The 56,962-nt window shown below is 69.0% G+C and carries 52 protein-coding genes (1 of these 52 cut by a window edge); 27 read left to right on the forward strand and 25 right to left on the reverse strand.

Features of this window, described 5'->3' with window-relative positions:
• The 5 genes from MKK84_RS19615 to MKK84_RS19635 form a co-directional block, all read right to left on the reverse strand.
• Positions 1 to 428, reverse strand: a 428-nt coding sequence (locus tag MKK84_RS19615; RefSeq protein ID WP_243922671.1) for an ABC transporter substrate-binding protein, incomplete at its 3' end; no start/stop codon positions are given.
• Positions 429 to 576: 148 nt separating this feature from the next.
• On the reverse strand, positions 577 to 1,638 hold the full coding sequence (locus MKK84_RS19620) for an MBL fold metallo-hydrolase (RefSeq protein WP_243922672.1): 1,062 nt from the start codon (positions 1,636 to 1,638) through the stop codon (positions 577 to 579).
• 60 nt (positions 1,639 to 1,698) lie between these two features.
• Positions 1,699 to 1,935 (reverse strand): DUF6894 family protein, encoded by a 237-nt coding sequence (locus MKK84_RS19625; protein ID WP_243922674.1) that lies wholly within the window; start codon positions 1,933 to 1,935, stop codon positions 1,699 to 1,701.
• A 314-nt stretch (positions 1,936 to 2,249) separates the two neighbouring features.
• Complete coding sequence (locus tag MKK84_RS19630; protein ID WP_243922867.1) at positions 2,250 to 3,287, reverse strand: aromatic ring-hydroxylating oxygenase subunit alpha; 1,038 nt, start codon at positions 3,285 to 3,287, stop codon at positions 2,250 to 2,252.
• Between the two features lie 410 nt (positions 3,288 to 3,697).
• Positions 3,698 to 4,264, reverse strand: a complete 567-nt coding sequence (locus tag MKK84_RS19635; protein ID WP_243922676.1) for an ATPase — start codon at positions 4,262 to 4,264, stop codon at positions 3,698 to 3,700.
• A 279-nt stretch (positions 4,265 to 4,543) separates the two neighbouring features.
• On the opposite strand from MKK84_RS19635, the gene MKK84_RS19640 reads away from it, so the two are divergent.
• The 5 genes from MKK84_RS19640 to rimM are packed head-to-tail and all read left to right on the forward strand — an operon-like array spanning position 4,544 to position 7,743.
• Positions 4,544 to 4,762 carry a glutathione S-transferase gene (locus MKK84_RS19640; protein ID WP_243922678.1) on the forward strand — a complete coding sequence of 73 codons (219 nt, stop codon included), beginning with the start codon at positions 4,544 to 4,546 and terminating at the stop codon, positions 4,760 to 4,762.
• 15 nt (positions 4,763 to 4,777) lie between these two features.
• Positions 4,778 to 6,352, forward strand: a complete 1,575-nt coding sequence (gene ffh / locus MKK84_RS19645) for a signal recognition particle protein (RefSeq protein WP_243922680.1) — start codon at positions 4,778 to 4,780, stop codon at positions 6,350 to 6,352.
• Positions 6,349 to 6,684, forward strand: coding sequence for a chorismate mutase (locus tag MKK84_RS19650; RefSeq protein ID WP_243922683.1), 336 nt, complete (start codon positions 6,349 to 6,351; stop codon positions 6,682 to 6,684). The genes ffh and MKK84_RS19650 overlap by 4 nt, the downstream gene beginning before the upstream one ends.
• Positions 6,685 to 6,688: 4 nt before the next feature.
• On the forward strand, positions 6,689 to 7,051 hold the full coding sequence (gene rpsP / locus MKK84_RS19655) for a 30S ribosomal protein S16 (RefSeq protein WP_020092607.1): 363 nt from the start codon (positions 6,689 to 6,691) through the stop codon (positions 7,049 to 7,051).
• Positions 7,052 to 7,062: 11 nt separating this feature from the next.
• Positions 7,063 to 7,743, forward strand: coding sequence for a ribosome maturation factor RimM (gene rimM / locus MKK84_RS19660; protein ID WP_243922685.1), 681 nt, complete (start codon positions 7,063 to 7,065; stop codon positions 7,741 to 7,743).
• A 52-nt stretch (positions 7,744 to 7,795) separates the two neighbouring features.
• Here rimM and MKK84_RS19665 read toward each other — a convergent pair whose 3' ends face one another.
• Complete coding sequence (locus tag MKK84_RS19665) at positions 7,796 to 8,587, reverse strand: DUF4239 domain-containing protein (RefSeq protein WP_243922687.1); 792 nt, start codon at positions 8,585 to 8,587, stop codon at positions 7,796 to 7,798.
• A 111-nt stretch (positions 8,588 to 8,698) separates the two neighbouring features.
• Entirely contained in the window at positions 8,699 to 9,430 is a 732-nt protein-coding gene (locus MKK84_RS19670) for a class I SAM-dependent methyltransferase (protein WP_243922689.1), read from the reverse strand.
• Between the two features lie 75 nt (positions 9,431 to 9,505).
• On the opposite strand from MKK84_RS19670, the gene trmD reads away from it, so the two are divergent.
• Together trmD and MKK84_RS19680 are read left to right on the forward strand one after the other, a co-directional pair.
• Complete coding sequence (gene trmD / locus MKK84_RS19675; RefSeq protein WP_243922691.1) at positions 9,506 to 10,246, forward strand: tRNA (guanosine(37)-N1)-methyltransferase TrmD; 741 nt, start codon at positions 9,506 to 9,508, stop codon at positions 10,244 to 10,246.
• 351 nt (positions 10,247 to 10,597) lie between these two features.
• Positions 10,598 to 11,767, forward strand: coding sequence for a phosphoserine transaminase (locus MKK84_RS19680; RefSeq protein WP_243922693.1), 1,170 nt, complete (start codon positions 10,598 to 10,600; stop codon positions 11,765 to 11,767).
• Between the two features lie 121 nt (positions 11,768 to 11,888).
• On the opposite strand, the gene MKK84_RS19685 is transcribed toward MKK84_RS19680, so the two are convergent.
• The 3 genes from MKK84_RS19685 to tesB all read right to left on the reverse strand — a co-directional run bounded on the left by MKK84_RS19685 (position 11,889) and on the right by tesB (position 15,006).
• Entirely contained in the window at positions 11,889 to 13,388 is a 1,500-nt protein-coding gene (locus tag MKK84_RS19685; RefSeq protein WP_243922695.1) for an ammonium transporter, read from the reverse strand.
• An 80-nt stretch (positions 13,389 to 13,468) separates the two neighbouring features.
• On the reverse strand, positions 13,469 to 13,807 hold the full coding sequence (locus MKK84_RS19690) for a P-II family nitrogen regulator (protein ID WP_010683623.1): 339 nt from the start codon (positions 13,805 to 13,807) through the stop codon (positions 13,469 to 13,471).
• A 299-nt stretch (positions 13,808 to 14,106) separates the two neighbouring features.
• Positions 14,107 to 15,006, reverse strand: coding sequence for an acyl-CoA thioesterase II (gene tesB, locus MKK84_RS19695; protein ID WP_243922697.1), 900 nt, complete (start codon positions 15,004 to 15,006; stop codon positions 14,107 to 14,109).
• 101 nt (positions 15,007 to 15,107) lie between these two features.
• Between tesB and MKK84_RS19700 the strand changes: the two genes are divergently transcribed.
• Positions 15,108 to 16,385, forward strand: coding sequence for an FAD-dependent monooxygenase (locus MKK84_RS19700; protein ID WP_243922699.1), 1,278 nt, complete (start codon positions 15,108 to 15,110; stop codon positions 16,383 to 16,385).
• 15 nt (positions 16,386 to 16,400) lie between these two features.
• On the opposite strand, the gene MKK84_RS19705 is transcribed toward MKK84_RS19700, so the two are convergent.
• From MKK84_RS19705 to MKK84_RS19715, 3 genes are all read right to left on the reverse strand, one after another.
• Positions 16,401 to 16,895 carry a cupin domain-containing protein gene (locus MKK84_RS19705; protein WP_243922701.1) on the reverse strand — a complete coding sequence of 165 codons (495 nt, stop codon included), beginning with the start codon at positions 16,893 to 16,895 and terminating at the stop codon, positions 16,401 to 16,403.
• A gap of 287 nt (positions 16,896 to 17,182) precedes the next feature.
• The gene (locus tag MKK84_RS19710) at positions 17,183 to 18,712 is read right to left on the reverse strand and encodes a glycosyltransferase family 2 protein (protein WP_243922703.1); all 1,530 of its coding nucleotides are present in this window, start codon (positions 18,710 to 18,712) and stop codon (positions 17,183 to 17,185) included.
• A gap of 19 nt (positions 18,713 to 18,731) precedes the next feature.
• The gene (locus MKK84_RS19715) at positions 18,732 to 21,860 is read right to left on the reverse strand and encodes a rhamnan synthesis F family protein (RefSeq protein ID WP_243922705.1); all 3,129 of its coding nucleotides are present in this window, start codon (positions 21,858 to 21,860) and stop codon (positions 18,732 to 18,734) included.
• 409 nt (positions 21,861 to 22,269) lie between these two features.
• On the opposite strand from MKK84_RS19715, the gene MKK84_RS19720 reads away from it, so the two are divergent.
• From MKK84_RS19720 to MKK84_RS19760, 9 genes are all read left to right on the forward strand, one after another.
• Positions 22,270 to 22,818, forward strand: coding sequence for a formaldehyde-activating enzyme (locus MKK84_RS19720; RefSeq protein WP_243922707.1), 549 nt, complete (start codon positions 22,270 to 22,272; stop codon positions 22,816 to 22,818).
• Between the two features lie 175 nt (positions 22,819 to 22,993).
• Positions 22,994 to 23,998: an AAA family ATPase gene (locus MKK84_RS19725; RefSeq protein WP_243922709.1), complete on the forward strand. Its 1,005-nt coding sequence runs from the start codon at positions 22,994 to 22,996 to the stop codon at positions 23,996 to 23,998.
• A gap of 103 nt (positions 23,999 to 24,101) precedes the next feature.
• Positions 24,102 to 25,013 (forward strand): DUF58 domain-containing protein, encoded by a 912-nt coding sequence (locus tag MKK84_RS19730; protein ID WP_243922711.1) that lies wholly within the window; start codon positions 24,102 to 24,104, stop codon positions 25,011 to 25,013.
• A 7-nt stretch (positions 25,014 to 25,020) separates the two neighbouring features.
• On the forward strand, positions 25,021 to 27,840 hold the full coding sequence (locus MKK84_RS19735) for a DUF4159 domain-containing protein (RefSeq protein ID WP_243922713.1): 2,820 nt from the start codon (positions 25,021 to 25,023) through the stop codon (positions 27,838 to 27,840).
• 310 nt (positions 27,841 to 28,150) lie between these two features.
• Positions 28,151 to 30,235, forward strand: a complete 2,085-nt coding sequence (locus tag MKK84_RS19740) for a hypothetical protein (RefSeq protein ID WP_243922715.1) — start codon at positions 28,151 to 28,153, stop codon at positions 30,233 to 30,235.
• Positions 30,236 to 30,414: 179 nt separating this feature from the next.
• Complete coding sequence (locus MKK84_RS19745) at positions 30,415 to 32,328, forward strand: extracellular solute-binding protein (RefSeq protein WP_243922717.1); 1,914 nt, start codon at positions 30,415 to 30,417, stop codon at positions 32,326 to 32,328.
• Entirely contained in the window at positions 32,325 to 34,178 is a 1,854-nt protein-coding gene (locus MKK84_RS19750; RefSeq protein WP_243922719.1) for an extracellular solute-binding protein, read from the forward strand. Before MKK84_RS19745 ends, MKK84_RS19750 begins: the two co-directional genes overlap by 4 nt.
• 4 nt (positions 34,179 to 34,182) lie before the next feature.
• Entirely contained in the window at positions 34,183 to 35,289 is a 1,107-nt protein-coding gene (locus MKK84_RS19755; RefSeq protein WP_243922721.1) for a microcin C ABC transporter permease YejB, read from the forward strand.
• A 225-nt stretch (positions 35,290 to 35,514) separates the two neighbouring features.
• Positions 35,515 to 36,942: an FAD/NAD(P)-binding protein gene (locus tag MKK84_RS19760; protein ID WP_243922723.1), complete on the forward strand. Its 1,428-nt coding sequence runs from the start codon at positions 35,515 to 35,517 to the stop codon at positions 36,940 to 36,942.
• Positions 36,943 to 36,999: 57 nt separating this feature from the next.
• On the opposite strand, the gene MKK84_RS19765 is transcribed toward MKK84_RS19760, so the two are convergent.
• On the reverse strand, positions 37,000 to 37,788 hold the full coding sequence (locus tag MKK84_RS19765; RefSeq protein ID WP_243922726.1) for an AraC family transcriptional regulator: 789 nt from the start codon (positions 37,786 to 37,788) through the stop codon (positions 37,000 to 37,002).
• Positions 37,789 to 37,850: 62 nt separating this feature from the next.
• Between MKK84_RS19765 and MKK84_RS19770 the strand changes: the two genes are divergently transcribed.
• Entirely contained in the window at positions 37,851 to 39,047 is a 1,197-nt protein-coding gene (locus MKK84_RS19770) for an MFS transporter (protein WP_243922728.1), read from the forward strand.
• 64 nt (positions 39,048 to 39,111) lie between these two features.
• A complete protein-coding gene (locus MKK84_RS19775) occupies positions 39,112 to 39,615 on the forward strand; it encodes a GNAT family N-acetyltransferase (protein WP_243922730.1) in 504 nt (167 codons plus the stop codon).
• A 119-nt stretch (positions 39,616 to 39,734) separates the two neighbouring features.
• Here MKK84_RS19775 and MKK84_RS19780 read toward each other — a convergent pair whose 3' ends face one another.
• On the reverse strand, positions 39,735 to 40,916 hold the full coding sequence (locus MKK84_RS19780) for a multidrug effflux MFS transporter (RefSeq protein ID WP_243922732.1): 1,182 nt from the start codon (positions 40,914 to 40,916) through the stop codon (positions 39,735 to 39,737).
• Between the two features lie 127 nt (positions 40,917 to 41,043).
• A complete protein-coding gene (locus MKK84_RS19785; protein WP_243922734.1) occupies positions 41,044 to 42,030 on the reverse strand; it encodes a c-type cytochrome in 987 nt (328 codons plus the stop codon).
• Between the two features lie 331 nt (positions 42,031 to 42,361).
• Between MKK84_RS19785 and MKK84_RS19790 the strand changes: the two genes are divergently transcribed.
• A complete protein-coding gene (locus MKK84_RS19790) occupies positions 42,362 to 43,105 on the forward strand; it encodes a 3-deoxy-manno-octulosonate cytidylyltransferase (protein ID WP_243922736.1) in 744 nt (247 codons plus the stop codon).
• Positions 43,106 to 43,127: 22 nt separating this feature from the next.
• Positions 43,128 to 43,985, forward strand: coding sequence for a prephenate dehydratase (locus tag MKK84_RS19795; protein ID WP_243922738.1), 858 nt, complete (start codon positions 43,128 to 43,130; stop codon positions 43,983 to 43,985).
• 58 nt (positions 43,986 to 44,043) lie between these two features.
• Here MKK84_RS19795 and MKK84_RS19800 read toward each other — a convergent pair whose 3' ends face one another.
• From MKK84_RS19800 to MKK84_RS19810, 3 genes are all read right to left on the reverse strand, one after another.
• Positions 44,044 to 44,451: a type II toxin-antitoxin system HicB family antitoxin gene (locus MKK84_RS19800; protein ID WP_243922739.1), complete on the reverse strand. Its 408-nt coding sequence runs from the start codon at positions 44,449 to 44,451 to the stop codon at positions 44,044 to 44,046.
• Positions 44,452 to 44,484: 33 nt separating this feature from the next.
• Positions 44,485 to 44,664, reverse strand: a complete 180-nt coding sequence (locus MKK84_RS19805) for a type II toxin-antitoxin system HicA family toxin (protein ID WP_243922742.1) — start codon at positions 44,662 to 44,664, stop codon at positions 44,485 to 44,487.
• A gap of 94 nt (positions 44,665 to 44,758) precedes the next feature.
• Positions 44,759 to 45,484 (reverse strand): tyrosine-protein phosphatase, encoded by a 726-nt coding sequence (locus MKK84_RS19810; RefSeq protein ID WP_243922744.1) that lies wholly within the window; start codon positions 45,482 to 45,484, stop codon positions 44,759 to 44,761.
• A gap of 194 nt (positions 45,485 to 45,678) precedes the next feature.
• Here MKK84_RS19810 and MKK84_RS19815 point away from each other — a divergent pair, with 194 nt between their 5' ends.
• Entirely contained in the window at positions 45,679 to 46,185 is a 507-nt protein-coding gene (locus MKK84_RS19815; RefSeq protein ID WP_243922747.1) for a GNAT family N-acetyltransferase, read from the forward strand.
• 113 nt (positions 46,186 to 46,298) lie between these two features.
• Positions 46,299 to 46,832, forward strand: coding sequence for an inorganic diphosphatase (gene ppa, locus MKK84_RS19820; RefSeq protein WP_243922749.1), 534 nt, complete (start codon positions 46,299 to 46,301; stop codon positions 46,830 to 46,832).
• A gap of 808 nt (positions 46,833 to 47,640) precedes the next feature.
• Here ppa and MKK84_RS19825 read toward each other — a convergent pair.
• Positions 47,641 to 47,805 (reverse strand): hypothetical protein, encoded by a 165-nt coding sequence (locus tag MKK84_RS19825; RefSeq protein WP_243922751.1) that lies wholly within the window; start codon positions 47,803 to 47,805, stop codon positions 47,641 to 47,643.
• A 94-nt stretch (positions 47,806 to 47,899) separates the two neighbouring features.
• Complete coding sequence (locus tag MKK84_RS19830; protein ID WP_243922753.1) at positions 47,900 to 48,412, reverse strand: META domain-containing protein; 513 nt, start codon at positions 48,410 to 48,412, stop codon at positions 47,900 to 47,902.
• A gap of 244 nt (positions 48,413 to 48,656) precedes the next feature.
• Between MKK84_RS19830 and MKK84_RS19835 the strand changes: the two genes are divergently transcribed.
• The 4 genes from MKK84_RS19835 to MKK84_RS19850 all read left to right on the forward strand — a co-directional run bounded on the left by MKK84_RS19835 (position 48,657) and on the right by MKK84_RS19850 (position 51,270).
• On the forward strand, positions 48,657 to 48,932 hold the full coding sequence (locus MKK84_RS19835) for an XRE family transcriptional regulator (RefSeq protein ID WP_279599618.1): 276 nt from the start codon (positions 48,657 to 48,659) through the stop codon (positions 48,930 to 48,932).
• A 162-nt stretch (positions 48,933 to 49,094) separates the two neighbouring features.
• Positions 49,095 to 49,832: a PIG-L deacetylase family protein gene (locus MKK84_RS19840; RefSeq protein WP_243922757.1), complete on the forward strand. Its 738-nt coding sequence runs from the start codon at positions 49,095 to 49,097 to the stop codon at positions 49,830 to 49,832.
• Positions 49,829 to 50,422, forward strand: a complete 594-nt coding sequence (locus MKK84_RS19845; RefSeq protein WP_243922759.1) for a class I SAM-dependent DNA methyltransferase — start codon at positions 49,829 to 49,831, stop codon at positions 50,420 to 50,422. Before MKK84_RS19840 ends, MKK84_RS19845 begins: the two co-directional genes overlap by 4 nt.
• Positions 50,419 to 51,270: a glycosyltransferase family 2 protein gene (locus MKK84_RS19850; protein WP_243922761.1), complete on the forward strand. Its 852-nt coding sequence runs from the start codon at positions 50,419 to 50,421 to the stop codon at positions 51,268 to 51,270. The genes MKK84_RS19845 and MKK84_RS19850 overlap by 4 nt, the downstream gene beginning before the upstream one ends.
• A 354-nt stretch (positions 51,271 to 51,624) precedes the next feature.
• Here MKK84_RS19850 and MKK84_RS19855 read toward each other — a convergent pair whose 3' ends face one another.
• The 4 genes from MKK84_RS19855 to MKK84_RS19870 all read right to left on the reverse strand — a co-directional run.
• Complete coding sequence (locus tag MKK84_RS19855; RefSeq protein ID WP_243922763.1) at positions 51,625 to 52,596, reverse strand: HpcH/HpaI aldolase/citrate lyase family protein; 972 nt, start codon at positions 52,594 to 52,596, stop codon at positions 51,625 to 51,627.
• A 162-nt stretch (positions 52,597 to 52,758) separates the two neighbouring features.
• Positions 52,759 to 55,509 (reverse strand): phosphoenolpyruvate carboxylase, encoded by a 2,751-nt coding sequence (locus MKK84_RS19860; protein WP_243922765.1) that lies wholly within the window; start codon positions 55,507 to 55,509, stop codon positions 52,759 to 52,761.
• A gap of 143 nt (positions 55,510 to 55,652) precedes the next feature.
• Positions 55,653 to 56,543, reverse strand: coding sequence for a succinate--CoA ligase subunit alpha (sucD, locus tag MKK84_RS19865; RefSeq protein ID WP_243922766.1), 891 nt, complete (start codon positions 56,541 to 56,543; stop codon positions 55,653 to 55,655).
• A 14-nt stretch (positions 56,544 to 56,557) separates the two neighbouring features.
• Positions 56,558 to 56,962: the final stretch of a malate--CoA ligase subunit beta gene (locus MKK84_RS19870; protein ID WP_243922768.1), read on the reverse strand. The gene runs 774 nt beyond the window's last position; 405 of the gene's 1,179 nt are visible here — the last part of the coding sequence; its start codon lies beyond the right edge, outside the window; its stop codon occupies positions 56,558 to 56,560.

Below are 56,962 nucleotides of genomic sequence, written 5' to 3' on the forward strand. Positions count from 1 at the left end.
TGCCGCTGGTCGAACTGCGGCGCCTCCTTGTTGAGCACCTTGTCGAAGTTCCAGATCACCGCGTCGGCATCGAAGGCCGAGCCGTCGTGGAACGTCACGCCGTCGCGCAAGTGGAAGGTCCAGACCTTCGGGTCGGCCTTATCGACCTCCCAGGACGTGGCAAGCCCGGGCACCATCTTGCCGGGACGGTCGGCGACGTCGAGCTCCCAGGCGACCAGTGGATCGTACAGGGTCAGGCCGGTGAACTGGTAGCCGCCGGCGCCCCGGTCCGGCTGGCCGGTGGTGAGCGGCAGGTCGGTCATCGAGATGCCGTAGGTCAGGCTGCCCGGCGTCCCGCCCTGCGCGCCGGCCCGGCCCGGGGCTCCCAAGGCGGCCAGTGCCGCGCCTCCCACCATCAGCGAGCGGCGTGTCGGCTTGATCAGGTCCATCGTGTCTCTCGGCTGGAAGCGGATGCGCCGCATGGAGCGGCGCCCGCTCTCCAGGCGCGCAACGGCGTTCTCCCCACCGTGACCCCATGCTGCATACAGTATCATGCACGCATCATGCCCAATTGGGCGGCATCTGGCGGCGCTGCTCTCAGGCCTGCCAGACCTGCCCGGGTCTAAGAGCCAGGAACCGCTCCGGCAAGAGACCGGCGGCTCCGAGCGCCGCGTTCAACGCCTCCACGGGCCGCTCGACGCCCTCATCGGTGAGCTGGAACGTGCCCCAATGGTGGCCGAGCGCCTGCTCGGCGCCGAGGAGGCGGAAGGCCTGCACGGCCTCGGCGGGGTCGATGTGCTGCGCACGCATGAACCAGCGCGGCTCGTAGGCGCCGATCGGCAGGGTCGCCAGCCGGGGCGGCCCGAAGCGGGTGCGGATGTCCCGGAACAGGGCCCCGTCGCCGAAGCCCGTGTCGCCGACGTGATAATGCACGCCCCGGGGCGAGGTGATCACGAAGGCGCACCACAGCGCCATCCGCCGATCCCGGACGCCCCGGGCCGACCAGTGGTTGGCCGGTGTCAGATGGACCTGCAGCCCGTCGCCGAGATCGACCGACTGGCCCCAGTCGCGGGTCTCAACGTGCATCGTGTCGTCGAAGCCGCGCAGGATCGCGTCGTTGCCGAGCGGCGCGACGATCAGCGGCTGATGCGCCTGCCAGATCCGCGCGACGCCCGGCCCGTCGAGATGGTCGTAGTGGTTGTGGGTGATCAACACCGCATCGATCGGCGGCAGGTCGGCGAAGGCGATGCCCGGCGGATTGACCCGCTTCGGCCCGGCGAAGCGGACCGGACTCGCGCGCTTGGCGAAGACCGGATCGATCAGGATGTTCCGGCCGGCGACCTGCACGAGGTAGCTCGCATGGCCGATCAGCACGACCCTCAGGCCGCCGACGCGCTCGGGCGGCCGATCCGCCGGAAAGGAGCTTGGGAAGCTCGCCGGCCAGGGCTCCCGCGCCCGCTTGGCCTGCCAGCGAAGCACGTCGGGCAGCGATTTGTCGGTCGCCTGGTCCGGCAGGAAGAAGCGCAGCCCGTCGAAATGGTCCGAGACCGGGCCGCGATAATAGGGGTTCCGACCGCGCCGGTGGGCGGCATAACCGACGCCGCCGAGCGTCATCACCGTGGCCGCACTCGCGACCGTAAGCAGGCTTCGCCGTTTCATACCCCCGGAGATGGCGGGTGGCGCGCGCCGGTCAAGTTCTCTGCCTTGCGACGGCGAGCCTCAGTCCACCGCCTCGGCGGCCAGGGACAGGCGCGCCCGGAAGACGACCTTGCCGACGCCGTCACGCACGCAGGCGACGTAATCCTGGCGCTCGACATCCGGCAGCATGTCGCGAGCGATCGCCGACATGATCCGGGTGACCTTGGCGCGGGCGGCCGGCAAGTCCGGCAGCTCGAAGCCGACGTCATCGCGGACCGGCTGCGAGCCGTCGTGAAGATCGATGAAGAAGCGAGGCATCGGTGCGAAGAGTCTCGATAAGAGGTTCTGCGCGGATATTATTGCTCTGTGTATGGTTAATAGGATCTTAAATTCGGGCCTCGATCAATCTGATCGCGCGTCCAATCCACGGTTCACCTAAACCTCACGGTGGGCGGACGGATCCATATATCCGGCTCGGATACGACGCGGGTTCAGTCGATCGCGGTCCGCGCGCCAACCCGCCCCGCACAGCGGGCTAAGGGCTACATAGCTTGTCTGTCTCGGCAGAGCGCGCACGCCAGCCTGAAAACGCACAGGAATGGACAATGAGCGGAGCCGCGCCGGCGACGCGCTCAGGAGCGCCAGCGCAACTCCTTGCGCTCCAGTGGGTTCGTGAACGCGCGTTCGTCGCGGGCCGCTTCGAGCGCCTCGCGCTTCAGGCGGAAATACCATTGCGACGGCAGATCGCCCTGGCCGAACAGCACCATGGTCGGCTTGCGATCGAGACCGTCCTGCGCCTGCTGGAGCACCTGCTGGTCCTGGGTCAGGAACTGCCGCATCAGCGGGCGGGCGACCGGCTTCAGCAGGTTCAGCGCCGGCATGCTCCAGTAGAGGGCGTTGGTGAGCAGCGTCCGGTCAGGCGTGAGCGGCGTCGCGAAGGTGTAGTTCGCCACGCGCTTCTCGCCCGCACGGATCCGCTCCAGGCGCACGCCCGGCAGGCGGAACTCGATCTCGACCTCCGGCACACCCCCGAGCAGCCGGTAGACCGGGGAACTCGTCGTGGTGGCGTGACTGGTCATGACGAAGCCGTGGGGGACCGGCTGGAAGGTCTTCACCTTCTCGCGGAGCTGCTTCGACGGTCGGAACCACCACGAATCGTGGACGAAGGCGACATGGCCGGGATCGACGAGGCTCAGCGTCGTGAGATCGAAGGAAGCCTCGACCACGAGTTCGACCACCAGGGATCCGGCCGGCGTGAAATCGAGCTCGGGTAAAGCGGCGATGTCGCCACCGGCCGGGCCGATATGGGGGTTGACCCACAGGAAGCCGGCACTCTCGCGGATCGGGAAACGCTGGACCTGGATGCGCGAGAAATCGGCGACGTCATGCTCCGATAGGGTCGGGACGTCGCGGCAACGCCCATCCGTGCCGAAGCGCCAGCCGTGGAACGGGCACATGAGCGAGTCGCCGTCGAACCGGCCCTTGGACAAGGCCATGCCACGGTGGGGGCAACGATCCCTCAGCGCGAAGGGGGCACCGTCCGGGGCGCGGCCGAGCACGATCTGCTCGCCGTTCAGCTCAACCGCGCGCAGACCCGCCTTGCTGCCGGCCTTGCCGAGGTTACGGGACTGGCCGACGCAGTACCACGCGTTCCCGAGCGGCTGGCGCATCGCGTCGGGATCGAGGGCAGCCTCGTCGGCGGGACGCGGCGGGTTGGTGAAGGGCGCGTTCAAGGCGGCTCGGGCTGCGGGCGGGATGCCCCGTCATACGCCCGCCGGCCGATGCGGGAAAGCGCGGGCCCGTGAAGTGCAGATTTCGGGAGGACAAACGGGCGCAGGCGCGGGGCTTCACAAGCCGGCTCGCACCACCTACCTTGCCTTCATCCGCAACGAACGAAAGGAGGTGATCCAGTGTCTCATTGTCATCAGCCGTGTGTCTCGGCTCATCGGACCTGGACCGTCGCCTCCAGCGTGTCGTTCTAAGACGCGCTAGAGACCCGATTTCGGGACAGTTCCGCCGGACGACATGGTTCGGCAATGGAAGGGCCACCCTCACGGGTGGCCCTTCGGCTTTTTAAGGCTCAGCGCTTCTGCATCTGGAACAGCGGCTGGGCCAAAGCTTCGGTCCGGGCGCGCCACACGTCGCGCTCCTCCCGCAGGGCGTCACGCTCGGCCACCAGGGCGGAACGCTCGCCCGCAGCCCGCTCGCGCTCGGTCTGCATCGCTGCGCGCTCGGTCTTGAAGCGCTCACGCTCCGCGCGGATCTCCGCCTGTTCCGCCCGCAGATCGTCGAGGGAGCCGATCTCATCCTGGATATGCGCACGCAGGGTGCGGATCTCCTCCGCGAGCAGCGCCTGCAGTTGGTCCTGATGCTCGGCCTCCAGGCGGAGCTTGGCCTTCAGCATCAGGTTCTCGGCCATCAGCTCGGAGATGTCGGCATCCTCGGTCTCGGCTGCCTGCGACGGCCCGGCGGGCGCCACAACCCGCGGCGACCACGCGGTCTCGGCGGCACCGGGTCCGGCCTTCGGATCCGGGCGCGCTGCGTCGGCCGGGCTGTGAGTCTTCATCGCCGAGAGCCAGTCCCGAAGCGGCCCGGGCGCGGGGCGGCCGCTGGACTCGGGCGGCAGGGAGCGGGCGGGTTCCGACATGGGGCGGCGTCCTGAACGAATTCGCCTCGTAGACAATCGGAACATGCTTAACGATCGGTAAAAGGGGGCGGTCGGCACGACAGAGGCCGCAACCCGGAAATTGACTTTACCGGCCAGCGCGGCTACGCCGCGCGCTCCCGATCCGTAGCAGATCGACCGATGCCAAGCCGACCGGTCCCGTGAGACCGGAGGTCAACGCCCGACAGCGCGTGTGCGCCCTCGGGCGCGATGAGTGTTGGCTGATTGGCGATGGCGGGATCCGCCGGCCGAGGCAGTCCCATGACGCGAGATCAAGAAGCGTTGAACATCGAGGACGCGATCAACGAGACCTGCCCATGGTCGGGCAAGCCGATCTCGGCCGACTCGCTGACGCTCTACAACGGTGCCGTGGTGGGGTTCTGCAACCCGGATTGCCGAGACAAGTTCGCCAAGGCTGTCCGCAGCTTCGAGGCCGATCTCCAGGCGCGCCGGGTCGAGCGCGCCGGGCTCGAACAGTAAGCGCGGGTTCAGAGCATGTTCGAAGGCCTGTCCGATCGCCTCTCCGGCATCCTCTCGGGACTGACGCGCCGCGGTGCGCTCACCGAGGCCGACGTCACCGCCGCCATGCGCGAGGTGCGCCGGGCTCTGCTGGAGGCCGACGTCGCCCTCGAAGTGGTGCGCGGCTTCACCGATAAGGTGAAGGAGAAGGCGGTCGGCGCCGTCGTGCTCAAGTCGGTGACGCCCGGCCAGATGGTCGTGAAGATCGTCAACGACGAGCTCGTGGCGATGCTCGGCACCGATGCCGAGACCGTAGATCTCAACGCCCCCGCCCCGGTGCCGATCCTGATGGTCGGCCTGCAGGGCTCGGGCAAGACCACCACCACCGCCAAAATCGCCCGCCGCCTCTCCGAGCGCGACAAGCGCAAGGTGCTGCTTGCCTCCCTCGACACCCGCCGCCCAGCCGCCATGGAGCAGCTCGCGGTGCTGGCCAAGCAGGTCGGCGTCGAGAGCTTGCCGATCGTGGCCGGCCAGTCGGCGGTGCAGATCGCCAAGCGCGCCATGGAAGCGGCCCGACTCGGCGGCTTCGACGTGGTCATGCTCGACACCGCCGGCCGCACCACGGTGGACGAGGCCCTGATGGCCGAGGCCGCCGAGGTGAAGGCCGCGACGCGGCCCCACGAGGTGCTGCTGGTCGCCGACGCGCTCACCGGCCAGGACGCAGTCAACACCGCCCGGGCCTTCGACGAGCGGCTCGGCGTCACCGGCATCGTGCTGACCCGCATGGACGGCGATTCCCGCGGTGGCGCGGCGCTCTCGATGCGCGCCGTCACCGGGAAGCCGATCAAGCTCGTCGGCGTCGGCGAGAAGGTCGATGCGCTGGAGGAGTTCCACCCGTCCCGCGTCGCCAACCGCATCCTCGGCATGGGCGACATCGTCTCGCTGGTCGAGAAGGCCGCCGAGACCATCGACCACGAGCAGGCGCTCCGCACCGCGGAGAAGATGCGCAAGGGCAAGTTCGATCTCGAAGACCTGTCCATGCAGCTCGCCCAAATGGAGAAGATGGGCGGCATCGGCGGCCTGATGGGCATGCTGCCCGGCATGGGCGCGATCAAGAAGCAGGTCGAGGGCGCCAACCTCGACGAGAACATGTTCAAGCGCCAGCGGGCGATCATCTCGTCGATGACCCCACAGGAGCGCAAGAACCCCGATCTGCTCAAGAACAGCCGCAAGAAGCGCATCGCGGCGGGTTCAGGCGTGGACGTCTCGGAGATCAACAAGCTCCTGAAGATGCACCGGACCATGGCCGACATGATGAAGGCGATGGGCTCCGGGAAACGCGGGATCGGGCAGGCGCTCGGCTCGATGTTCGGCCTCGGCGGTGGCGGGATGGGCGGGGGCGGCATGGGCGGCATGCCCGGCCTGCCCCCCGGCATGCCGGAGCCGACGCCGGAGCAGATAGCCCAGATCGAGAAGCAGTTCGGCGGCAAGCTGCCGCCGATGCCGCCGGGCCTCGGCGGGGGCGGCATGCCCAAGATACCGGGGCTTCCGGGCCTGGGCGGTCCGAAGCTGCCGGGTCTCGGTGGGATCATGCCGGGGAAGAAGAAATGAGCGTGCTCGCGGCACAGGCCGTCGATCCCGAACTCGCGCGCCTGCGCGACAGCATCGACAACTTCGATGCCGCGCTGATTCATCTGCTCGCCGAGCGCTTCCGCTGCACGCAGCGGGTCGGCGAGCTCAAGGCCCGAAAGGGGATCCCCCCTTCCGATCCGGACCGGGAGGCCCGTCAGGTCGCCCGGCTCCGCAAACTCGCGGTCGATGCCAATCTCGACCCCGATTTCGCCGAGAAATTTCTGGCCTTCGTGGTCAAGGAAGTCATCCGGCACCATCAGTCGATCGCAGCGACGCACGAGTCGGCGACCGACACCGAGAGAAAGTCGTAAGAAAATGGCCCTTAAGATTCGTCTCACCCGCGGCGGCGCGAAGAAGCGCCCCTACTACCGCATCGTTGTCGCCGACGCCCGCGCCCCCCGCGACGGCCGCTTCATCGACAAGGTCGGCGCCTACGACCCGATGAAGGCCAAGGACGATCCGGCGCGCATCGTGCTCGACAACGAGAAGATCCAGAGCTGGCTCGCCAAGGGCGCGCAGCCGACCGACCGGGTCCTGCGCTTCCTTGATCAGGCCGGCCTCGCCAAGCGCCCGACGCGCAACAACCCGCAGAAGGCCGAGCCGGGCGAGAAGGCCAAGGAGCGTGCCGCCAAGCGCGCCGAGAAGGCCGCCGCCCCCGCCGAGGACGCTGCGGCGTAAGGCGCTTCACCATGGCGCGCCGCCCCGCAGGTCCCTCCCCCCGCGACGGCGGCCGCCGGAGCCGCGTGAACGCCGCGATCGCGCCCGACGCCGCGACTTCGCCCAAGGCGCCGGCCCCGAAGCCGGCCGCCCCGCCCACCGATTCGAACCTCGTCCTGTTGGGCGAGTTCGGGCGGGCACATGGGCTTACCGGCGAGGTTCGCCTCAAATCCTACACGGCAGAGCCGCGGGCGATCGCCAGCTACGGTACCCTGCTGACCGCGGACGGGCGCAGCCTGACGCTCGCCGAGGTACGCGTCGCCCCCGGCACATCCCCCGACATGCTGATCGCCCGGGTGAAGGGTGTTTCCGGACGGACTGCGGCCGAGGCGCTGAACCGCGTCGCCCTGTTCATTCCGCGCGACCGCCTGAGCGCCCCCGAGGACGAGGACGAGGTCTATGCCGCCGATCTGATCGGCGCCACGGCTTTGGACGAAGCCGGCACGGTCATCGGGACGATCGTGGCCGTCCCCAATTACGGCGGTGGCGACCTTCTGGAACTGCGCCCGCCGAACGGCGGCGCGACGGCGCTCCTCCCCTTCACCAGGGCCTTCGTGCCCGTGCTCGACGTGGCGCAGCGCCGCGTCACCGTGGTGGCGCCGGACGATCTGTTCGCGCCGCCGGGCGAGAAACCGACCGACGATCCGGGCTGATCTCGAAGCCGGTTTCCGTCGGAAAACCGGCAGCCACTTTTGCGGACCCTGCTCAGGGCGCCGGCGCCACCACGGCGGCCCGGGCGATCACCAGCGGCTCTGCGCTCATCGCCAGCGGCCCGTCGAAGGGGCGCTCGTGCAGGGCGATCAGGCCGAGGGTGGTGACCATTGCCAGCGAGAAGGTCATCAGCACCGTCGCCTGAGCAGCCGGGTGTTCCGTGTGAACGAGCCCCAGGGCTACCAGGGTGAGCGCCGCCAGGATCAGCAGGGTGAGCCACTTGGTCCCGTCGCTCGCGGTCTGGCTGAGCGCCAGCCGTTCGCCGCGGTCACCCCGCAGCGCCATGGCGGCGCTGAGAAGTGCGGCATGGGTTGGCGCGCCCGCCTCCGTGGTGATCTTCGGATCCGACACCGTCTCCAGAAGTCGCCGTAACCCGGCCCCGGCTTCCGGCGCGTAGCCGCCCTCGCTCATCCGCGGCCATTCCCGTTCGATCACCGCGTCGAGATAGGCCGCGAGGGCTGACCGGATGTTGCGCATGTCGGAGGTCGAGGCGAGGCTGAGATCGTAGAGCGCTAGGGCGTCGGCGCGCTCAGCCTGGAGGGCGCGCGAGGCCGCGCGCTGGCGCTCCCAGGCATCGTTGGCCACGAAGCCGGTCAAAAGGGCCAGCAGGGTTGCCAGGGCGGTGAAATAGGTGGGCACCATGCCGGCACCGAGGTGGCGCATCATCGGACGCGTCCGGCGCAGGTGTGAGAGTCCGTACAGGATTGCGCTGAGGACGCCGAACAGGAGGGCCAAAACCGCGAAGATCGCCCAGAGCGGTTGATCGAGCCAGAGTCCGAGGAGCATGCGGCGGCCTGCATCGTGGGCGACGGGGCCGCGATGCTGACAACCTTGGGCTGAGAAAGCGTGAAGTCCTGCGCCGTACGCGTCCCAGGACAGCGATCCCCCCGGCAGCTGCTACCGCCGCGTCGCCCCGTCCCGGCAGGGCCGGATCGTTTCGGGTGACGGCCTTCGATCGGTCGCGGGTGCCGAAAACACCGCGAGGTAGGCGCCATCCTTCAACGGGTGAAACCCGGTCTCGCGATACCCTGCGGCAGTGAGTTCGCAGCGCAGGAGCGCCGGAGGGGTGCCGTGGCGGGACGGGATATCGTCGGCGTCGACGATGCCGACGCGACCGCCCGGGTGCATCGCCGCGGCGAGATTGTAGAGCAGGCCGAAGGGCTGGGTGATCTCGTGGTACATGTGCACGAGGATCGCCGCATCCACGGAGGCCGGGGGCAGGCGCGGATCGTGCGGCTCGCCCCGGACCACGGTGACGTTGGCGAGGTCCTTCACCCGTGTCTCCAGGGCGGTGAGGTAATCCGGCGTGACGTCCTCGGCGAGCACCCGGCCGCCCGGGCCAACCAGCGGGCTCAGCCGGACCACGTAGTAGCCACTGCCCGCGCCGATATCCGCCACCGTCTCACCCGGGGCGAAGCCCATAGCCCTGGCGACCTCGGTGAACTCGCCGGCCTTGTCGCGCGCGGATTCCGAGGACCAGCGCGGTGCGACGATCTCGGCCACCGGCCGGTCGGGCTTCGGAAAGGCGTCGGCCGGAGCGCCCGCAGGTGCGAGCGGTCCGGCCGCGCAGACCGGTCCGGCGAGCACGAGGGACAACAGGGCCGGGACGTGGGTCAGGATTCGGATCATGGCCGGTAACAGCCCGCGGGCCGGATCGGTGCCGGTGGCGTTGACCGTGCCGCACCCGGCGCGCGATCAAGCGCCATGACGCACACGGACACGCCCTGGCGGACCACGATCCTCACCCTCTACCCGGAGATGTTCCCGGGCCCGCTGGGCGTCTCGCTCTCGGGCGATGCTCTGACGCGCGGCACCTGGAGCCTGGAGGCCCGCAACATCCGCGAGCACGGGCTCGGCCGGCACCGGGCGGTAGACGACACCCCAGCCGGTGGCGGCGCCGGCATGGTCCTGCGCTGCGATGTCCTGGCCGCCGCCATCGACGCCGCGAGCCCGCCCGACGACCCGCGCCCACGCCTGCTGATGTCCCCCCGCGGCCGGCCCCTGACCCAGGCGCGGGTGCGCACCCTCGCGGAAGGCCCCGGCGCGCTGATCGTCTGCGGCCGGTTCGAGGGGGTGGACGAGCGGGTGATCGCCGGGCGCGGCCTGGAGGAGGTCTCGATCGGCGATTACGTGCTCTCGGGGGGCGAGATCGCCGCCCTGGTGGTGCTCGACGCCTGCGTGCGGCTCCTGCCCGGCGTGATGGGCAAGGTGCAATCCGGCGTCGAAGAGAGTTTCGAGGGCGGACTCCTCGAATACCCGCACTACACGCGGCCCCGGGACTGGGAGGGCCGCGCGATCCCCGACGTGCTCTCCGGCGGCAACCACGCCGCCATTGCCCGCTGGCGGCGGGACGAGGCCGAGCGCCTCACCGCCGAGCGGCGGCCCGACCTCGCCGGCGCACGTCAGGCCGCCTCAAGATCGATCACAGGACCGTCCCGGTCGTAATCCAACGGATCGCGCTGCAGGGGCTGCCGCATCGGCCGCCGCAGGCGATACGGGAGCGCGATGTGGGCCGTTAAGGCTCCAATAACCACAAGCAGAGCAGACCAGACCGCCAGTATCGCGGCGCTGTGCATAGACATCGATGTACCTCAAACGCTACGCGGCACAGCATTAAGCCTAACGGGCCAGGCTTAATCGACTGTTCCGCGCTCCGGGACTGCCTGTCCCGGCCGGGGTCACCCCGTGGGAATCGCAGCGCTGGCAAACGCTTGCCAGACGCCGGGTTTCGGCGCATGCGCGAGTTCGGGATTTCCTCCCCCGCGAGGAATGCCCCTCTGCCAGGATGGATTCGCGATGACCACCCGCCCCACGCAGCGCCCGCGCGTGCCGCATTTCTCCTCCGGCCCCTGCGCCAAGCGTCCGGGCTGGACCCCGGCCGCCCTGGCCGACGCAGCCTTGGGCCGGTCGCACCGCTCCCCCCTCGGCAAGGCCAAGCTCGCCCGGGCGATCGACCTGACGCGCTCGGTCCTGCAGGTGCCCGCCGACTATCGGATCGGCATCGTGCCGGCCTCGGACACCGGCGCCGTCGAGATGGCGATGTGGACGATGCTCGGGCCGAAGCCCGTCGAGGTCGCGGCCTGGGAAGCTTTCGGCAAGGAGTGGGTCACCGATGCGCTGAAGCAGCTCAAGATCGCGCCCCGCATCCACCAGACGCCCTACGGCGTGCTGCCCGACCTCGCGGCGATCGATACCCGGCACAGCGATCTGGTCTTCACCTGGAACGGCACCGCGGCCGGCGTGAAGGTGCCGGACGGCGACTGGATCGCCGCCGACCGCGAGGGACTGACGATCTGCGATGCCACCTCGGCGGCCTTCGCGCAGCCGCTGACCTGGGACAAGCTCGATGTCGTGACCTTCTCCTGGCAGAAGGTGATGGGCGGCGAGGCCGCGCATGGCATGCTGATCCTGTCGCCGCGCGCCGTGGCCCGCCTGGAGAGCCACTCGCCGTCCTGGCCGCTGCCGAAGGTGTTCCGCCTGGCGAAGGACGGCAAGCTCATCGAGGGCATCTTCAAGGGCGACACGATCAACACGCCCTCCATGCTGGCGGTGGAGGATTACCTCGACACCCTGACCTGGGCCGAGGGGATCGGCGGCCTGACGGCGCTGCACGCCCGGGCCAATGCCAACGCCAAGGCGATCTACGATTGGGTGGCGCGAACCCCCTGGATCGCGCCGCTGGCGGTCGATCCGGCGACCTACTCGAACACGGGCGTCTGCCTCGTGATCGCCGATCCGGACGTGCTTGCCCGGGGCGACGCAGCGGTCTCGACCTTCGCGGCGGGACTCGTGGCGCGGCTGGAGCGGGAGGGCGTCGCCTTCGATATAGGCGCCTACCGCGATGCCCCGGCAGGTTTACGGATCTGGTGCGGCGCCACGGTGGAGACGTCGGATCTGAAGGCGCTGACGCCCTGGCTCGACTGGGCTTACTCCGAGGAGAAGGCGGCGCTGACACAGGCGGCGTAAGACGCGGACCACGCGCTGACCGCTCTTACGTCGCTTGGTAAAATCAAAAAAACCCTGGCCCTCTCGAGCCGGGGTTTTCGCGTTTGACAGACGCGGCCCCGCAGGGCCGCGCCACATGTCCTTAGTAGTTGTAGGCGCGCTCGCCGTGATCGGCGATGTCGAGGCCCTCGCGCTCCTCTTCCTGGGTCACCCGCAGGCCGATCGTCAGGTCAACGAGCTTGTAGAGGATCGCCGAGCCAATGCCCGACCACAGCAGGGTCAGGCCGACCGCTTCGGCCTGGATGATGAGCTGGCCCATCATGTCGTAGGCACCGACCGCCAACTCGCCCGGCTTGGAGGTGTAGTCGGGGATGCCGACGCCGCCGAGGTTCGGATCGACCAAGATGCCGGTCGCCAACGCGCCCAGGATGCCGCCGATGCAGTGCACGCCGAACACGTCGAGCGAGTCGTCGTAGCCGAGCGCGTTCTTCACCGTCGAGCACATCACGAAGCAGACCACGCCGGCGACGAGGCCAAGCACGATCGAGCCCATCGGGCCGGCAAAGCCGGAGGCCGGGGTGACGGCCACGAGGCCGGCGATCGCGCCCGAGAGCATGCCCAGCAGCGACGGCTTGCCCTTGAGCGCCCACTCGGCGAACAGCCACGCCACCGCGGCGCCGCAAGTCGCCACGAAGGTGTTCAGCATGGCCAGCGCCGCCGTGCCGTTGGACTCGAGGTTCGAGCCTGCGTTGAAGCCGAACCAGCCGACCCACAGCAGCGAGGCGCCGATCATCGTCATGGTCAGGGAGTGCGGGGCGAGCAGGTCGCGGCCGTAGCCGATACGCTTGCCCATGATCAGGCATCCGACGAAGCCCGCGATTCCGGCGTTGATGTGCACCACAGTGCCGCCGGCGAAGTCGAGGGCGCCCTTCTGGAACAGGAAGCCGGCATCCTTATTGACCGCATCCAGCGCTGCCTGAGCGGTGGCCTTGGAGGCGTCGTCAGTGGCAGCAGCGAGCGCCTTGGCGGCGTTGCCGACCGCATCCGGGCCGCCCCAGTACCAAACCATGTGGGCCATCGGGAAGTAGATGAGCGTGACCCAGAGGATCGTGAACACCACCAGGGCGGAGAACTTCATCCGCTCCGCGAAGGCGCCGACGATCAGCGCCGGGGTGATCATCGCGAAGGTCATCTGGAAGCACAGATAGACGTATTCGGGGATCACGACGCCGTTGGAGAAGGTCGCCACGGTGGAGTTGGCGTCGATCCCCTTGAGGAAGGCCTTCGAGAATCCGCCAACGAAGTCGTTGATGCCGCCGCCGTTGGTGAAGGCGAGGCTGTAGCCATAGAACACCCAGAGCAGGCCGACGATCGACACGATCGCGAAAACCTGGGTCAGCACCGAGAGCATGTTCTTGGTGCGCACGAGGCCGCCATAGAACAGCGCGAGGCCCGGCACCGCCATCATCAGCACGAGGGCCGAGGAGATCAGCATCCAGGCGGTGTCGCCCTTGTTGGGGATCGGGGACGGCGGCGGCGAGGCGGCTTCCGGCGTCGGCGTCTGTGCAAGCGACGGCTCGATCAGGATGGCGGCGATGGCCGCCCCTCCCAAGCCGAGCATGAGGGCGTGACGAAGTTTCATGGGCACGTGGCTCCCGGTCTCAAATCCGTATCGTTTCAGAAAGTCTGGACTCTGCGGGCCCGGGCGCGCCGGGCCGCGGATCAGAGCGCGTCGGCGTCGGTCTCGCCGGTCCGGATGCGCACGGCCTTCTCGAGCGGCATCACGAAGATCTTGCCATCACCGATCTGGCCGGTGCGGGCCGCTCCCGCGATGGCGTCGATGACGCTCGACGTCAGGTCCGAGGCGACGGCGACCTCGATCTTCAGCTTGGGCAGGAAGCTCACCGCGTATTCCGCGCCGCGGTAGATCTCGGTGTGGCCCTTCTGCCGGCCATACCCCTTCACCTCCGTCACCGTCAGGCCGTGCACGCCGATTCCGGTGAGCGCGTCGCGCACCTCCTCCAGCTTGAACGGCTTGATGATGGCCATCACGATCTTCATGGGCGACGCCCCCTTGGAAATGCCTGGGAACCGTTGCCGTCACCCAATCCGCGAGCGACCCTGGCGGGGTCGCCCACAGGCTCGGGATGGCCCGCGGTCGAACGCCGCTATTCAAGGACTGTGCCAGATAAGCTTAACAGGGAACCTTTTCCTTGACCCGTCATCTGCCCACGGATTGATCGACCACGACCATGCGACGTGCACTTGCTGGGACGTTCGTGCCCTCCAATTGGGCAGTCTGCTCAACAAGCAGCATTCCCGTGAGTTGCAGATCCGCAACGCACGCACGGGAACGCGTTTTAATCCCGCTTCGGCCGAATAAGGCCTTCTTGCGCCACGGAGGCCACGAGGTTGCCGGCGTGGTCGAAAATCTGCCCGCGGGCGAAACCGCGGGCGCCGCCGGCGACAGGGCTGTCCTGGGCGTAGAGCAACCAGTCATCGATCTTCACGGGTCGGTGGAACCAGAGAGCGTGATCGAGGCTCGCGGCCTGGATGGCCGGGTCGAACACCGAGCGCTCGTGCGGGATCAGGGAGACGTCGAGCAGGGTCATGTCGGAGGCATAGGCCAGCACCGCCCGGTGGAGGGCCGGATCGTCCGGCAAGGTGGCGGCAGCCCGCAGCCAGACGTTGAAGACCGGCTCGGGTGGTCGGCCGCCCTTCCCGGCGGCGATGTAGCGGTTCAGGTCGACCGGACGCAGGGCGATCGGCCGCTCGCGGCCGAAATACGCGGCAATGGCTTCCGGCATGCCGCTGCCGCCGGCAGCCGCCAGCGCCTTGCCGTCGAGAAGTCCCTCCGGGCCGGCCACGTCCGGCATCGCCGGCTGGTGAACGAGCCCCTCCTCGGCCACCTGATACGAGACCGTTGTGGCGAAGATCGCCCGCCCGTGCTGGATCGCCTTGACCCGTCGGGTCGTGAAGCTGCGCCCGTCCCGGATCCGCTCGACCTCGTACACGATGGGCGTGCGGGGATCGCCCGGCAGCATGAAGTAGGCGTGCAGGGAATGGACCGGACGATCGTCCGGCACGGTGCGGGTGGCGGCGACCAGTGCCTGGGCTACCACCTGCCCGCCGAAGACCCGCCGCCAGCCGGTTTTCGGGTTCTGCCCGCGGAACAGATCGACCTCCAGGCGTTCGAGGTCGAGGATGGCGATGAGTTCGGCGACGGCGTCGGTCATCGCGTCGGTATTAGCGTCCGTCATGGCGCGCGGGGTTTCCGTTCGTTGCCCGCGTGCGACATAGGCCTTTCGAACCGACCTAGCCAACGTCTCCCGCGCGGGAGTCACACCGGAGATCTGCCACGATGACGGCCGAGACGCCCCGCCCCGGTAGCCGCCGCCTCCTGATCGCCGGGGGCGGCCTGCCCAGCCTCGCCCTGGCGCTCGCGCTCAAGCAGGCCCATGGACCCGCACTCGCCGTGACGGTGATCGATCCCTCCGGCGCCGACCCGGCGCGCCATCGCGGCCGGGCCTACGCGGTGGCGGCGGGGGCGCGACGGATGCTGGACCGCCTCGGTGTCTGGGACCGGCTCTCGGGGGCGGCCGAGCCCATCACCGAGATGGTGATCAGCGACAGCCGCCTTGCCGATCCGGTCCGCCCGGTCTTCCTGACCTTCGGCCGCGCGTTCGACCAAGAGGCGGAGGACGATCGGGTCGAAGGCGATCCCTTCGCCCACATGGTGGAGGCCGAGCCCCTGGCCGAGGCGTTGGGGCAGGCCTGCCGGGAGGCCGGTGTCGCCTTCGTCTTGGCCGGCGTGGTGCGCGCGACGCAAGAGGGTCCGGCGATCCGTGCGGAGCTGAGCACGGGCGCGCAGCTGCGCGGCGATCTCTTGGTCGCCGCCGACGGCGCACGTTCGCGCCTGCGGGAGGCGGCGCGGATCGGCTGGGTCGGCTGGTCCTATCCGCAGGTCGGCATCGTGGCGACCATCGGCCACGCCCAGCCGCACGGGGGCCGAGCCTTCGAGCATTTCCTGCCCGCGGGCCCGTTCGCGATCCTGCCGCTGCGGGACGGTGGAGCTCTCGGCCATCGCTCCTCGATCGTTTGGACCGAGCGCGCCGACGCGGCCGACGCCCTGCTGTCCGGTGAGCCCGACGAAGTGCTGGCCGAGATCGAGCGCCGCTTCACCCTCGATCTCGGAACGCTCGCCCTCGAGCATGGGCCGAGCCGGCACCCCCTGGCCTTTGGCCTCGCCCGGAGTTTTTACGCGCCGCGCCTCGCCCTGCTGGGCGACGCCGCCCACGTGATCCACCCGATCGCCGGCCAGGGACTTAACCTCGGCCTGGCGGATGCCGCCTCCCTCGCCGAGGCGGTAACCGGTGCGCTGCGCCTCGGCCTCGATCCCGGCAGCCCCGACGTCCTGCGCGACTATGAGCGCGCCCGGCGCTTCGACAGCTTCGCCATGGCGGCGGCGACCGACGGGCTGAACCGCCTGTTCTCGAACGATGCGCTGCCGCTGCGGCTCGCCCGGGATCTCGGCCTCGGGCTCGTGGACCGGCTGCCGAGGCTCAAGCGCTTCTTCATCGGCGAGGCCGCCGCCGCGCGCGGATCGCGGCCTCGGCTGATGCGCGGGGAGGCCCTGTAGCGGGCGCCCTGTATCTCAGCCGACGACGAGCGCGCGGGCCCGGCGCATCCAGCGCAGCGAGGCCTCGACCAGCGCCGGATGCCGATGCTTGAGGATCGCCGATTTCAGGAGGGTCCTGGGCACCTCCCAGAGCTGAACGGATCCGACCGGGAAATGCGCGACATCGCCCGGGGTCAGGTGATGCCGCTTGCCATCCGCTTCGGTGATGAAGACGTCGCCGTCGAGGATCGTGATGATCTCGTCGCTGTGGTGGGTCCAGCGGAACGTGCTCGCCGTGGTGCGCCAGAGATAGACGTTCGCGCTCCCATCATGGGTTTCCGAGACTTCTGCGACCTCGGTGACGGGATCGCCCGAGACGACCCACTCCGCCGGGATCGGCGCGGGGTTGAAGGCCGCGATCCCAGCCCGCATCGCGGTGCCGGCGACCGGGCGCCCGCCCTCGTGGAGACGGATCTCCACGTAGGCGCCGGCGACGGTAAGCAGCAGGGCGGCGGCGAGGATCCTCTTCACGGCCAGCTCCTGAACGCGAGGCGCAGCACCCGCTGAAATAGCGACAGCACTGTCGTCTATTACACCGTTCATGAGAACACATTTATAGGGATTCTTACCCGTCAGGCCGGTCTATTTGCCAGTTTTGCTTAATAGGATCTGGCGTCGACCTGGCATCCACTTGATCGACGTTCTCCCGTGCGCGGACGACGCGTGTAGCCGCTTATCCTGTGTGATGGGGGGAGCGCAGCGCTGGGGAGCGGCTGCCTCGGGCGCTCAGGATCGCACCACAGCCAACGGAACCGCAATCAGCCCTCCCGCCGCCGCTCCGTGATCCAGCGCGTCGCGTCGGCCCGGGGGGCGACCACATCGGTATCGGTACGCAGTTGCGGCGAGTAGGTGGGATCCTCCGCCAGCACGTCGTGCCAGCGGCGCAGGAAGCGCGCGGTCTGTGAGCCCGGGGCGAAGCTGGTCTGGCGCGACGCGCTCTCGTGGTGCGCCATCTCGGCGAACGGCGTGTAGACGATGCGGTAGCCGAGCTGGCGCATCTTCAGGCACAGATCGACGTCGTTGAAATCGAGGGCGAAATCCTCGTCGAAACCATTCACGGCGTCGAGCACGGCCTTGCGGGTCGCGAAGAGGGCGCCGGTCACCGCCGAGCAGTCGCGCTGGGTCAACGCCCAGTCGCCATAGGTCGGTTCCGCAGCATCCCGGTTGTACCAGGGATGGGCGAACACGTCGAAGATGCCGCCGGTCATGCCGGCATGCTGGAGCTTGCCGTTCGGAAACAAAAGCCGGCCGCCGACGCCGCCGACGCCCCGGTCGAGCGCGAAGGTCAGCAGGGCTTCGATCCAGCCGGGCCGGCGCACCACGAGGTCGTCGTTCATCAGGATGACGAGGTCGGTCTCGGCGGCCCGCCAGAGCGTGTTCATCTTGGCGGCGTAGTTGAACCGCTCCCCCGGTGCCCGGGTCGTCAGCAGGCGAGTCACCGCGAACCGGTCGGAGCGGCCGCGATAGATGGCATCGTCGGCCACGTCGTCGCCGATCAGCACCCGGATCCAGTCGGCCGGATAAGTGCTGCGGCCGAGGCTGTCGAGCAGGTTGATCACGTGCGGCTTGGCGCCCTCCACGGGGCGGCCCTGATCGTCCTTCGGCCGGCTCTGGTTGGTCGGAACCACGAGGGTGACGGACGGGCGCGGATCGAGCGTCCGGCGGATCTCCAGCGTGTCCGGCGTCAGGCCGGGACTTGTGCGCAACGGGACGCCGGTCGTCTCGAACCAGCGGTCGAGGGCGTGGGCGCGGGCCGTGCGCGTCGCCTTCGGCCGCTCGAGCGGCGAGGCGATCAGGGTCTCGGGAATCCGATCGATCCCGATGCCGGCGGAGATCGCCCCAAGCAGGAACCGGAACCACGCGGCGCTCGGGTAGCGCTGACGGAAATCCGGGAGGAGGCCTGCGAAGGCCGCGGTACGGATCAGCAGCGGAAAGCCGATGTAATCGTCGGCCATCAGCAGAGTTGGATTGAAGGCCGGCTTGCAATGGACGCTGCGGACCTGTCCGGTGCCGTCCACCACGGCGTCGTCGCCATAGAAGATGCCGATATCGGGCCGCTCGGCCAGGGCGCGCGTGACTTGCGCCACAAGGTCCGGGCGCAGCTCCGAGGCCGCCGGGGCGATGAACACGGCCCGGCAGGACGGCAGCTGCCGGGCGGCGATCTGGCCGAGGCGGCGCTCGTCCAAGGGGCGGAACTGCGCGTCGAGCGGCAGCGGCAGGATCGCGTCCGGCCACGCGAGCGCTTCCCAGGAGGCCGACGGGGCCGGGACCGGCTTCTTCTTCAACACAGGTCGCGTCTCCGGGGAATCAGGACCGTTCAGCGCGGAGGCGGGATAGGCTCGCCTCCATGGCGGCCGCGACCGCGCCGGTGGACAGCCGCTCGCGGATGCGCGCCCGGGCGGCGACACCGATCCGGGCCGCCTCTCCACCCGTCACGGCCCGGGCCGCATCGGTGAGCGCCCGGGCGAGGTCGGCCTCGTCCACCTGGCCCCATTCGGCACCGCGCAGGTACGGGCCGTAGGTCTGGTCGAGGGCGGTGACCTCGGCCTTCACGGGGAAGCCGCAGGTGGCGTCGAGGAAGTCGCGGCAGCCGCCGTAATCGGTGGCGACCACGACCTTGCCCATCTCCATCGCCTCGGCGATCGTCAGGCCGAAGCCCTCCGAGGAATGCGACGACGCGTAGACCGCGCCGAGCTCGAACAGGGCGCCGAGCTCGTTCTGCGAGAGCGGCTGGTCGATCACCACGACGTCGCCCGAGGTTCCGACGAGGTCGAGCAGCTTCTTGCCCTCCTCGGGCAGATCGAAGACGTGCTTGGTTTTGAGCACGAGCTGCCAGCCGGCTTGCCCGAGACCGGCAGCCCGGAACGCCCGGATCAGCGCGTGCGGGTTCTTGCGGGCGAGGTAGCTCGACCCGTCGAAGGCGTAGAGGATCACCCGCCTGGACGGGTCGATCGCGAAGGCCTTGCGCAGGTTCGCCTTCGCGGCGGCGCTCGCCGGCTCGCCGGCCTCGTTCTCGACCACGTAGGGCACGACATCGACCGGGATGTCGGTGATCTGCCGGAAGATCGCCGCGCAGAACTCGGTGGGCGCCCAGATCGCGTCGAGCCCGTCGACGGTGGGCAGCCAGCCGCCCGGCACGTGGGAGGTCTCCCAGACGAACAGCCCGATCTTCAGGCGCGCCTGCGCGGCTGTCGCCTGCTGCGCGTCGCTCATGAGCGAGTGCCAGCTGTCGCCGTTGAAATGCACCAGGGCGACATCCGCCGGTCCCGAGAAGGTCCGGGCCTGCCAAGCCGGCGCCACCCGGGCGTGGACGTGGAAGGGGCGCTCCATCGGGTGGATGTTCAGCGCGAACGGCGCGCGGTGGAGCGCACGGGCGTAGCTCCGGGCCGCGACCCCGAGGCCGTTGGCGTAGTTCATTGGCGAGATGAACGACACGCGCAGCGGCCGCTCCGGCGCCTCGGGTTTGCGCAGGTCCGCCCAGATCCTGGCGCCGGGATACGTGTAGGTCACGTCGAGCCGGTCGAGGTCGAAGCCGCGCTCCGCGATCGCCTCCCGCACCGCCGCACCGCCGATCGCGGCATGCTCGCCCAGGAGCGAGCGCTTCACGAACGGGAAGCCCTGGCTGAGCATGTTCTCCCAGTCGAACAGGGTACGGTTGTTGCGCGGATCGTTGACCAGCGACATGTGCTTGTTCTGCGCCGAGAACAGGCTGCGCATCCCGAGCCCCGCGGCCCGCATCCGCTGCGAGAAGGTCAGCTCGTACTCGGTGATCACCGAGTTCTTGTCCGGCCAGTTCGCCACCGACAGGAGGAAGTGATTGAACGCGTAGGACGATAGGCAGCGCCGCTTCAGGGCCAAAAAGAAGCTCTGCAGGTGATGACTGTAATAGAAGTTGTCGGCGAGCCCGATCACCGCCTCCGGGAACGCATCGATCTTCGCCAGAAGCGCAGCGAAATCGTTCCCGTCGAGGGGCCCGACGAGGCTGTCGTTGGCAAGGTACAGCATCTCCGAGTCGAGGAGATCGACATCCTCCAGCAGGACATGCGCCCAGGCGGCGAAATCGAAGCCCTTGTTCTCGCGCAGATAGACCGAGGCGCACAGATCCAGGATCGCCTGTGGCACCGCGTTCTTCTGCTGGTCGGCGGCGATGATCAGGACGATGTCGGCCCCGTTCTCCGCGAAGGCCTTCAAGTAGGGCTCGACATGGCCGCGGATCCGGCCCTCCGGGCAATGGGTAATGAACAGGGCCGTGCGGTTGTGCCGGCGCGGCTCCCGCTTCAGACAGGACAGGTGGGCGTCGGACGCCTCCGGCACCGTGCTGCCGGGGACGCGCCGGGTGAGCCGCCCCGCCTCCAGGCCGGTCAGCACGTAATCGACGAGCGGGTTGAGCCCGAGGGCAGCGACCTTCGGGTAGCGGGCGAGATACCAGGGTGCGTCGAAGCGCGGTGACGGGCTGGTGCTGCGCCCGCCATCCGCGAGGAAGTGCACCAGCGGATTCTGCCCGGCGCCGTCGCCGGCGAAGTAGGACTTCGCGTACCAGCGCGTGTCGAACCAGGGTCCGGGATCCAGCCCCTCGGCGGAGCCATGCTCCAGGAAATGGACCAGGGGGTTGAGGGCGTCGGCCCGCACGGCGGTGGATTGGGCCGCGTACCAATCCGGGTCGAACAGCGGATGGGGCGCGTAGCGGCGATAGCCGCCCGCCATGACGTAGTGCTCCAGGGGCTCAAGACCGCTGGTCGCGGCCTCGGGGCAGCGCGCGCGGTAGAATTCCGCGTCGAAGATCCCGGAGCGGCGGATCAGGTCCACGTGCCGCGACAGCCCGACGAACTCCTCCGGATTGCGCAGGTAGCCCTGCTTCCGGCCGGTCTCGTAGTAGTGCGCGAGGGCATTGCCGCCGGCAGCCCGGGCGTCGGGATAGCGGGACAGGTACCAAGCCGTGTCGAACAGTGACGACGGGTCGGTGCCCGGATTGGCCAGGAAGTGCAGGAAGGCTTCTCCGCGCTGCTGCGCGCCGCCGAGATAGCGTTCGGCGTACCAGTCCGGATCGAACAGCGGGTTGGGGCGGATCCCCGCCTCGGCGCCGCGGTCGCGGTAGTGGAGCACCGGATTGATGCCCTCGGCCCGGAGCCCCGGCACGGAGTCGAGGTAAAGGTCGCCGTGGAACAGCGGGTGCGGCCAGCGCCCCTCTCGGCCGCCATGGACCGCATAGTGCACCACCGGATCGATCCCCTCTCCGACCACGTCGGGATAGCGCCGGGCGTACCATGCGGGATCGAACAGGCCGGATGCCTTGACCGCCTGGATCAGGTCCGCCTGCCGGGGTTCGCCGCGGCGGCGCTTGAGCCGGCGGGTCAGCGGACGCGCGAGGGATTGCGCCGCCCCGGCGAGGCCGGCCGTTTCCGGTAATCCGGCGGCGAACACATTGCGAAGGCGCATGGTGGGGTCCGGATACGCGAGAAGCCCGAACAGCTGCCCACGCCGCGATCCGCGAGAGACATCAGAGGGTTCGGCCGGTCCGGCGATCGCAGGCGGGACCGCCCCGGCCTGGGCGCCTTCCTAAAGGTCCGGGTCGCCGACGCCAAGACCCGGCGGCCAAGACCCGACTGTGGGACGGGTGACGCCGCCGCGCCCGGGACCCGTGGGATGGCCCCCGGAAATTCCCGCCCGTCCCTATCCTGCGGTCGCCGGCTTCGTGTACGAGCCGCGTTCACGGAAGGCGTCGGCGGCATACGCGACCCCGGCGGCCGATCCGCACCCGGAGCGATCGCGGAAGCCCGGGGTCGCGCGAGCAAAGGCGCGACGCTGCTCCGTCCGGCGCAGACCACACACGATGGAGCCTACCGCAATGAGTGAACGCATCATCCTCCGCGCCGGCGAAGCCCTGGTGGCGGGCGGTCCGCCGAACACCGCGGCCGAGCCCGAGGTCATCATCGGCGAGCTCGACGGACCGGTCGGCACTGCCCTGGCGACCCTGACGGGCGATCAGGTCGTCGGCCACAGCCGCGTCTTCGCGCTGCTCAACACCGACATCATGGTCCGCCCGGTGACGCTCTGCGTCTCCAAGGTGAGCGTGACCGAGAGCAAGTACACGTCGATCCTGATGGGCACGGTGCAGTTCGCCATCGCCAACGGCGTGCTCGACGCCGTGCGGGCGGGCTACATCCCGAAGGAGAAGGCCAACGACCTCGGCATCATCTGCTCGGTCTGGCTGAGCCCGGGCGTGATCCAGGCCGAGACGGTCGACCACAAGGCGCTGTTCGAGATCCAGCGCAAGGGCATGACCGAGGCGATCCGCAAGGCCATGACCAACGAGCCCTCGATCGACTGGCTCCTCGAGAACCAGGACAAGATCGTGCACAAATACTACACGATGGGCCTCCAGGGTAAGATCTGACCCTGTCGCGGCTGCCCGCCGGAACACCTTCCCGCGCGCCGGACCGGGGCTCGCTTCGGCGCCCCGAATTGGCGTGCGGCGATCCCGACCTTGCCAGCCCGGTATCATCAGCCCCACACTTACGGGATTGACCGGCGGGCCTTTCCGAAGGCCCGGGCAGGAGATGGATAGCGGCATGACGCAGGGGATCAGCCCGGCCACCACCCTCGACGACGGCATCGTGGCGACGGCTGAGAGCTGCCTCGCCGATGTCGGCGCGGCGCGGGACGCGATCCACGGGGTGATCTTCGGGCAGGAGAAGGTGGTCGATCTCGCCCTCGTGACCATCCTGGCGGGCGGCCACGGCCTGCTGGTCGGCCTGCCGGGCTTGGCCAAAACCAAGCTGGTGGAGACGCTCGGCACCGTGCTCGGCCTCGACGCGCGGCGCGTGCAGTTCACCCCGGACCTGATGCCCTCCGATATCCTCGGGACCGAAATCCTGGAGGAGGATGCCGAGCGCCGCCGGGCGTTCCGGTTCGTGCAGGGACCGGTCTTTACCCAGCTGTTGATGGCCGACGAGATCAACCGCGCGAGCCCGCGGACGCAATCGGCCCTGCTCCAGGCCATGCAGGAGGGTCACGTTTCCGTGGCCGGCGCCCGCCACGACCTGCCCCGGCCATTCCACGTGCTCGCCACCCAGAACCCGATCGAGCAGGAGGGCACCTACCCGCTGCCCGAGGCGCAGCTCGATCGGTTCCTGCTGGAGATCGATGTCGGATACCCCGACCGCGCCGCCGAACGCCGGATCCTGATCGAGACCACCGGCGTCGATGAAGTGCGGCCGCGGGTCGTGATGTCCACCGAGCAGCTGCTGACCGCCCAGCGCCTCGTACGCCGGCTGCCGGTGGGCGAGGCCGTGGTGGAGGCGATCCTCGACCTCGTGCGCGCCGCCCGGCCGGACAGCGGCAACGCGATCGTGAAGGACAAGCTCCTCTGGGGTCCCGGCCCTCGCGCCAGCCAGGCGCTGACGCTCGCCGCCCGCGCCCGGGCGCTGATCGAGGGCCGGGTCGCCCCGTCGGTAGCCGACGTGAAAGCCCTGGCCGAGCCGGTGCTCAAGCACCGGATGGCGCTGAGCTACGCCGCCCGCGCGGACGGCGAGACCATTGAGGGCCTGATCGCCAAGCTCGCGGGGAAGATCTAATCCGGAAGCATTTTCGAGTTAGGTGGATGCCGGCTAACATGAAGAAAATGCGTACCTTCGAGCCATCGTCGGCGCTGAGCCGCGCCGAAGGGCTCCGCTGACGATGGTCGCGACAAACGCCCTCGACGCGGGCAGACGCACCCCAGGCCGGCGCGAGAGCGAGGGCGCGACGGCCCTATCCGACAAGATGCCCCGCCTCGTCCTGGAAGCGCGGCGCGTGTCGAGCCTGCTGGCTCACGGCCTCCACGGGCGCCGCCGCGCGGGTCCCGGCGAGAGTTTCTGGCAGTTCCGTCCCTTCGTCACCGGCGAGGCCGCCGCGCGCGTGGATTGGCGCCGCTCGGCCCGGGACGACCGGCTCTATGTGCGCGAGCGCGAATGGGAGGCGGCCCACAACATCTGGCTGTGGATCGACCGCTCGGCCTCCATGGGCTTCGTTTCGGACCTGGCCACGGCGCCCAAGGTCGAGCGCGCGCTCATCCTCGGGCTGGCTCTGGCTGATGCCTTCGTGGAGGGCGGCGAGCGGGTCGGGCTCCTCGGGCTGACCCGGGCCAGCGCGTCGCGCGGCATCGTCGAGCGTCTGGCCCAGGCCCTTGTGGCCGACACGGCCGGCCTCACCGAGGACCTGCCGCCCCGGGCCACCCCAGCCCGCTTCGACGAGGTGGTGCTGATCGGCGACTTCCTCACCGAACCCGACCGGATCGCCGCCGCCGTTCAGAACCTCGCCGGCCGTGGGAGCCGCGGCCATCTCCTGATGGTGGTGGACCCGATCGAGGAGACCTTCCCGTTCACCGGTCAGGCCGTGTTGCACGATCTCGAAGGCAGCCTCAGCCTCGATATCGGCGACGCCGATGCCTGGGGGGCGCGCTACCGTGCCCGGATCGCCGAGCACCGGGCCGCGTTGGCGGCCATCGCCCGCGGTCAGGGCTGGACACTCACGATCCACCGCACGGACCGGCCGGCGAGCGAGGCGGCCCTGCGGCTCGCCACACTGATCGCCGCCCGCGGCACGGAGTGAGGCCGCCATGCTGGGTCTGACCTTCGCCGCCCCGCTCGCCCTCGCGGCGCTGATCGGCCTGCCGGCCCTGTGGTTCCTGCTGCGGGTGACCCCGCCGCGCCCGCGGCGGATCAACTTCCCGCCGCTCAAGCTCGTGGCCGACCTGATCCCGCAGCGGCAGACGCCTGCGCGCACGCCGCCCTGGCTGCTGATCCTGCGCCTGCTGATCGCCGCTGCCCTGATCCTGGCGGTGGCAGGCCCGGTCTGGAATGCCGGGGGCGTTGGAGCCGGGGGCGGCCGCAGCGCGCTACTCGTGCTCCTCGACAACGGCTTCCCCGCCGCCCACGACTGGCGCGACCGGCTGCGCGTCGCGACCGACGCCGTAGAGGGCGGCGCCCGCGACGGCCGGCCGGTGGCGGTGATCGGGCTCGCCGACGCCCCCGCGGCGTTCGAGGCGAAGACCCCGGCCGCAGCCCTGGAACGGTTGCGCGCCCTGGCGCCCCGCCCGATCCTGCCGACCCGCGACGCGCATCTCGCAACGATCGAGACCTTCCTCGACAAGAACCGGGGTGCCGGCCTCGTCTGGATCAGCGACGGCGTCGCCGGTGCCGACGACACGCGCTTTTCCAAGGGGCTCGTGGACCTCGCCGGCGACAAGGGTGCCGCGCTCACCGTGCTGCGGGCCGACCGGCCGCCAGCCTTAGCCCTCACCGCCACCGAGAATGCGGGCAAGCTCGTCACCCATGCCCTGCGGGCGGTTCCGAACGGGCGCGATTCCGGCGTGATCCGGGCACTCGACCAGAAGGGCCTGCCGCTCGCCGAACGCGATTTCACCTTCGCGGCCGACGCCACGGACACGGAGGCCACCTTCGAGTTGCCGGTGGAATTGCGCAACAGCATCAGCCGGCTGGAAATCACGGGCGAGCGCTCGGCCGGCGCCGTCGTTCTGCAGGACGAGCGCGGCAAGCGGCGGCGGGTCGGGCTCGTGTTCGGCGGCACACTCGATCAGGCGCAGCCCCTGCTGGCGCCGACCTACTACCTCGCCCGGGCACTCCAGCCGTTCGCGGACGTGCAGGAGCCCCGCGGGGCCAAGGGCACGGCGGAGTCGATCAACCAGCTCCTCGACAATCAGGTCTCGGTCCTCGTGCTGGCCGATGTCGGGGCGCTGGACGAGAAGACCACCGCGCGCATCGAAAGCTTCGTGAAAGAGGGTGGGATGCTCCTGCGCTTCGCCGGCCCGCGCCTCGCCGCCGGCAGCGATCCGCTGGTGCCGGTGCGGCTGCGCCGGGGCGGGAGGACGCTCGGCGGCACCCTGTCCTGGGACAGCCCGAAGACGCTCGCGCCCTTCCCGCCCGAGAGCCCGTTCGCCGGCCTGACGCCGCCGGCCGATATCGGCGTGCGCCGCCAGATCCTGGCCGAGCCCGATGGCGACCTGCCGAACCGGACCTGGGCCTCGCTCCAGGACGGCACCCCGATCGTCACCGCGCAAAAGCGTGGCCAGGGCACGATCGTGCTGTTCCACGTTACGGCCGACACGACATGGTCGAACTTGCCACTCTCCGGCCTGTTCATCGACATGCTCCGGCGCGTGGTGGCCCTGGCCGGTGCCGCGGCGCCGGCTCAGGGTGAATCCCCGCGTACGGCCGCCCCGGTCCTCGCCCCGCGGGTGACGCTGGACGGGTTCGGTGCGCTGGGCTCACCCCCGGCCTCGGCTACCGCGGTGTCGGCCGATTACGCCGACCGGGGGACCCTAGAGCATCCGCCGGGCTTCTACGGCCCGCCGGACGGAGGCATCAGCGTGAACGCCCTCAAGCCCGACGACCGGCTGAAGCCCATCGATACCGCCGCCCTCGACGGTGCCCGGTTCGGCTCGCTCGCCGGGGCCGAGACCGTCGATCTGCGCCCGAGCCTGTTCACCCTGGCGCTGCTGCTGCTGGCGCTCGACACCCTGGCGGGCCTCTGGCTCGGCGGATTCCTGCGCCGCAGCGGCCTCGTGTCCCGCCTGCGCGGACGCCCGGCTGTGCTGGCGCTCGCGGGCGTCGTCCTGCTCGCGGCCCTGCCGGCCGTGCCCGTTCGTGCCGAGGAACCGGCGATCAACCGGCCGAACGGCATCGAATCGGCCCTCGTCACGCGGCTGGCCTACGTGATCACAGGCGACGCCGCCGTCGACGAGGCCAGCCGCACCGGCCTCACCGGCCTGACCCAGATGCTCTCCACCCGGACCGCCCTGGAACCGGGCGAGCCGGCCGGCATCGACCCCGCCAAGGACGAACTGGCCTTCTACCCGCTGATCTACTGGCCGATCGCGCCGAACAGGCCGCAGCCCTCGGAGGTCGCGATCCGCAAGATCGACGCGTTCATGCTCAACGGCGGCACCATCCTGTTCGACACGCGCGATGCGCTCACCGCCCGACCGGGCGGACCGCCCTCCCCGGAGGCGACGTATCTCCGCACGATGCTGGCGACGCTCGAAGTGCCGGAGCTGGAGCCGGTGCCGCTCGACCACGTACTGACCAAGGCGTTCTACCTCGTGGACAGCTTTCCGGGCCGCTACGCCACTGGCCAGACCTGGGTCGAGGCGCTGCCGCCGGCCGCCGAGGGCGCTGAGCGCCGCCCGGCCCGCGCCGGCGACGGGGTAAGCCCGATCGTCATCACCAGCAACGACCTCGCCGCCGCCTGGGCGGTCGGACGTCGCGGCGAGCCGCTCTACCCGGTGGTGGGCGGCGACCAGCGCCAGCGCGAAATGGCGTTCCGCGGGGGCGTCAACATCGTGATGTACACGCTCACGGGCAACTACAAGGCGGATCAGGTGCACGTGCCCGCGCTGCTGGAGCGACTGGGGCAGTGATTTCTTTGAGCATTCAGATCGGCGCCCCTCCCCTCAGGGCCTCGGAAGCCACGTGGATTGACGCCTCATCGCCAGCGACCGAGCTACCGCCACACCGGCTTCCGACGCGCACCCCTTTCCCGGACGCCTGGAACGCAGTGGAAGGTGATCCGGGACCCAGCACGGAAAGCACCGCGCAGCGGCACCGTATGAGCCATCCGGACGCTTCGCGAGATCTCGTGCCGGATCCCGGGTCGCATTCCGCCGAAGCTCCGTGCGCCCAGGAAAGGGGCCGTGCTCAAACGATCTACGTCTTGGAGGTCGGAGCGTCATGCTGAGCCTCAGCTTCACCCCCTTCCTGCCCTGGCCGGCCATCGCCGTGCTGGGCGTGATCGTCGCCGTCCTGGCGGCGTTCGCGGTACTGGCGCGGGGCCGCACCGCCCTGCTGCGCGTCGTCGTCCTGGCCTTGGTGCTCGCGGCGCTGACCAATCCGGCCCTGGTCCACGAGGATCGCGAGCCCGTGAAGGACATCGCGGCGATCGTCGTCGATCGCTCCGGCTCGCAGGCGCTCGGCGACCGGCCGCAGATGACCGATGCGGTCCGGGCCGAATTGCAGCGCCGCTTCGGGGCATTGTCCAACATCGAGACCCGCTTCATCGACGTGCCGGACGCCAAGGACGGCGACGACGGCACCAAGCTGTTCATGGCGCTCGGCCAAGCGCTCGCTGACGTTCCGCCGGAGCGGCTCGCCGGCATCGTGATGCTCACGGACGGCGTGGTCCACGACATCCCGACCGCGATGGCCCAGCTCGGCATCAAGGCGCCGCTCCACGTTCTCGTCACCGGCCATCCCGATGAGCGCGACCGGCAAATCAAGCTGCTGGAAGCCCCCCGCTTCGGCATCGTCGGTAAGGACCTGACCATCCGCGCGGAGGTCATGGAGCGCGGCGGCACCGGCCACGCGGTCGTCACCATACGGCGCGACGGCGAAGAGATCGGCCGGCGGGACGTGGCCACCGACAAGCCGTTCTCGCTGACCACCCGGATCGAGCATGGCGGCCCGAACGTCGTGGAGATCGAGGTCGAGCCGCTGCCGGGCGAGCTGACCAACGTCAACAACCGCGCGGTGCTGCCGATCGAGGGCATCCGCGAGAAGCTGCGCGTGCTGCTGGTCTCCGGCGAGCCCCACCAGGGCGAGCGGACGTGGCGCAACCTGCTGAAGTCCGACGCCAACGTCGATCTCGTGCACTTCACCATCCTGCGCCCGCCGGAGAAGCAGGACGGCACGCCGATCTCCGAACTCTCCCTGATCGCCTTCCCCACGCGCGAGCTGTTTGTCCAGAAGATCAAGGATTTCGACCTGATCATCTTCGACCGCTACGCCAACCAAAGCGTGCTGCCGCAGGCCTATTTCGACAACATCGTCCGCTATGTCCGCGAGGGCGGCGCCCTACTGATCGCCGCCGGCCCCGAATTCGCCGGTCCCGCGAGTCTCGCCCGCACCCGGCTCGCCGGCATCCTCCCGGGTGACCCGGACGGGCGGGTGGTGGAAAAACCCTACAAGGCGACGCCGACCCAAGTCGGCCAGCGCCACCCTGTGACGCGCGCCCTGCCGGGCTCGGACGCCAATCCGCCCGCTTGGGGCGACTGGCTGCGGATCATCGAAGCCCGCACCCGCCCCGGCATCCAGCCGATCCTGTCGGGCGCCGAGGGGTTGCCGCTGCTCGCCCTGTCGCGGGAGGACAAGGGCCGCGTCGCCCTGCTGCTGTCGGACCATGCCTGGCTCTGGGCCCGGGGCTACCAGGAGGGCGGACCCTATCTCGACCTGCTGCGCCGTCTCGGCCACTGGCTGATGAAGGAGCCGGCCCTCGAAGAGGAGGCTTTGCGCGCCCAGACCACCGGCCGCGGCCGGGAGGTCCGGGTCGAACGCCAGACCATGGCGGATCAGGCCGAGCCAGTCACCGTCACGGGTCCGACCGGCAAGGTGACGACGCTGACGCTCAAGCCCCAGGAGCCGGGTCTCTTCACCGCCACCTTCGACGCCGAGAGCCTCGGGCTGCACACGCTCCGCTCCGGCAACCTCGTGGCTTTCGTCAGTGTCGGCCCGGCCAACCCCCGCGAGCTCGCCGATGTGTTCAGCGATACGGAGCGGCTGAAGCCGGTGGCGGACGGGTCTGGAGGCTCGATCCGCCGGGTCGCTGGGTCAGGGGGTGCCATCGAGGTGCCGCGGCTCGCGGTGGTGCGCGGCGGACGGCTCTCGGGCGCGGACTGGATCGGTTTCCGGCCGAGCGACAGCGCCAACATCCGCGGCGTCGAGGTCTACCCGCTGGCGCTCGGCCTCGCGGCCCTGGCGGCCCTGGCCACCGCGCTGCTCGCCATGTGGCTGGTCGAGGGCCGGCGGGGCCGGGCGTTGTAAGGATTGGCGCGCGGCACACGCACATCTCCTTCCCCTGAAGAGGGGGAGGGAGAGCCCGCGCCATTCCTGCTCCCGTGGCGCGTGTGCGGGCGCGCTCGACGTGCGGGGCACCCTCGGCCTAAGAGCTTCAGCAAACGGCGGCGATCCACGCCGATTCCAACACCGGAGACAGCCTGCCCGTGACAGCGCAGACCGTGACTGGACGCCTCCTCGCCGCGACACTCCTCGTCGCCTGCCTGCAGCTCAACCCGGCCCGTGCGCAGGAACCGGCCGCGATGCCGTCCGATCCGCCGACAATGCCCGCCGCCACCGGCCAGTGGACTCACGCCCTGACGCTGATGGGCCAGCCGAAATACGGACCCGACTTCAAGCATTTCGACTATGCCGACCCCGCCGCCCCCAAGGGCGGGATGGTGCGTCTTGGCGCCCAAGGCGGCTTCGACAACTTCAATATCATCGTGTCCGGCCTGAAGGGCGATCTCGAGAACGGCATCCAGCAGATCTACGATCCGCTGATGACCCAGTCTTCGGACGAGCCGTTCACCTCCTACGGCCTGGTCGCCGAGGCGGTGCGGGTCGCCCCCGATCTCGGCTCGGTCTCCTATCGCCTGCGCGAGAACGCCCGCTGGCACGACGGCAAGCCGATCACCCCCGAGGACGTGGTCTGGTCCTTCGACATCCTGAAGGCCAACAGCCCGTTCTATGCGGCCTATTACCAGACGGTCGCGAAGGCAGAGGCGACCGGGCCGCACGAGGTGACCTTCACCTTTTCGGAGACAGGCAACCGCGAGCTGCCGCAGGTGATCGGGCAATTGCGCATCCTGCCCAAGCACTGGTGGACCGCAAAGGACGCCAACGGCAAGCAACGCAATCCAACCGAGACCACGCTCGAGCCGCCGCTCGGCTCCGGCCCCTACCGGCTGGCCAAGTTCGATCCCGGCCGCAGCGCCAGCTACACCCGCGTGCCCGATTACTGGGGCCAGGATCTGCCGGCCAATGCCGGGCATTACAACTTCGACACCGAGCGGTTCGAGTATTTTCGCGACGGCACCGTGCTGGTCGAGGCGCTGAAGGGCGATCTCTACGATTTCCGCAACGAGAACGTCGCCCGGAACTGGGCGACCGCCTACGACGACTTTCCGGCCGTGAAGGAGGGCCGCCTGATCAAGGAGGCTTTCCCCGACCGAGGCATGGGCATCATGCAGGCCTTCGTGTTCAACACGCGGAAGGACAAGTTCAAGGACCCGCGCGTGCGCCGGGCCTTCAACCTCGCGATGAACTATGAGGAGATGAACAAGGCCCTGTTCTACGGGCTCTATAACCGCATCAACTCCTACTTCTTCGGCTCGGAGCTGGCCTCGTCGGGCCTGCCGGAGGGCGACGAGAAGGCGATCCTCGAGTGCGTCAAGGATAAGATCCCGGCATCGGTCTTCACCACGCCCTACACCAACCCGGTGAACGACGGACCGGTGGCCGTGCGCAAGAACCTGCGCGAGGCGGTCGGCCTGCTGCGCGAGGCGGGCTACGAGCAGCGTGGCGGCAAGATGGTCAACAAGGCGACCGGCGAGCCGCTCACCGTCGAGTTCCTGGAATTCCAGAACACCTTCGAGCGGGTGATCCTGCCGTTCTCGGCGCAGCTGAAACTGATCGGCATCGACACCACCCTGCGGGTGATCGATCCGGCGCAGTACCAGAACCGGATCCGCAACTTCGACTTCGAGATCACCACGTCGAACTGGGGCGAGTCGCTCTCCCCCGGCAACGAGCAGCGGGAGTACTGGGGCTCGGCGGCGGCCGACAAGCCCGGTTCGCGCAATCTGATCGGCATCAAGGATCCCGGCATCGACGCGCTGATCGAGAAGGTGATTTTTGCGAAAGACCGGCCGACCGTGATCGCTGCCACCCGGGCGCTCGACCGGGTGCTGCTCGCCCACGATTACGTCGTGCCGCAATGGTCCTCGAACCAGCAGCGGACCCTGCGCTGGAACCGGTTCGGCCACCCGGCGATCCTGCCGCTCTACGCCAGCTCCGGTTTCCCGACGACGTGGTGGTACAACCAAGCGCTCGCGGCCAAGACCGGGGCGCCCCGTTGACGGGCGCGCTCCGACGACCGACCCGGCGCGGCGTCGTCCTCGGCGCCGGCGCCCTCGCGCTTATCCGGCCGGCGCAGGCCGAGGAGGCGGAGCGCCACGGCCTCTCGAGCTTCGGCGCGCTGAAGTACCCCCCCACCTTCGAGCATTTCGACTACGTGAACCCGATGGCGCCGCGCGGCGGCCGCTTCTCGGCGACGCTCTCCGGCACGACCGGCAACCAAGCGTTCAACACCTTCAACACGCTCAACATCTTCGTGCTGCGCGGCGAAGGCGCCGCCGGCATGATTCTGACCTTCGACAGCCTGATGGTCCGGGCCTTCGATGAGCCGGACGCGATTTACGGTCTGGTGGCGCGCGCCGTCACGGTGAGCCCGGACGGCCTGACCTACACATTCTCGCTGCGCCCGCAGGCCCGGTTCCACGACGGCTCGCGGCTCACCGCGCGCGATGCCGCCTTCAGCCTCAAGCTGTTGCGCGACAAGGGTCACCCGGAGATCTCCGAGATGATCCGCGCCATGCAGGATGCCCGAGCCGAGGGCGACGACCGCCTCGTCGTGACCTTCGAACCCGGCCGCGCCCGGGACCTGCCGCTGTTCGTGGCGCAATTGCCGATCTTCTCTGCGGCCTATTATGGCGCCCGCGATTTTGAGGCATCGACACTGGAGCCGCCGCTCGGCTCAGGCCCCTACCGGGTCGGCACGGTCGATGTCGGCCGCTCGATCGGGCTGGAGCGGGTACAGGATTACTGGGCTGCCGACTTGGCCGTGAATGTCGGCCAGAACAACTTCGATACGATCCGCTACGAGTATTTCCGTGATCGCACCGTGGCGTTCGAGGCGTTCAAGAGCGGCGCCTTCACGTTCCGGGAAGAATTCACCGCCCGGGTCTGGGCCACCGGCTACGACTTCCCGGCCCGCGCCGAGGGTCGCGTGACACTCGAGACCGTGCCGGACGCACGGCCGAGCGGCACGCAAGGCTGGTGGATCAACACCCGCCGGGACACGTTCCGCGACCCGCGGGTGCGCGAGGCGATCGGCCTGTGTTTCGACTTCGAGTGGTCGAACCGGAACCTGATGTACGGCGCCTATACCCGCACGGCCTCGTTCTTCGAGAACTCGGACCTCAAAGCCTCGGGAAAACCCTCGGCCGGGGAACTCGCGCTGCTGGAGCCGCTGAAGGATTTGCCGCCGGAGGTGTTCGGCGAGGCCTGGGCGCCGCCGGTCTCGGACGGGTCCGGCCAGGACCGGGCGCTGCTCAAGCGCGCCGATGCGCTGCTGCGCGAGGCCGGCTGCACCCGCTCCGGCGGCAGCCTCCTGCTTCCGGGCGGACGTCCGCTGACGATCGAGTTCCTGGACGATGATCCGGTCTTCGATGCGGTGACGCAGCCATTCATCCGCAACCTCGGGCTGCTCGGCATCAAGGCGACCCTGCGCGTGGTCGACCCTTCGCAATACCAGACACGGCTCAAGGATTTCGACTTCGACGTCTCGCCGCGCCGCTACAGCAGCGGTCTGACGCCCGGCGCGGAGTTGCGCGAGACCTACGGCTCCCGGGCGGCCAAGACGGCGGGCTCGAACAACCTGTCGGGGATCGCGGACCCCGCCATCGACGCGCTCCTCACCGCCATCGCCGACGCCAAGTCCCGGGCGGATCTCACCGCCGCCTGCCAGGCCCTCGACCGGGTGCTGCGCGCCGGGCGCTACTGGGTGCCGATGTGGTACGCCTCGACCCACCGCCTCGCCCTGTGGGATGTCTACGGCCGGCCGGCGAACCCGCCACAATACGAGCTCGGCGCGCCGTCAACGTGGTGGTTCGACGCCGACAAGGCCAAGCGGATCGGGCGGGAATGACGCGATGATCGCCTACATCCTGCGTCGCATCGGCCTGATGATCCCGACCCTGCTGGGGATCATGCTGATCACCTTCACGATCATCCAGTTCGCCCCCGGCGGCCCGGTGGAACGGGTGCTGTCGCAGCTCCAGGGCCAGCGCGACGGGGCGATGTCCCGCGTGACCGGCGGCGGCGGCGATCTCGGCGGCGGCAGCCGGCCCGCGGGCAGTGGCGGCGAGGCGAGTTCGCGATATCGCGGCGCGCAAGGCTTGAGCCCGGAATTCATCGCCAAGCTGGAGAAGCAGTTCGGCTTCGATAAGCCGGCACCCGAGCGCTTCGCCAAGATGATCTGGGACTATGTCCGGTTCGATTTCGGCCGCAGCTATTTTCGCGACGTAACGGTGATCCAGCTCATCAAGGAGCGCCTGCCGGTCTCGATCTCGCTGGGCCTGTGGATGACGCTGCTGTCCTACGCGATCTCGATCCCCCTCGGCATCCGCAAGGCTGTGAAGGACGGCGAGCGGTTCGACCGCTGGACTTCTTTCGTGGTGATCATCGGCTACGCGATCCCGGGCTTCATGTTCGGGCTGATGCTGATCATCTTGTTCGCGGGCGGCTCGTTCTATCAGTGGTTCCCGCTGCGCGGCCTGACCAGCGAGGGATGGGAAGATTTTTCGACCTGGCACAAGGTGACCGACTACGCGTGGCACATGGTGCTGCCGCTGACCGCACTCGTGATCGGCGCCTTCGCGACCTCGACGCTTCTCACCAAGAACTCGTTCCTCGACGAAATTCGCAAGCAATACGTGCTGACCGCGCGGATGAAGGGGCTGTCGGAACGGCGGGTGCTTTACGGACACGTTTTCCGCAACGCGATGCTGATCGTGATCGCGGGTTTCCCCGGGGCCTTCATCTCGGCCTTCTTCACCGGCTCGCTGCTGATCGAGACGATTTTTTCGCTGGATGGGCTCGGGGAACTGTCGTTCCGGGCGATCGTCGGGCGCGACTACCCGGTGGTGTTTGCCACGCTCTACATCTTCTCGTTGCTTGGGCTGGCGGTGAACCTGCTGTCCGACCTGATCTATGTCTGGATCGACCCACGGATCGACTTTTCCGCGCGGGCGACATGAAGACCTTTTAGATTATTTGCATGCAAATGTAGGATGTGGTACGCGTAAAATTATTCCAGATTAGGTAGAAATAAAAAATTTCATCTCGATCCCGGCCCCTTCAACCTGCATCTGCTGGGCTGACTTAGATCGTCTTTGCTGGCAATAATACCGCAGGCCCGATCCTGAGCTGCACCTTTAGGCAAACGGATCGGGGTACTGTTTTCCGGCGCGGGCTCATCGTCGATGTTTGACCAGGACGAAACGACGAAATCCGAGCCGCGTCATCATCCGATCGCCGTCATCGGAGCAGGCTTCAGCGGTACGATGGCGGCGGTACAGTTGCTCGCGCGCTTGCCACAGCACCAGCCGGTTCTGTTGTGTGAACGCGCGGAGCGCTTCGGCAGCGGTCGCGCCTACTCAACCGAGAACCCCGACCACCTGCTCAACGTGCGCGCCGCCAACATGAGCGCCTATCCCGACCGGCCGTCTCATTTCGAAGACTGGCTCCTGGAGATCGGCGAGGGTGAGATGGGAGCCGGCGCCAGCGACCCTGCGATCGGGCATGGCCGCGATGGCATCCGGCAGACCCCGGCTGGGACCTTCGCGGCACGCGGGCTGTACGGAGATTATCTAGCGGGAATTCTGACCGAAGCGATGACAAGCGGTACGCCGCCGCGCCTGCACCTGCTCAACGACCTGATCATCGACATCGTGCCGGACGAGAACCGTCTGGTCCTGGTTGCCGAGGGCGGCCAACGCGTCGAAGTCGCCGGTGCGGTGCTGGCGATGGGCAACCTTGCCCCGCCCCATGAACCGGCAAGCCGCTTCCGTGTAGATCCGTGGCGTCCAGAGCCATACGGACGGCTGCATCCCGATCATCCGGTTCTCATCATCGGCACCGGTCTCAGCATGGTCGACGCGGTGATCAGTCTTCGGCGCCACGGCTTTTCCGGACAGATCTTCGCGCTCTCGCGGCGGGGTCAGATCCCGGCCGTCCATGAACGCACTGATCCCTGGCCGCGTCCGGACTTCACCGCCGCCGAAGCCCGCTCACTCAACCGGCTTCTGGCCCGGATTCGTCGGGAAGTCGCCTCTGCGGCTCAAGCTGGTATCGGCTGGCGTGGGGTGATCGACGCCTTGCGGCCGGTCACGGACGCCCTGTGGCTCGGACTTCCGCAAGCCGACAAGGCCCGATTCCTGCGCCATCTCCGCCCGTTCTGGGACACGCATCGGCACCGCGCCGCGCCGCCCGTGGGAGCCGCCATCGCCCGCGAGATCAAAGCCGGCGCTCTGCAGATTCAGGCCTGCAAGCTGGTGGCGATCGAGGATCAGGCAGGCGAAGCCCGTGTCATTTACCGTCCGCGGGGTGCATCCGAACGCAAGACCCTCGGTGTGCAGCTCATCCTCGATGTTCGCGGCGTCGGTCGTGTTGCCGATACGGCCGACCCGCTCCTGCGCAATCTGATCGGTCGCGGCCTTGTACAAGCCGGCCCGTTCGGCCTGGGCCTCGCCGTGCGTCCCGATCTGACGGTCATGGGCGCTTCCGGCACTCCAGCGCGCCTCTGGACGCTGGGCCCGCTGCTCCGCGGCGCATACTGGGAATGCACGGCCGTGCCGGATATCCGCAACCAAGCCGTCGACCTGGCCCAGTCCGTCGCGGCAACGCAGTGACAGTCTGGGTTACTGTGACCCCTGCGAGGACGTGAGAGTCGTTCCCAATCAGGTCACTCAGCGCCCAGGGCGCACACCCAGAACCCGCGCCACGGTCAGGCGCAGAGCCTGGGCGCTCCGATACCCCACCGCCGCCGCCACGGCAGCGGGCGCCCGTCCCTCGGCGGTGAGCGCCAGCGCGCGGATCACCCGGGCGCGGGCCCGCCAATCGCCGAAGCTCAGGCCCGTTTCCGTGCGAAAGCCCCGGGTCAGCGTGCGCCGGCTCGCCCCAGCGCGGTCGGCCCAGGCGTCGAGGTCGTCCTCCGAGGCCGGATCCTCGATCAGACCCAGGCAGACCCGGCGCAGGCGCGGATCGCGCGGCAGCGGCAGCGTGAGCGGCGTCGCGGGCGCGCGGGCGATCTCGTCGACCACCAGGGCCGCGAGATGGCCGCCGCGGCCGTCCTCCGTGTAGAGCACCGGCTCCTCGGCCAAAGCCGTCAGGGCTGCCGCGAGGAGCCGCGACACCGCGATCACACGGCAGCCCGTCGGGAAGCCCACGACCGCGGCGGGATCGAGATACGCTGAGCACATCGACACCGCGCCGTGGGTCGCCACCGCGTGCGGCAGGCGTGGCGGAATCCACAGAGCATGGCCCTCCGGTACGACCCAGGTGCCATCCTCCGCCGAAGCCATCATCAGGCCCGCGGTCGCGTAGAGGAGTTGCGCCCGCGGGTGGAAATGCCGGTCAAGCACCATCCCGGCCGCATAGGCCTTGGGCATCACCGCGACCGCGCGTGGCACGTCCTGATAGTCAGCCGCATTTGTGGATCGCCCGACGTGGGATGAAAACGGCCCGTTCGCATACATATCCGGCCCGACACCTCCATCGGGTCAGGCTATCAGGGTCCGATCCTGGAGGATACGCCGCGATGGATTCGGACACCCTGTCCCGCCGCACCCTGCGCTTCGTCAACGTCGCGCACGCCCTCGACCACTTCGTGCTGCTGATCTATCCGACCGCGGTGATCGCCATCGCGAGCCAGACGGGGCTCGGCTACGGCGAGTTGATCGGGCTTGCCACCGGCGCTTTCGTGGCCTTCGGCTTGTGCTCGCTGCCGATGGGATCGCTCGCCGACCGGTTCGGCCGCCGCACCATGCTGGCGGTGTTCTTCTTCGGTTACGGCCTGTCGTGCCTCGGCGTCGCCACCGCCTCGACGCCGCTCGCCTTCGCACTCTGGCTCTGCGTGCTCGGAGTGGCCTCGGCGATCTATCATCCGGTCGGCTCGGCCATGCTGGTGACCCATGCCCGGCGACTGGGCCGCGACCTCGGGCTCAACGGCGTCTGGGGCAATTTCGGCGCAGCCTCGGCCTCCGGCGTCACGGCGCTGCTCGCGGCGACCGTCAGTTGGCGCGCGGCCTTCGTAGTGCCGGGCCTGATCTGCCTCGCCTGCGGGACCGCGTTCCTAGCGCTGGTGCCGGGCGACGGCGACGCGGCGGGGAAGAAGGCCGGCGGCGCCGCCGTGCTCCCGGTGACGAGGCCCTGGGCCCTGATGGCGATGTTCGCCCTGGCGATCTTCGCGGGCGGCCTGACCTTCAACCTGACCACGATCAGCCTGCCCAAGGTGATCGACGAGGGGGTCGGCCACGCCCTGCCGCTGGCGCTCACCGGCTCGATCGCTACCGTGGTGTTCCTGTTCGGCGCGCTGATGCAGCTTGCCATGGGCCGCCTGATCGACCGCTACAGCTTGCCGGCCCTGTTCGTAGCGTTGTCGGTGTTGCAACCGCTCGGCCTCGGGATCGCGGCGTTCAACACGGGCCTGCCGCTGCTCGCGGGGCTCGTGATCGCCATGACGGCCATCTACGGGCAGGTGGTGATCAACGACGCCATGATCGCGCGCTACGTGCCCGCCGCCTACCGTGCCCGGGCCTACAGCGTGCGCTACTTCGTGGGCTTCACGGCGAGCGGCTTCGTGGTGCCGGCGATCGCGCTGCTGCACGACCGCGGCGGCTTCGGGCTGGTGCTGGGCGTAGCCTCGGCCTGCGGCGCGGTGGTCTGGCTCTCGGCGATCGGCTTCCTGAAGCTGACGCAGGCAGCCGACCGGCCCGCCTTGGCCGCCGCTGAGTAGCCCGGCGGTTTGCGGGTCGGGCCCTGCGCTGCTACGCGGCGGCCATTCGATCCGAAAGCGCCCCGTGACCGCCTTGTCCCTCGTCATCCGGCCCGAGCAGCCGGAGGACGCCCCCGCCATCGAGCGCCTCCAGGCCCGAGCCTTCGGCCCCGGCCGCTTCGCCCGAACCGCCTATCGGCTGCGCGAGGGCGCGGCCGAGCGGATGGATCTCGGCGTCACCGCGTGGGTGGGCAGCTTCCTGGTCGGTTCTGTGCGGATGGGCCCGGTGCGAGACGGTGCGATGCCCTTCGTGATGCTCGGGCCGCTCGCGGTCGATCCGAGCTTCGAAGGCCGCGGCATCGGCGGCACCCTCACCCGCGCGGCGATCGACGCGGCGCGGCAGGCGGGCGACGGGCTGGTGATCCTGGTGGGGGATGCGCCCTACTACAGCCGCTTCGGCTTCGATCCGGTCCCACCGGGGCGGCTGACCCTGCCGGGCCCGGTCGATCCGGCACGCCTGCTCTGGCTGGAGCTGATCGAGGGTTTTCGCGACGGTGTCGCCGGCCCGGTCGAGGCGATCCGAGCCTGACAACGGGATCCCAAAGGGCCGAGGCCCTTGGGCGGGTTGTCAGGGCAGCGCCATCACGTGCCTTCGCAGGGCTCTGCCCTGCACCCGCGAAAGGTCTCGACCTTTCGAAACCATGACGGTCACGCCCGTCGCAGCGCCAGGGCGGCGATCAGCCCGGCTGCAAGCAGCGCCAGCGCCACCGGCGTCGCCGAGGTGGCGGGCCACGCGGAGGCGGCCGCCGTGAAGATGGCCCCGAAGCTCATCTGCGTGAAGCCGTAGAGGCTGGAGGCCGAGCCAGCCGCGTGCGGATCGACGTTCATCAGCCCGGCCACCGCGTTGGGGCTGAGCAGGCCGACGCCGACCGCGTAGGCGAAGAGCGGCACGATCAGGCTGACGACACCGAGCATCCCGGTCCGGTCGACCACCAGCAGGGTCAGAGCCGCCGCGATGCAAAGGATGTTGCCGCGCCGCGCCGCCTTCCGGATCGGCACCCGCGCGGCCAGCCGGCTGGCCAGCACCGCGCCGCCGACCATGCCGAACACCACGATGAGGCAATCGAACCCGACCTCCTGCGACGAGCGTCCGAGGCGGTCCACGAGCAGGAACGGCGCCACCGCCAGGAAGGCGTAGAGGCTGGTGCCGCCGCAGGCCCCCGCCACGAGATAGGCGCGAAAAACCGGGACTCGCACGAGCCGCAGGTAGCCGGCCAACACAGCGACAAAGCCGGGCAGCGCCACCTTGTGCCGGTTGGTCTCAGGCAGGGTGAACACCACCAGCGCGCCGAGCACTGCAACGAGGCCGGCCAGCACCACGAACACCGCCCGCCAGCCGAAGGCCTCGTTGACCACACCGCCAATGGCGGGCGCCAGCGCAGGGGTGAGCGTCATCGCGGTGGTGAGGATCGCCAGCTTGCGGGCGGCATCCTCGCGGGTGGAGACGTCGCGCACCATGGCGCGACCGATCACCAGCGAGCCGCAGGCGCCGAGTGACTGGAGCACCCGCGCCACGAGCAGCACGCCGATATTCGGCGCCGGGATCGCCAGCAGCAGCCCGGCAAGGTAGAGGCCGAGCCCGCCGATCAGGATCGGCCGCCGTCCGTACCGATCCGAGAGCGGACCATAGAGGAGTTGACCGCCCGCGAGGCCAATCAGGTAGACCGTGATGGTGAGTTGCGCACCGGCCGCATTGGTGCCGAGATCGACCGCGACGGCCGCGAGCGCCGGCACGAAGATGTGCAGCGCCACCGTTCCGGTCATGGTCACGGCGACGAGCAGTGGGAGGGGCGCCCGGCGCTCCTGCCCATCGGGACTTCGGTCAGCCAAGGGGTCCTACGCGGGTTTCAATCCGGCAGGATGCCGGGGTGCAGCCCAGGAGCAAGGGTTGCGCCCAACGCCATGCCGGCGGAACGCGGCTGACAGGCGGAAGCCGGGATGCGCCCGGCCGGGCCCGTTACTCCTGCTTCGGAAGCGGCTGCGGGGTCGGCAGCGGCGCGTTCATATCCTTGGTCGGACCCCCGACCTCGAGATCCTTGGCCTTGTCGACCGCCTCGGGATCGGCCTTCGCAGCCGGCTCCTTGGCGACTGGCGCCGACGGGGCGGTCGGCTCGGCGGGGATGATGCTCGAAGGCTGGCCCTGCTGGTCGCTGTCATGGGCGCTGGCGGGCGGCGACGGGGCGTTGCGGTCGCTGGACTCGCTCGGCGCACGCGGGCTGCCCGGGGACTTCTGCTCGACCGGTTTGGCGGTGCTGGTATCGGCGGGCTTCGCCGGGCTGTCCTTGCCCTCGGAGGGCTTGGACGCGGCCGGCTGTGCAGCCGTCGGCTTGTCGGCCGGTGCGGCGGCCGGCTTCTCTTCAGTCTTTGCAGCCGCCGGGGTCGCCGCAGGCGGCGCCTCGGACTTCTCGACGGCCGGCAGCGGCTTCGGAGTTTCCGCGTTCGTGCGCAGGTAGGCGATGACGTTGGCGCGCTCCTGGGGCGAGGCGATGCCGGCGAAAGCCATCTTGGTGCCCTTCACGTAGCCCTTCGGGTTCGCCAGGAACTCGTCGAGATCCGCATAGGTCCAGGCGCCGCCCTTCTCCTTCAAGGCCGCCGAGTACTCGAAGCCCGCATGCGCGCCCTTCGGCCGCTCAACCACCCCGTACAGGGCGGGGCCGACCTTGTTCGGGCCGTCCTTCTCGAAATTGTGGCAGGCATGGCAGGCCTTGGTGCCGGCCTCGCCTTTCTCGACATTGGCGCTCGCGAGCCGGACCGCGATCGGCTCGACCTTGGCCTCCGGCGCAGCGTTGGCGGCGGCCTCCGGCTGTGGCTCGGGCAGGTCGTAGCCGGCCTTGCCTGCCGGTTTTGGATGGTAGATCAATTCGGCGACGAAACCCGATCCGGCCGCGAACAGCAGGGCGCCGAGGACAGCGCCCAGGACTTTGTTCACCTCGAACGAGTTCATGCTCTTCTCGCGTCTCGGCCCGGCCCTGTCGCGCACCTGACATGGGCGAGCGAGTTCGAACGCCGGACATTGGAAGATTTCGAGGTTGCCTTAGCCGTTCAGAGCGGTTCCTGACAATGCCGCCGACGACCCCCGCGTCGCTCCGGCGCAGAATTGTGCAATCGAATCGTCAAGCTTGTCACCGGGCGGCATCTTTTCGCCGATGCGGTGTCCCGGCCGAGGGATCGACGAGGGGACGACAACCGGAAGCCGGCCTGTTAAGCAGCCCGCCCGCACGCGGGCGGGGCTGTTCGACCCGCGCCACAGGTGCGAATCGTCGGGTCCGAACGCGATGTCCGATCCCCTGGTCCTGATTCCGGCGCGCCTCGCGGCGACCCGGCTCCCCGACAAGCCGCTGGCCGACATCGCCGGCGAGCCGATGATCGTCCATGTCTGGCGCCGAGCCGTCGAGGCCGGGATCGGCCCCGTGGTGGTGGCCACCGACACGGCGGAGATCGCCCGGGTCGTGGAGGCCGTGGGCGGCCTCGCGGTGATGACCCGCTCCGACCACCCGTCCGGCTCCGACCGGCTGGCCGAGGCGCTGGATATCGTCGATCCGGAGGGGCGCCACGACGTGGTCGTCAATGTGCAGGGCGACCTGCCGACCATCGATCCGGCGATCATCGGCGCTTCGATCCTGCCGCTCGCCGACCGGACCGTCGACATCGTGACGCTCTGCGCGCCGATCACCGATCCGCACGAGGCCGACAACCCGAACGTCGTGAAGCTGGTCGGCCACGCGGTTGGACCCGGGCGGCTGCGCGCCCTCTATTTCACCCGCGCCCGCGCGCCCTGGGGCGACGGGCCGCTCTGGCACCATATCGGCCTTTACGCGTACCGCCGGACCGCGCTCACCCGCTTCGTCGCCCTGCCGCCGGGGGAGCTTGAGCTGCGCGAGAAGCTGGAGCAGCTCCGGGCGCTGGAGGCCGGCATGCGCATCGACGCCGTAATCGTGGACGACCTGCCGCTGGGCGTCGACACCCCCGCCGACCTGGAGCGCGCCCGCGCCCTGCTCCAGGGCCGACGCCTGAACTGATCGCCTGACGAACCTTCGAGCCATGACAGACCGCACCATCGCCTATCAGGGGGAACCCGGGGCCAACTCGCATATCATCTGCGCGCAGGCCTATCCGGACTGGACGCCGCTGCCCTGCCCTAGCTTCGAGGACGCCTTTGCGGCGGTCACGGAGGGCCGGGCCCAGCGCGCCATGATCCCGATCGAGAATTCGATCGCGGGCCGGGTCGCCGATATCCACCATCTGATCCCGCTCTCGCCGCTGCACATCGTGGCCGAGCATTTCCTGCCGATCCATTTTCAGCTGATGGTGCTGCCGGGCACGCCGATCGAGGCCCTCAAGAGCGTCCACAGCCACGTCCATGCGCTGGGCCAATGCCGGCGGATCATCCGCCGCCTCGGGCTGAAGGCCGTGGTGGCGGGCGACACCGCGGGTGCGGCCCGGGAAATCAAGGAATTCGGGGATCCGAGCCGGGCGGCGCTGGCGCCTGCACTGGCTGCCGAAGTCTACGGCCTCGACATCCTGGCGCGCGACGTCGAGGACGAGGTGCACAACACCACCCGCTTCGTGGTGTTCTCTCCCGAGGCCGAGCCGGTGGCACCCGGGACGGGGCCTTGCGTGACGAGCTTCGTGTTCCGGGTGCGCAACATTCCGGCGGCGCTCTACAAGGCGCTGGGCGGCTTCGCGACGAACGGCGTCAACATGTCGAAGCTTGAGAGCTACATGATAGACGGCGAGTTCACCGCCACGCAATTCTACGCGGAGGTGGACGGCCACCCCGAGGATCCGGGCCTCGCCCGCGCCCTCGATGAGCTCGCCTTCTTCTCCCGCGAGCTGCGGGTGATCGGCACCTATCCGGCCCATCCATTCCGCGAGGCGGCAAGGCCGGCGGCGGAGTAGGCGCAGATCCCTCGCGAGGCACAGCGTTCGGTGACAAACCGGGTTTCCGCGATCGTGTTCAGCGCTCGGCCGCGCTCGTGAGGGCCGCCTCGATAAAAGCCGAACGGGTGAGCCCCCTGGCTTCGGCTGCCTCATCGGTCAGCCGCAACAGGCCCTTGTCGATCATGATGTTGATGCGCACGCGTTCGCCGGGGACCCGCCGCGGGATGACGAGTTGCAACAGGGCGTCCTTTAGATCCTCGGCGACAGACGGATCCGTACGAAGCTCCGACAGAGTGCGTGCCGGTGGCAACGGTGCGCCGTCCGCAATCACCATAGCGAGATGCCCCGAAAGGGCCTCGCGCGCCGCGTCTGCCGCGGCTTCGAAGCTCGGGCCTGCCGAGACACAGCCGGGCACATCCGGGAACGTGACGCCCCACTCGGACACGCCGACAGGTGGATGGAGGAGGGCGATGTAAGCCGTCATGGATACCTGTGTCACACTTGCCAAGCGCATCGCTCATAATCCGGCCGTCCGCATGATGGCCTTGACCGTTTTGGGATGCATATCCTTCTTCGGATTTGGGATCGTAATCTTTCCTGATTTTGCCGGATGCTTGAAATGCCGGTGGCTTCCGGTAGTTGAATGCCAGATCCAGCCATCTTTCTCCAAGAGGCGGATCAGATCCTTCGCGTCCACAATGCGCTCACCCCGGTGCAGCAGGTGCTGGCCGGAGAAATGTGGAACAGGTGTGTAATGTTCGCAAGCACCGACAGGTTTATCGCTTGCAACCTCACTCCCGCCGCAGCACTCGGTCCACCGCGACATCCGACCAGAAGCCCGGCCGGAAATCCCGCTTCAACGCCTCCGGATCGTAGATCGTCTCGACCCAGGTGAGGAAGTCGATCCCCTTCGCCTCGCCCTCGATCCGGTAGCGGACGAAGAACGCGTCGAGGATGCCGGTCTTCGCGAAGCGCAGATGGCCGTATCGGGCCGAGAGCTGGCGCGCGGCTTCTGCGACGGGGCGGCCCTCGTGCAGGATCAGGTAGAGCGCCGAGGCGAGGCCGGCCCGGTCGGCGCCCGACTTGCAGTGCATCACGGCCGGGTAGTCGATACCGGCGAAGAACGCCTTGGCGGCCAGGATGGTCGCCCGGTCCGGCGCCTCTCGGGAGCGCAGCACGAACTCGACGAGCTTCAGCCCGTGGCGCTCGCAGGCCTCCCGCTGCAGGGGCCAGGAGCCGTGCTCGCGCCCGCCGCGGAGCGAGATGACCGTGCGCACGCCCTCGGCCCGGAAGCGGGCGAGCTGGTGCGGACCGGGCTGGGCGGAGCGCCAGAGCGCCCCCGAGCCGACCCGGTGGCGGTTGAGGTAGGCGAGCCGGAACACGCCGTGATCCATCAACAGCATGTTGGCCCAGGCCCGCAGCCGGTCACCGGGGCCGGCGATCGGCCGCTCGAAGCGGGCGATTCGGGCCATGCGGCGCGCGTAGCGCGTCTCGGGCTTGAGGAAGCGGTTGAACAAAGCCGGGCTGCCGCGGGGAAGGAGCGCGGGCTCTAACAGTCGTCCGCCGAGCCGGCAATTCACCGGCGAACCGACCGGACCCCTGCCCCCCTCGTGTTCGGCGCCGATCTTGCCTTCACTCCGCCTGGATCGGCATCGAACCTGGGCGGACCGCGCGGGTTCTCCGCGGGTTGGACGAGGGGAGCCCGAAGCCCATGAGCACGCGCACCACGAGCATCCGCCGAGCCCGCGAGGCCGATCTCGGCGGCTTGTCGAAGGTGTTCGATGCGTCCTGGCGGGAGGCCTATCGCGGCCTCATCCCGGGTGTCGCCCTGGAACGCCTGATCGCAGGTCGGGACCGGGCGTGGTGGCAGGGCGCCCTGCGCCGGGGCCGCCCGGTCGCGATCATGGAGACCACTGACCACGTGGTCGGTTACGCGTCCTACGGGCGGACGCGCAGCCGGGCGCTGGGCACGGAGGCCGAGATCGATGAGTTGTATCTTCTGCCAGAATACCAGGGCGTCGGCCTCGGTCGCCGGCTGTTCCGGGCAGTCCGCAACGATCTCGCCGATCACGGCCTTACGCATCTCGGCGTCTGGAGCCTGGAGGACAATGACCGCGCTGGCGCCTTCTACGAGGGTCTCGGCGGCAAGCCGGGCCCGCGGGTGCTGGACCGGGTGGCGGGTGTTCCGCTGCCGAAGGTCGGCTACCTGTTCGGCTAACGTTTTCCCAGGCGCGTTGCGGAACCGTAGCGGCAACCGATTTGCAAGTTCGGGCCGCGCCTCTAAGAGAACCGGGACACGATCGGCACCCCGGATCCTGGAAGCGGAACGCCATGAAAATCGACGCCATCCCGCTCGGCAAGAAGCCGCCGCACGACGTCAATGTGATCGTCGAGGTGCCGCTCGGCGGCGAGCCGATCAAGTATGAAATGGACAAGGAGTCCGGCGCGCTGGTCGTCGACCGGTTCCTGTACACGCCGATGTTCTATCCGGGGAATTACGGCTTCATTCCCCATACCCTGTCGGGCGACGGCGATCCCTGCGATGTGCTGGTGGCCAACACCCGCGCGGTCCTGCCGGGCGCGATCATCAGCGCGCGCCCCGTGGGCGTGATGGTGATGCAGGATGAGGGCGGCGAGGACGAGAAAATCATCGCGGTCCCCTCCCGCCACCTGACCAAGCGCTACGACCGGGTCGAGAACTACACCGACCTGCCTGACATCACGATCCAGCAGATCCAGCACTTCTTCGAGCACTACAAGGATCTGGAGCCCGGCAAGTGGGTCAAGTTCGTCCGCTGGGGCGACAAGGAAGAGGCGCACCAGCTGATCGAACAGGCGATCGAGCGGGGCAAGACCAAGGCCTGATCCAACACTCTTGCGGGTCGGCGCCCCGTCCCGCGGTCGGGGCGGGGCCCGGCCCCGACGGCGATTTCCTGTCGCGGGAATGGCACGGCGCACCCAAGGCGCCGATGCTACGATTGCCTGTGCCAGAGGCGCTGATGGGTAAAAGATGGCTCGAATCCCGGTAATTCTCGGTCTCGTTGGCGTCCTGCTGATGCAGGACGCTGCGTCCGCAGCGGATCTACGCACGGTCGCGCCCCTCGGCGGTTTCCGGGCGACCTGTGAGGATCTCGGGACCTTCTGCTTCGCGGATGCCTGCGGCCGCGATCAGATCGAGGCCGCTCAGGGCTGCCGGGCGCGATGCCCGAGTGCGGCGATCATGAGCGTGACTCCGGCGACGTGCCCACGCCCGGAGACAGAGCGGTTTCCTGTCCTGCGCCGGCGCGGTTGAGCGTTGCCCCTTTCGTCTGTGCGCTGCCGCGGCCGGAAATGTACCTGTGTTAAAAAATCAAGCGCCCGCGGCAACGAAACGCGGAACGCGGCATTGACCAAGCTCAACGTGTTCACTGATCAACATAAGGGCGCGGACGGATGCTCGCGAATGCGCGCGATGCCCGCAGGCGAACGATGCGGACGAGCGATCTTCAACCGCCACGGGCGGGACTGAATTCAGACCCGGTTCTGTACGGTGTGGCTGCTGGTTTGGCAGCCCTGTTCCCGCTGGTGAAGGCCGGCAACGCTTCGGCCGAGCCGGCCCACGCTGGTCCATCGACACGGGCCAAGAGCACCGCCGACGCTGCGTGATTGGGGCGTGACGTGATGGGCGGTACCGTCAGCACGCGAGCCGGGCGAGAAGCAGCAGCGTCGCCATCACCGGAGCGGCGGCGGCAAGCCAAAGGGCGCCGGCGTGGATCCCGCCGGGCCCTAGAAAGCGCACACTCCGTGCCACACCGGGGCGCAGATCCGCGCCGCGCCCGATACCGATCCCGACTGGCATCCATGGCCTCCTCGATACCCGAGGAGTAGGAACCGAAACCCGCCAAGACCGTCTGAATCCCCGCCGGCCTTCGTGCAGCGTGGTGAACGGCCGCTTAAAGGGCGCGGTCGAACTTCAGCTCACCGTTCGGGCTCTTCAGGACCAGCTGAGAGCCGACGAGGTCCCACACCGCCGAGGTGCGCAGGGCAACGAAGAAAGCCTGTTCGGTGGCCGCGAGGCCCTTGTCGCAGTTCTTCTTGGTCAGCGCGAGCGGACCGACCGCGATGTGCTGCTCCTTCAGCGGAAAAGCGGTCGCCGCGAAGGTGTTGCAGCCACCGTAGCCGCGGGCGCGGTACTGTTTGTCGATGATGAAGCTCGGCCGGTCGCCGCCTGCGAACGGCTTGCCGTTGAGGCTGACGGCCGTCCACGTCGAATCGAGCGGGAAGATCTTCTCGCTGGCCTTGGCCCCCGGCACGTACTGGGGCTTCTTCTCGTCTTCGCCGCCTGGACGGCGGTTGCCTTTACCGAAACCCGTGGGAGACCCCATCTGGGCCTGCGCCTGCGTCGCCGCGGTCAGACCCGCAGCCAGAACCGTGCAGGCCAAGGTTGCGATCAGCACCCCTCTCATCGTTCAGTCCCCATCTCGCGCGCTCTGCGCTCAGGTCATTCCAAATCCGGACGCGCCGCTAAGCGCGGTCCGATTCCCCGCGCTGCGACGGATGCGACAGGATTTCAGCACAATTGTGGTCGAGCGCCCTATACCGTGCCCGGAAACGATCCGCGACGGCCATCGTTGTTGTTGATTGGAGATCGGGAGAGTGACCTTGGTAGGATCGGACGAGGGTGCACAGAGCGGGGCGGGCACGCCGGCGATGAGCCCGGCCCAATCGCGGGCGGCGCGCGGTCTGCTCGGATGGTCCGAGGCGGATCTGGCCGTGAAGGTTGGCTTCGACGAGAGGCTCGTGCGCGACTTCGAGGCTGGCTACGGCAATTCGCCAAGCGGACAGATCGAGGCCCTGCGCAGTGCGCTCTGCGCGGCGGGCGCGGTGTTCACGGATGCGCCGACGCCGGGTGTCCATTTGGCGAACGCGCCGGGGATCGACGAGGGAACCCGTCTCGGTGCGCTCACCACCGAGAACGACCGGTAACCGTCAGCACAGCGAGCGCGTCGCTAAGGGCGCGTTCAGACGCTCGGGTCGATAGCCGAGGCCAAGCCCCGCACGCTGCTTGGAGCGAACCTTGACCGACCCTCTCAGCCCCCCGCTCCGAGATGCCGCGCGTTCCGCACCCCTCCGGACGGCGGCTCGCTGATGCGTGCCGATGCATTCTTGGCTGCGGCCGACGCCCTTCCTCTGGCGAGCCTCGACAGGCTGGTCGGGGCCGGTGGTCTGGTCATCGTGGCGCCCCATCCCGACGATGAGAGCCTCGGCTGCGGCGGTCTGATCGCCGCGGCGCGGGCAGCCGAGCGGCCCGTTCGCCTCGTCGTGGTGAGCGACGGCTGCGGCTCCCATACGCATTCCCAGCTCTATCCGCCCGAGAAGCTCCGCACCCTGCGCGAGGCCGAGACCGTGCGGGCAGTGGCGGTCCTCGGGATCGCAGCGGAGGACGTCACCTTCCTGCGCCTGCCCGATGCACAAGTGCCGAGCGACGGGCCGGTCGCCGAGGAGGCGGCGCGAGCGATCGCGCAGGCCGCCTCCGTTTGCAGCGCAAGCGCGGTGTTCGTGACTTGGCGGCATGATCCCCATTGCGACCACAAGGCGGCCGCCGCCATCGTCGGTCTCGCCCGGCCGCACATGCCGGGGGTGCGAGTCTACGAATATCCGGTCTGGGGCTGGACCCTGCCGCCCGAGACCGAGGTTGGCGCCGCGCCGATGGGCCTTCGCCTCGACGTGTCTGCGTATCGTGCAACCAAGGCCCGCGCCGTAGCGGCCCACGAATCGCAGACGACCGACCTGATCTCGGACGATCCTCAGGGGTTCCGGTTGGAGACCGCGATGATCGAACGGCTCTGCGGACCCTACGAGCGCTTCGTCGCGGTTTCGACATGAACCGGCGGACTGAAACCGTACCGCCCGATTACTTCGCCGGAATCTATGCCAGCGATCCGGATCCCTGGCGTTTCACCAGTTCGGACTACGAGCGCGACAAGTACGCCGCGACGCTCGCGGCGCTGCCGCGAGCGCGTTACCGGTCGGCTTTCGAGCCGGCCTGCTCGATCGGGGTGTTCACCCGCGCCCTCGCCGGGCGCTGCGACCGGCTGCTCGCCACCGACCTCGTTCCCTCTGCGGTGGACGCGGCCAGCGCCCGCTGCGCCGACCGACCCAATGTCGAGATCCGGCAGGGCGCCGTACCGGCCGACTGGCCCGAAGGCCAGTTCGACCTGATCGTGCTGTCGGAGTTCCTGTACTTCCTGGCACCACCGGATCTGGCTGCCCTGGTGCGCCGGATCGGGGATGCGATCGAACCCGGCGGCGACATCGTCCTGGTGCACTGGCTCGGGGTGACCGACTATCCGCAATCCGGCGACGAGGTCGCCGAAGCCGTCATTGCGCAGGCCGCCCCGTTCGCCGGCCTGCTGCACCAGTCGCGGACGGCCGAGTATCGGATCGATGTCCTACGCGCCGGGTCCACCGCGTGAGCGCCACGGTCATCACCCTCAACAAGGGACGGGACGCGCATCTCGCCCGCCTGCTTGAAGGGCTCGTCCGCGGGGCGCCCCCCGCGACCTGCGTCGTCGTGGAGATCGGCGACGCGCCGGCACCCCTTCCGGACCTGCCCTTCCCGGTTGAGCGGGTCCCGTTCCCCCATGCCGGCCTCCCGCTCGCGGCCGCACGCAATGCCGGCCGCCGGGCGGCCCAGACCGAAACGCTGGTCTTCCTCGATGTCGACTGCATCCCCTCGGCGGGCCTCGTCGCCGGCCTGTCCCGGGCCATCGCCGAACAGGACGGTCTGGTGTGCTGCGAGATCGGCTACCTGCCGGCCGGCGCCCTCGTGGATGGCTGGCGCGAGGGCGATCTGGATCGGCTGGGGCAGCCGCACCCGGTGCGCGTCTTCCCGGACGCTGGAGTTGTGACGGTCGCGCCGCAACCCGGGCTTTTCTGGTCGCTGGCCTTTGCGGTGCGCGCCGGGACTTATGACCGGCTCGGCGGATTCGACGAGTCGTTCTCGGGCTACGGCGCCGAGGACACCGACCTCGCGTTCCGTGCCGATGCGGCGGGGGTGCCGATCCTGTTCCTCGGCGGCCCGCGGGCCTACCACCAGCACCATCCGGTCTACGACCCGCCGCTTCAGCATTTTCGCGACATCGTGGCCAACGCAAGCCGCTTCCACGCCCGTCACGGCATCTGGCCGATGGACGGCTGGCTCGACGGGTTCGCGCGCCTCGGGCTCATCACCGCAGATTGGCGGGATGGAATCATAATCCGCCGCGAGCCGACGCCGGAGGAGATGGCGGCAGCGCGGCTGCCGGACACCAGGCCGTTCTGAACAGCACCATCCTTTCCCCTTGCGGGAGGGGTCGGCGCTTCGCGCGCTGGTTCTTGGCGAGGCGAAAGGCTTCGCCTATGTTCGGGAGTGGAGCCGGTGATGGCTACACCGGCTCCTGGCGATCACCCGTTAGGGTTTAGCCATGTCCAGAAAAGTGGATGAGCGGCGAGGCGGAGGCTGAAGCTCCACTCGCCGCTTTCTTTTCTGGCGATCGTCAGAACGATGACCATTCGTTCGACTCCCGTCCGCAACCAGCCGCGTGCGGCCAATCACGGGCGGGCTGGTGAGGCCCGCAGGACATTCGTACCTATGCGGCCTGAAGCGGCGCAACCGAAGTTGCGCCTCCCTGGCGGCTCAGCCCTTCATGGCATTAGCCTTCTCGATCAGCGCCTCGGCCATGCGGATCGAGGCGATGTCGATGAGGCGGCCGTCGAGCGAGACGGCGCCGCGGCCGGCCTTGGCGGCTTCCTGCATCGCTTCGAGGATGCGGCGGGCCTTGGTCACCTCGGCCTCGGAGGGGGTGAACACCTCGTTGGCGAGATCGATCTGCGAGGGGTGGATCGCCCACTTGCCCTCGAAGCCCAGCGCCGCGCAGCGGCGGGCCGCCGAGGTGTAGCCGTCCGGATCCGAGAAATCGCCGAACGGACCGTCGATCGGGCGCAGGCCGTAGGCGCGGCAGGCGATCAGCATCCGATTCTGGGCGAACAGCCACGGGTCCTGCCAATGGGTCTGGCGGTTGCCGGACTCGTCCTTGTCGGTGAGCACCGAGAAGTCGGGGTTTACGCCGCCGATCACGGTCGAGCGGGCGCGGGTCGAGGCGGCGTAGTCGGCCACGCCGAACGACATCGCCTCCAGGCGCTTCGACGACTGTGCGATCGCCTCGACATTGGCCATGCCGAGGGCGGTCTCGATCAGCACCTCGAAGCCGATCTGCTTCTCGCGCTTCTTGGCCTGCTCGATCTGGGTGACCAGCACGTCGATGGCGTAGACGTCCGCCGGCACGCCGACCTTGGGGATCAGCACCATGTCGAGCCGCGGACAGGCTTCGACGATGTCGACCACGTCGCGGTACATGTAGTGGGTGTCGAGACCGTTGATGCGGATCATCATGGTCTTGTCGCCCCAATCCAGGTCGTTGAGCGCCTGGATGATGTTGGTGCGGGCCTTCTCCTTGTCGTCGGGGGCGACGGCGTCTTCCAGATCGAGGAAGATCACGTCGGCGGACGAGGACGCCGACTTCTCCATGAAGGTCGGGTTGGAGCCCGGGACGGCCAGCTCGGAGCGGTGCAGGCGCGGCTTGGCCTGCTGGATCAGGGTGAAGCTCATGGGTGTTTCTCTCTCCTGGTGACGGTTCTGATGCCGGTGCGGGGTATCCGCTCGGCGGTGAAAGTGGCGCTCGTCAGGCTCGGCGACAGAGTGAGAGCGGATATTCGAGGACCGGCGCGTCCCCTCCCCCACTGCGGGCGAGGGAATGCGTCCGTGGTGGCCTCACCCGGTCGACCCGAAGCCGACCGCGATGCAGTTGATCGACAGCAGCAGGGCCGACTTCACCGCCTCGCGCCGGTCCTCGTCGGTCTCGGCGCGGTAGCGGGCGAGCAACTCCACCTGCTCGCTGCTCACCTGATTGATCGTGGGCAGGCGGCCCTTCAGGCGGTCGCGGAACAGCGGGAAACGCTCGGCCAGCTCCGCACCGCCGCTCACCCGCAGCACCATCTCGCGGGTCAGCGCGTACTCGGCCTCGATCATCCCGAAAATCCGGTCGCGGATGCCCGCATCCGGGACGAGGCCCGCATAGGCCCGGGCGATGTCGAGATCGACCATCATGAGCGTCTTCTCGACCTCGTCGAGGACGAGGCGGAGGATGCGGGACTCTTGGAACAGCCGCTTCAGGGTCGCCTCGCCCTCCCGGCCGCGCACGTCGATGAAGCTCGCGAGCCCGGAACCGACGCCGTACCAACCGGTGATCACGTGCCGGTTCTGCGACCACGCGAACACCCAGGGGATCGCCCGCAGGTCCGAGAGCGAGCGGGCACCGAAGCGACGCGCCGGACGCGAGCCGATGTTGAGGAGGGCGATCTCATCCAGCGGGCTCGCGGACTGGAAGTAATCGACCAAGCCCTCGGTCTGGAGGAGTTGCACGTAGGCCGCCCGGGACGCGCCGGCGAGCGCCTCCAGGGCGTCGTCATGGCCGGGGCTGGCCCGCTCGCCGTCGCCGGCCAGCGCGTGCTCGAACACCGAGGCCGCCAGAAGCTCCATCTGGTAGGCGGCGGTGCCGCGGTTAGCGTATTTGAACGAGACCACCTCGCCCTGCTCGGTGGTGCGGAACCGGCCGCGGATCGAGCCTGGCGGCTGGGCCATGATGCCCCGGTGGGTCGGCACGCCGCCGCGGCTCACCGAGCCGCCGCGTCCGTGGAAGAACGCGATGCCGATTCCGAGTTCCTGGCCGAGCCGGGTCAGCTTGCTCTGCGCCTTGTAGAGTTCCCAGTTGGCGGCGACGAATCCGCCATCCTTGTTGGAGTCGGAATAGCCGATCATCACCTCCTGAACCCCGCCCTGCCAGCGGGTGGAGCGGCGCACCACCGGCGTGCCGAGGAGCGCCCGCATGATCGCCGGGCCGGCGCGCAGGTCGTCGATGGTCTCGAACAGAGGCACGATCGGCAACGGGCAGATCTCGGTACCGGCCGCGTCGAGGAACACGCCGGCTTCCTTGGCCAGCAGGTAGGCGCCGAGCACGTCCTCAACCGAGCGGGTCATCGACAGCACGAAGGAACCGAAGGCCTCGCGGTCGAGGGCCTCACGCATCTCGGCGACCAGCGCGAAGGTGGCGAGCGTTTCCCGGGCGGCGTCGGGCAGATCCTCGAAGGAGCGCTCGGGATCGCGCGGCCGGGCGAGTTCCGTATCGAGCCACTGGCGCCACGCGGCCGAGCCGAGGGCGGGCGGCTCGCCGTCGCCATTGCGCTGGCGCCAGAGGGCGTGGAGCGTGTCGGTGGTCCGGGTGGTGTTCTCGCGCAGGTCGAGCCGGACTGTCGAGAAGCGGAAGATCTCCACCATCCGACGGACCGGGCGCACGAGATCGCGCGCGAGCGCCCCGCACTTGGCCTCGGTCAGGCCGCGCTCCAGGGTGCGCAGATCCTCGATCAGGCCGTCGGCGCTGGCATAGTCGGGGCCGGACGGGTGCTCGCCCTCGTTGCGCGCGATGGTCGCCTCGATCTTGCGCGAGACGCACGAGAGATACTGGCGGTAGGGCTCGCCCGGATTGCGCCGGGTGATCGCCCGGGCCTGACCGCTCTCGGCGAGCTGCCGGTCGAGTTCCGCGCGAAAGCTTTCGGGCAGCGGCAGCGAGCGCTCGGTCAGCGAAAGGGTACGACCCAATTCCCGCACGCCGTCGCGGTAGCGGGTCAGCGAGGCCAGCGCGTTGCGGTGCAGGGTCTGCCGGGTAACCGCCGCCGTGACGTAGGGGTTGCCGTCGCGGTCGCCGCCGATCCACGAGCCGAACTGGAAGAACGGCGGGACCCTGAATTCCGTGCCCGGATAGGTCTCGGCCAGCGCCTCGTGCAGGGCCTCCAACGTCTCGGGCAGCATCTCGAACAGGGTCTCGTCGAAGAAGTGCAGCCCCCAGGCCACCTCCCGCTCGACCGTGGCCTTCTCCAGGTGCAATTCGCCCGTCATCCAGACCAGCTCGATCTGGTCGCGCAACTCGTTCATGAGTCCGTTGCGCTCGCGATCGGTCCAGCGCGGCATTTCGAGTTCGCGCAGCACGAGATAGATGCGGCGGAATTTCTCCAGCACCGTCACCCGCTTGCCCTCGGTCGGGTGGGCGGTCAGCGTCGGGCGGATGCGCAGGTCGGTGAGCAGCGCCTGGATCTTCTCCGGGGGCACGCCCTGCTTGCGCGCGTCGGCGAACACCTTGGCGAAGGAGCCGCTGAGCGCGGCGCGCCCTTCGGTGCGCTCCACGTGGCGGCGGCGGCGCATCGCGGCGTTCTGCTCGGCGATGGAGATCAGCTGGAACCAGATGCCCTGCACCTGAAGGGCGCGCGCCAGCATCTGCGGCGAGAAGCGCGAGATGTCGGCCGTGCCGTGCAGGACCGCCTCGAGATCGGGGTCATGCTGGCGGGCAACGTCGAGCAGCGCCTGGAACAGGATGTCCAGCGCCTGCTCCGACGACGTGCCGACGATCACCGGCGGCGCGAAGGCCGTGGCATCGACGAGACCTGGGGTTGCGTGAAGGGTACGGGTCATAGGGCCACCTCGTGGCGCGCTGTCTACTCCCCTCTCCCTTGCGGGGAGGGGGTGGGGGGTGGGGGTGGCGCAGGAGGCACCGGAACGCCCCATCCTGAGCCACCCCCACCCTCGGTCCCTCCCCGCAGAGGGGAGGGAAGGATCTACGCTGCCCGGGCGAGCACGTCAGCGACCGTTTGCCCGAACGAACCCGGATCCGGCGCCACCGTCAGACCATACGAGCGCATGATGTCGGCCTTCTCGGCAGCGCTGTCGCCGGCCGCCGAGATGATCGCGCCGGCGTGGCCCATGCGCCGGCCCTTCGGCGCGGTCAGCCCGGCCACGAACCCGATCACCGGCTTCGACATGTTCTCGCGGATCCAGGCCGAAGCCTCGGCCTCCTGCGGGCCGCCGATCTCGCCGATCATCAGCACCGCATCGGTATCCGGGTCGGTCTCGAACAAAGCGAGGTGGTCGAGGAAGGACGAGCCGTTGATGGGGTCGCCGCCGATGCCCACCGAGGTCGAGATCCCGAGGCCGAGTTCCTTCAGCTGGGAGGCTGCCTCGTAGCCCAGCGTCCCCGAGCGGGAGATCACCCCGACATTGCCTGGCAGGTAGATGTGACCGGGCATGATGCCGAGCATCGCCTTGCCGGGGGAGATGATGCCCGCGCAGTTCGGGCCGACCACCATGGTCCGCTTTTCCTTGGGATAGCGGTACAGGTAGCGCTTCACCCGCATCATGTCCTGGGCGGGGATGCCGTCGGTGATCGAGCAGACCAGCCGCAGGCCGGCATCGGCCGCCTCCATGATGGCGTCGGCCGCGAACGGCGGTGCCACGAAGGTGATCGAGGTCGTGGCGCCGGTCGCCGCCACGGCTTCCTTGACGGTGTTGAACACCGGCAGGCCGAGATGGGTGCGCCCGCCCTTACCCGGGGTGACGCCGCCGACGACGTTGGTGCCGTAATCCAGCATTTCCTTGGCGTGGAACGTACCCTTGTCGCCGGTGATGCCCTGGACGATGATCGGGGTGGTCTCGTCGATGAGGATGCTCATGGCGCGGTCTCCCCTCAGTGCTTGGTCTTGGCGGAAGCGCAGGCGTCGACCGCCTTCTTGGCCGCTTCCGCGAGAGTGTCGGCGGTGATCAGATCGAGGCCGCTCTCGGCCAGGATCTTCTTGCCGGCCTCCACGTTCGTGCCGGCGAGCCGGACCACCAGCGGCACGTCGATCTTCACCTCGCGGGCGGCCTGAACCACACCCTCGGCGACCCAGTCGCAGCGGTTGATGCCGGCGAAGATGTTGACGAGGATCGCCTTCACGTTGCGGTCCGAGAGGACCAGCCGGAAGGCCGTCGCGACCCGCTCAGGCGAAGCACCGCCACCGACATCCAAAAAGTTCGCCGGCTCGCCGCCTGCGTGCTTGATCATGTCCATGGTGGCCATGGCCAGCCCGGCGCCGTTGACGATGCAGCCGAT

The organism is Methylobacterium sp. E-065, assembly GCF_022829605.1.
Classification (GTDB): Bacteria; Pseudomonadota; Alphaproteobacteria; order Rhizobiales; family Beijerinckiaceae; genus Methylobacterium.

Coding starts and splice junctions, on each gene's coding strand:
- MKK84_RS19620 (WP_243922672.1), bottom strand. CDS start 1,638: ATGAAACGGCGAAGCCTGCTTACGGTCGCGAGTGCGGCCACGGTGATG.
- MKK84_RS19625 (WP_243922674.1), bottom strand. CDS start 1,935: ATGCCTCGCTTCTTCATCGATCTTCACGACGGCTCGCAGCCGGTCCGC.
- MKK84_RS19630 (WP_243922867.1), bottom strand. CDS start 3,287: ATGCGCCAGCCGCTCGGGAACGCGTGGTACTGCGTCGGCCAGTCCCGT.
- MKK84_RS19635 (WP_243922676.1), bottom strand. CDS start 4,264: ATGTCGGAACCCGCCCGCTCCCTGCCGCCCGAGTCCAGCGGCCGCCCC.
- MKK84_RS19640 (WP_243922678.1), top strand. CDS start 4,544: ATGACGCGAGATCAAGAAGCGTTGAACATCGAGGACGCGATCAACGAG.
- ffh (WP_243922680.1), top strand. CDS start 4,778: ATGTTCGAAGGCCTGTCCGATCGCCTCTCCGGCATCCTCTCGGGACTG.
- MKK84_RS19650 (WP_243922683.1), top strand. CDS start 6,349: ATGAGCGTGCTCGCGGCACAGGCCGTCGATCCCGAACTCGCGCGCCTG.
- rpsP (WP_020092607.1), top strand. CDS start 6,689: ATGGCCCTTAAGATTCGTCTCACCCGCGGCGGCGCGAAGAAGCGCCCC.
- rimM (WP_243922685.1), top strand. CDS start 7,063: ATGGCGCGCCGCCCCGCAGGTCCCTCCCCCCGCGACGGCGGCCGCCGG.
- MKK84_RS19665 (WP_243922687.1), bottom strand. CDS start 8,587: ATGCTCCTCGGACTCTGGCTCGATCAACCGCTCTGGGCGATCTTCGCG.
- MKK84_RS19670 (WP_243922689.1), bottom strand. CDS start 9,430: ATGATCCGAATCCTGACCCACGTCCCGGCCCTGTTGTCCCTCGTGCTC.
- trmD (WP_243922691.1), top strand. CDS start 9,506: ATGACGCACACGGACACGCCCTGGCGGACCACGATCCTCACCCTCTAC.
- MKK84_RS19680 (WP_243922693.1), top strand. CDS start 10,598: ATGACCACCCGCCCCACGCAGCGCCCGCGCGTGCCGCATTTCTCCTCC.
- MKK84_RS19685 (WP_243922695.1), bottom strand. CDS start 13,388: ATGAAACTTCGTCACGCCCTCATGCTCGGCTTGGGAGGGGCGGCCATC.
- MKK84_RS19690 (WP_010683623.1), bottom strand. CDS start 13,807: ATGAAGATCGTGATGGCCATCATCAAGCCGTTCAAGCTGGAGGAGGTG.
- tesB (WP_243922697.1), bottom strand. CDS start 15,006: ATGACGGACGCTAATACCGACGCGATGACCGACGCCGTCGCCGAACTC.
- MKK84_RS19700 (WP_243922699.1), top strand. CDS start 15,108: ATGACGGCCGAGACGCCCCGCCCCGGTAGCCGCCGCCTCCTGATCGCC.
- MKK84_RS19715 (WP_243922705.1), bottom strand. CDS start 21,860: ATGCGCCTTCGCAATGTGTTCGCCGCCGGATTACCGGAAACGGCCGGC.
- MKK84_RS19720 (WP_243922707.1), top strand. CDS start 22,270: ATGAGTGAACGCATCATCCTCCGCGCCGGCGAAGCCCTGGTGGCGGGC.
- MKK84_RS19725 (WP_243922709.1), top strand. CDS start 22,994: ATGACGCAGGGGATCAGCCCGGCCACCACCCTCGACGACGGCATCGTG.
- MKK84_RS19730 (WP_243922711.1), top strand. CDS start 24,102: ATGGTCGCGACAAACGCCCTCGACGCGGGCAGACGCACCCCAGGCCGG.
- MKK84_RS19735 (WP_243922713.1), top strand. CDS start 25,021: ATGCTGGGTCTGACCTTCGCCGCCCCGCTCGCCCTCGCGGCGCTGATC.
- MKK84_RS19740 (WP_243922715.1), top strand. CDS start 28,151: ATGCTGAGCCTCAGCTTCACCCCCTTCCTGCCCTGGCCGGCCATCGCC.
- MKK84_RS19755 (WP_243922721.1), top strand. CDS start 34,183: ATGATCGCCTACATCCTGCGTCGCATCGGCCTGATGATCCCGACCCTG.
- MKK84_RS19760 (WP_243922723.1), top strand. CDS start 35,515: ATGTTTGACCAGGACGAAACGACGAAATCCGAGCCGCGTCATCATCCG.
- MKK84_RS19765 (WP_243922726.1), bottom strand. CDS start 37,788: ATGTATGCGAACGGGCCGTTTTCATCCCACGTCGGGCGATCCACAAAT.
- MKK84_RS19770 (WP_243922728.1), top strand. CDS start 37,851: ATGGATTCGGACACCCTGTCCCGCCGCACCCTGCGCTTCGTCAACGTC.
- MKK84_RS19785 (WP_243922734.1), bottom strand. CDS start 42,030: ATGAACTCGTTCGAGGTGAACAAAGTCCTGGGCGCTGTCCTCGGCGCC.
- MKK84_RS19790 (WP_243922736.1), top strand. CDS start 42,362: ATGTCCGATCCCCTGGTCCTGATTCCGGCGCGCCTCGCGGCGACCCGG.
- MKK84_RS19795 (WP_243922738.1), top strand. CDS start 43,128: ATGACAGACCGCACCATCGCCTATCAGGGGGAACCCGGGGCCAACTCG.
- MKK84_RS19800 (WP_243922739.1), bottom strand. CDS start 44,451: ATGACGGCTTACATCGCCCTCCTCCATCCACCTGTCGGCGTGTCCGAG.
- MKK84_RS19815 (WP_243922747.1), top strand. CDS start 45,679: ATGAGCACGCGCACCACGAGCATCCGCCGAGCCCGCGAGGCCGATCTC.
- ppa (WP_243922749.1), top strand. CDS start 46,299: ATGAAAATCGACGCCATCCCGCTCGGCAAGAAGCCGCCGCACGACGTC.
- MKK84_RS19825 (WP_243922751.1), bottom strand. CDS start 47,805: ATGCCAGTCGGGATCGGTATCGGGCGCGGCGCGGATCTGCGCCCCGGT.
- MKK84_RS19830 (WP_243922753.1), bottom strand. CDS start 48,412: ATGAGAGGGGTGCTGATCGCAACCTTGGCCTGCACGGTTCTGGCTGCG.
- MKK84_RS19835 (WP_279599618.1), top strand. CDS start 48,657: ATGAGCCCGGCCCAATCGCGGGCGGCGCGCGGTCTGCTCGGATGGTCC.
- MKK84_RS19840 (WP_243922757.1), top strand. CDS start 49,095: ATGCGTGCCGATGCATTCTTGGCTGCGGCCGACGCCCTTCCTCTGGCG.
- MKK84_RS19845 (WP_243922759.1), top strand. CDS start 49,829: ATGAACCGGCGGACTGAAACCGTACCGCCCGATTACTTCGCCGGAATC.
- MKK84_RS19855 (WP_243922763.1), bottom strand. CDS start 52,596: ATGAGCTTCACCCTGATCCAGCAGGCCAAGCCGCGCCTGCACCGCTCC.
- MKK84_RS19860 (WP_243922765.1), bottom strand. CDS start 55,509: ATGACCCGTACCCTTCACGCAACCCCAGGTCTCGTCGATGCCACGGCC.
- sucD (WP_243922766.1), bottom strand. CDS start 56,543: ATGAGCATCCTCATCGACGAGACCACCCCGATCATCGTCCAGGGCATC.